Below are 57,671 nucleotides of genomic sequence, written 5' to 3' on the forward strand. Positions count from 1 at the left end.
GCTCAGAGGCTTTTCAGCATCCGTACTTCGCAGTCAACGTGCCCGGTGCAGCCCAGCGGGCCATCGATATGCGTAAAGCCGAGGTGTTCATACAGCCGTACCGCGCGGCTCAGCGAGGCCGTCGTCTCCAGGTAGCAGCGGGTAAAACCCCGTTCGCGGGCAAAGTCCATCGCCTGCATTGCCAGCTCGCGCGCCTGCCCCATGCCGCGTACGGCGGGCATAAAGTACATCTTCTGTAGCTCACAGATGCCCGGCTCGCTGCATTGCAGAGGTGCCACGCCGCCGCCGCCCACAATCCTGCCCTCAAGTTCAATCACCCAGTAGGCGCTGTCAGACTGGCTGTACAGCTCATACAGATGGTCGAGATTAGGGTCGGCCACGGTGAAGCCTTTGTCGGCGGTCAGACCAAACTCAGCGGAGACCTCGCGGATCACGCGGGCGATATGCGGATTATCTTCTGCCTGAATGGGGCGAACCAGCAGGCCGGTGGGTAGCGTCGTCATAACTCAGTGCCGTCAGTTTTCTGGTTTGATGGCAGTGTAATAACATCGCAGCGGCTGTGATGCAATCCCGGCCAATAAAAAGGCCCGGCGAGCGCTGCTCTGCCGGGCCTTGAGGGCAACATCAGTGATTACAGGGCGTTAATGACCGCCTGCTGCTCAATCAGTTTGACCTTCGCCTGCTCAAACTCAGCTATGCGCTCACGCTCTTTTGCAACAACGGCAGCAGGGGCGCGGGAGACAAAGCCTTCGTTTGAGAGCTTGCTTTCAATCTTACCGATTTCCACTTCCAGCTTAGTCACTTCTTTCGCCAGACGCTCCAGCTCGGCAGCCTTATCCACCAGATCCGCCATCGGGATCAGCAGCTCGGCACCGTCGATAATCTTGGTGACGGAGACCGGGCTTTTATCGTCGGCAGACAGCAGGCTGATGCTGGCCAGTCGCGCCAGCGATTTCAGGAAGCTGTGGTTATCGTTAACCCGACGCACCACCTCGGCGCTGCTGGCGCGCAGCAGCACGTCCAGCGGACGGGAAGGGGCGATGTTCATCTCGGCGCGAATATTACGCACCGCGACGATAGCCTGCTTCAGCCACTCGGTATCGCTGAGGGCAACATCGTCAACCTTGCTGGCCTCAAAGGCCGGCATCGGTTGCAGCATGATGGTGTCATCGCTGATGTTCTTCAGCACCTTCACGCGCTGCCAGATGGTTTCGGTAATAAACGGAATAATCGGATGCGCCAGACGCAGCAGGGCTTCCAGCACGGTAACCAGCGTATTGCGGGTGCCGCGCAGCTCTGGTTCATTTCCACCGGTCATTACCGGCTTAGCCAGCTCCAGATACCAGTCGCAGAACTGGTTCCAGGTGAACTCATACAGGATGTTGGCCGCGATATCGAAGCGGTAGCTATCCAGCGCTTCGCGGTAAGCTTTCACCGTCTGGTTGAATTCGGCAAGGATCCAGCGGTCGGCCAGGGAGAGCGTCATCTCGCCGCCATTGAAGCCGCAATCTTTGCCTTCTGTATTCATCAGCACAAAGCGGCTGGCGTTCCACAGCTTGTTACAGAAGTTGCGGTAGCCCTCCAGGCGCTTCATATCCCAGTTGATATCGCGTCCGGTAGAGGCCAGTGCCGCCAGGGTGAAGCGCAGCGCATCGGTGCCGTGCGGCTCGATGCCATTTGGGAACTGCTTCTCGGTGCGCTTGCGGATTTTTTCTGCCAGCTGCGGCTGCATCATGTTGCCGGTGCGTTTAGCCACCAGATCCGGCAGCGATATCCCGTCCACCATATCCAGCGGATCGATGACGTTGCCTTTCGACTTCGACATCTTCTGCCCTTCGTCATCGCGGATCAGACCGGTCATATAGACGGTGTTAAACGGCACCTGCGGCTTGCCATCATCATCTTTGATAAAGTGCATGGTCAGCATGATCATGCGGGCAATCCAGAAGAAGATGATGTCGAAGCCGCTCACCAGCACGCTGGTAGGGTGGAAGGTACGCAGCGCTTCGGTATTCTCAGGCCAGCCCAGCGTTGAGAAGGTCCACAGGCCGGAGGAGAACCAGGTGTCCAGCACGTCTTCGTCCTGGTTCAGCACCAGATCGTCAGCCAGGTTATTATCGGCGCGCGCCTCAGCTTCGGTGCGGCCAACGTAAACGTTGCCCTCGGCATCGTACCAGGCCGGAATGCGGTGGCCCCACCACAGCTGGCGGGAAATACACCAGTCCTGAATATCGCGCATCCAGGAGAAGTACATGTTCTCGTACTGCTTAGGCACAAACCTGATATCGCCCTGCTCAACGGCTTCCACCGCCACTTTTGCCAGCGGCGCGGTACGTACGTACCACTGATCGGTCAGCATCGGCTCAATCACCACGCCGCCGCGATCGCCATAAGGCACGGTCAGGTCGTGCGGCTTGATCTCGTCCAGCAGGCCCAGCGCATCAATGGCGGCAACCACGGCCTTACGCGCGGCAAAGCGCTCAAGCTTCTGGAATTCAGCCGGGATTGTCGGGTCGCACTGGGTGGACTCTTCCCCGTTGGTGTCATAAACCTGCGCAGATTCACGGATATCACCGTCAAAGGTCAGGATATTGATCATCGGCAGCTTGTGACGGCGGCCCACTTCGTAGTCGTTGAAGTCGTGCGCCGGGGTGATTTTCACGCAGCCGGTGCCTTTCTCCATATCCGCATGTTCGTCACCGACGATGGGAATACGGCGGTTAACCAGCGGCAGCTCAACAAACTTGCCGATCAGATCCTTGTAGCGCGGATCCTCGGGGTTAACCGCGACGCCGGTATCGCCCAGCACGGTTTCGGGGCGGGTCGTCGCCACCACCAGATAATCTTTGCCATCGGCGGTTTTAACGCCGTCGGCCAGCGGATAGCGGATATGCCACATCGAGCCTTTTGACTCGCGGTTCTCCACTTCCAGGTCGGAAATCGCCGTGCGCAGCTTAGGATCCCAGTTCACCAGGCGCTTGCCGCGATAGATCAGGTTCTCTTTGTACAGGCGCACAAAGACTTCCCTCACCGCGTTGGACAGACCTTCGTCCATGGTGAAGCGCTCGCGCTCCCAGTCCACGGAGTTGCCCAGACGGCGCATCTGACGGGTAATGGTGCCGCCGGATTCCGCCTTCCACTGCCAGATTTTGTCGATAAAGGCGTCGCGTCCGTAATCCTTACGCGTTTTACCCTCTTCAGCCGCGATTTTACGCTCCACCACCATCTGGGTCGCGATACCGGCATGGTCGGTCCCGGCCTGCCACAGGGTATTTTTACCCTGCATACGCTGGTAGCGGATCAGGGTATCCATAATGGTTTGCTGGAATGCGTGACCCATATGCAAGCTGCCGGTGACGTTTGGCGGCGGGATCATGATGCAGAAGCTTTCCTGGCTGGTATCGCCATTCGGTTTAAAGTAGCCCTGCTTTTCCCAGTGCTCGTAAAGCGGCTGTTCGATCTCTTGCGGGTTATATGTCTTTTCCATGTCTGCTATATCGTTGGCGGCCCGGGCGGCGTGGCCGTATTCAAGTGGAATCCAACGCTGCGATACGTTTTATAACGATCGCGCGCCAGCTGTTTCAAATTTTCTTCATAAGGCACGAAGTCTATCACTTCATGGAAAGCAGTAGCAAAATCTGCAAACTGCGGCAGCAGGCTGATCAGCAGATCGCGCGGCGCATTACCGCGACGCTGCGGCCAGGCCAGTTCGACCGGGGCGCCGTATTTTGGCCCTTCTCCCGCCAGATTATGCGGGACAAAGGCGCTGGCCGGACGCTTCCACAGCGCCTCGTCCAGCCTGACAGCCTGGGCTTCATCTTCACAGGCCACCAGTACGCGCTTCCCCTCACGCCAGTGACGTCCCGCCAGGTCGCAGACCAGCGCCTCAAGGGCGCTGAGTCCGTCAACCGGCGTATCGGTTTCCAGCAGGTAGAAGGTGGCGTTTTTCATTACCGTCAATCGTCGCCGTTAAGGCCGGCGCGGTTCAGCAGGAACTGCGACAGCAGGGCAACCGGACGGCCGGTGGCGCCTTTCGCTTTCCCGGAGCGCCATGCGGTACCGGCGATGTCCAGGTGCGCCCAGTTATATTTGCGGGTAAAGCGCGCCAGGAAGCAGGCGGCAGTGATAGCCCCGCCGGGACGACCGCCGATATTGGCCATATCGGCGAAGTTGGAGTCCAGCTGATCCTGATACTCATCCGACATCGGCAGACGCCACGCGCGGTCGCCAGCCTGTTCTGACGCGCCAATCAGCTCGTGCGCCAGCGGATTATGGTTAGAGAGCAGCCCGCTGATATGGTGGCCCAGCGCGATCACGCAGGCGCCGGTCAGGGTCGCGACGTCAATCACCACGTCGGGGTCAAAACGCTCAACGTAGGTCAGGGCATCGCACAGCACCAGACGGCCTTCCGCATCGGTATTCAGCACTTCGACGGTCTGACCGGACATGGTGGTCAGCACGTCGCCCGGACGATAGGCGCGGCCACCCGGCATGTTCTCACAGCCGGCCAGCACGCCCACCACGTTCAGCGGCAGATTAAGCTCGGCCACCATACGCATTACGCCATAGACCGACGCGGCGCCGCACATGTCGTACTTCATCTCGTCCATGGCTTCCGCAGGCTTGATCGACAGGCCGCCGGAGTCAAAGGTCACGCCTTTACCGACCAGCACAACAGGCTTGCTGTCCGCATCCGGGCTGCCCTTGTATTCAATCACCGACATCAGCGATTCATTCTGCGAACCCTGACCGACGGCGAGGTAGGCATTCATGCCCAGCTCTTTCATCTGCTGCTCGCCGATCACCCGCGTGGTGATATTGCTCCAGGCATCGGCCAGCTGGCGCGCCTGGGATGCCAGATAGGCAGCATTACAAATGTTCGGTGGCATATTGCCGAGGTCTTTGGCGGCTTTGACGCCCGCCGCCACGGCCAGGCCGTGCTGAATCGCCCGCTCGCCGCAGGTCAGTTCGCGACGGGTTGGGACGTTAAACACCATTTTGCGCAGCGGACGGCGCGGCTCGACCTTATTACTTTTCAGCTGATCGAAGCTGTAAAGCGTCTCTTTGGAGGTTTCAACCGCCTGACGCACTTTCCAGTAGGTGTTGCGACCCTTAACGTGCAGCTCGGTCAGGAAGCAGACGGCTTCCATCGATCCGGTGTCGTTAAGCGTGTTGATGGTTTTCTGAATCACCTGCTTGTACTGCCGCTCATCAAGCTCACGCTCTTTGCCACAGCCAATCAGCAAAATACGTTCAGACAGGATATTCGGCACGTGATGAAGCAGCAACGTCTGCCCGACCTTCCCTTCCAGCTCACCGCGGCGCAGCAGGGCGCTGATGTAGCCATCGCTGATTTTATCCAGCTGTTCAGCAATCGGTGACAGCCTGCGAGGCTCAAACACGCCGACCACAATACAGGCACTGCGCTGTTTTTCCGGGCTACCGCTTTTTACACTGAACTCCATGCACTCTCCTGAATCTTAAAGACAACGGCGCCTGCTGCGGCTAGAATGGTGCGCTTTCGTCACGCGTAACGCCGTGGCGCCGCGCCGTTAGGCTAACGGGCAACTTTTAGTTTTGGTGATCACCCGTCACTGGGTAGAATGGTTTTAGCACCACCAGAACACGATTATTGTCATACTATTTTAGCTATGACCATGGCCATCAATGAGAATAAATGGCGTATAAGCGATGAAACTAGCGATTTTCCTGCAAAAAGACAAGTTTTCACAGGCGTACTCAGCGTGATCATCATTAGATATCTGGTCCGGGAAACGCTCAAGAGCCAGCTGGCTATTCTTTTTATCCTGCTGCTAATCTTCTTTTGTCAGAAGTTAGTCAGGATTTTAGGCGCAGCGGCGGACGGCGAAGTTCCCACAAATTTAGTCCTGACCTTACTGGGGCTTGGTATTTCGGAAATGGCTCAGCTAATTCTGCCGCTAAGCCTGTTTTTAGCCATTTTAATGACCTTCGGGCGGCTTTACACCGAAAGTGAAATCACCGTTATGCACGCCTGCGGATTGAGCAAGGCGGTGCTGGTGAAAGCCGCGATGGTGCTGATGCTGATCACCGCCGCCGTAGCCGCCGCCAACGTCGCCTGGCTTGGACCCTGGTCTGCGCGCGATCAGAACGAAGTGACCAAAAATGCCAAGGCTAACCCCGGTGCGGCAGCGCTGGCAGCCGGTCAGTTCCAGCAGTCGGGCGACGGACAGGCGGTACTCTTTATCGAAAACGTGAAGGGTAACAACTTCGGCAACGTCTTCCTCGCGCAGCTGCGGCCAAAAGACAATGCCCGCCCCTCTGTGGTGGTGGCGGATAAAGGCCATATGTCGCAGCGGCATGACGGATCGCAGGTGGTGACCCTGGATAACGGTACGCGCTTCGAGGGCACGGCGATGCTGCGTGACTTCCGCATTACCGATTTCAAAAACTATCAGGCGATTATCGGGCATCAGGAAGTGCTGCTTGACCCGAACGACGCCGAGCAGATGTCGTTCAGCGCCCTGCGGCACTCCACCAAGCCGGACTTTATCAGCGAGCTACACTGGCGACTGACGCTGGTCTTCTCCGTGCTGGTAATGGCGCTGATGGTGGTGCCGCTTAGCGTGGTTAACCCACGTCAGGGCCGGGTGCTCTCCATGCTGCCCGCGATGCTGCTCTACCTGATTTTCTTCCTGCTGCAAAGCTCGTTCCGCTCCAGCGGCGCGAAAGGGCGGCTGGAACCGGCGCTGTGGATGTGGGTAGTCAATTTTGGGTATCTGGCGCTGGCGGTGCTGCTTAACCTGTGGGATACGGTGCCGATGCGACGTATTCGCGCGCGCTTCAGCAAGGGAGGCTCCGTCTGATGTTTGGCGTACTCGACAGATATATCGGTAAAACGATTTTCAACACCATCATGGCGACGCTGTTTATGCTGGTGTCGCTCTCCGGCATCATCAAGTTTGTCGATCAGCTGCGTAAAACCGGCCAGGGTGACTACACCGCCGTCGGTGCCGGGCTTTACACCCTGCTCAGCGTGCCGAAGGACATTGAGATCTTCTTCCCCATGGCGGCACTGCTTGGCGCGCTGCTCGGGCTGGGTACGCTGGCCCAGCGCAGCGAGCTGGTGGTGATGCAGGCGTCCGGCTTTACCCGCATGCAGATTGCCGCTTCGGTGATGAAAACCGCCATTCCGCTGGTGCTGCTGACCATGGCGGTTGGTGAGTTCGTTGCGCCGCAGGGCGAGCAGATGGCGCGTAACTACCGTGCGCAGCAGATGATTGGCGGCTCGCTGCTCTCCACGCAGAACGGCCTGTGGGCGAAGGACGGGCATAGCTTTATCTTTATTGAGCGGCTGAAGGACAACAGCGAGCTGGGGGGCATCAGCATCTATAACTTTGATAAAGATCGCCGCCTGCAATCGGTACGCTATGCGGCCTCGGCGAAATACAACGCCAGTGAAAAGCTGTGGGACCTGTCGGAAGTGGAACAGTCCGATCTGACCGACCCAAAACAGGTAACCGGCAGCCAGACGCTGAGCGGCCAGTGGAAAACCTCCCTGACGCCGGACAAGCTGGGCGTGGTGGCGCTGGACCCGGATGCGCTGTCGATCAGCGGGCTGTATAACTACTCGAAGTACCTTAAGCAGAGCGGCCAGGTTGCCGGACGCTACCAGCTGAATATGTGGAGCAAAATCTTCCAGCCGCTGTCGGTGGCGGTGATGATGCTGATGGCGCTGTCGTTTATTTTCGGCCCGCTGCGTAGCGTATCCATGGGGATGCGGGTGGTAACCGGCATCAGCTTCGGCTTCCTGTTCTACGTGCTGGACCAGATATTTGGCCCGCTGAGCCTGGTCTACAATATCCCACCGGTTCTGGGAGCGCTGCTGCCGAGCGCCGTTTTCCTCGCAATAAGTATGACGATGCTGCTTAAGCGCCGATAGGTGTTGCGGAGGGCGGGCAGGTAGCAAAAGTGCAGACTGCGCTCCGTTTATAGCGGGGCGGCAGATGAGAGAAAAGGGGCGGAAATCTTAGATTTTCGCCCCTTTTTTTATCTGTTAATTCCTGAGCTGGCCGCGGTAATCAGTACCCCGAACGCAGCGTTTCAATCGCCGCCGGCACCATCGACAGCAGCCACAGGATCAGGCCAATGACGCCGCCCACTACCGTGCCATTAATGCGGATGCGCTGAAGGTCTTTACCGATATTCAGCTCAACCTGATGCGACATATCCTTCGCGTCCCAGCTTTTCACCGTATCGCTGATATGGCGGCTGAGGAACGCCGAGAACTCTGGTGCGACGCCCATGGCGGCCTCCTCCAGATGCTGATTCAGCGAGGCGCGCAGATGCGTATCCTGCACCAGCGTTTCGCCCAGCCACTGTCCGGCCGCGCTCACCTTTGCATGCAGCACCGAATCTGACTTATCCAGATCGGCCTTCAGCCAGCCGCGCAGATCGCCCCACAGCTGGCTGATATAGGTATTCAGCGCTTCATCCTGTTTGAGGTAATCCTTAATCTCTTCCGCCTTAAGCTGCATTTCCGGGTCGCTTTTCAGGCGGCTAATCAGCCGCTCCACGGCGCGGTTGAAGCCCTGGCGGATCTCATGAGTGCCATCCTGCTCGATGTCGTTAAGGATGGACCTCACCGCGTTGGCGGCCATCTCGGCACTCTTTTCGCCCACCCACTCGGTGGGCAGCATCTTCTCCTTAAGCGGATGTTCGCGCTTAAGCCAGCGCATCACCTGTGCGGCGATAAAGTCATGGGTGGCGGGCTTATTCACCAGCTGCAGCAGCTGGCTAATGGCATCGTCCAGCAGCGCCTGGTGGCGGTTGTTTTTGGTCAGGCTCTCCAGCACCATCGCCGCCGACTGCGACAGATCGACCTTATCGATCGCCTTGTGAATGGCACGACGCATAAACGCCTGGATACGCTGGTCATCCGCCAGGTCGAGGAAGCCTCGGATCATCTTCAGCAGATACCCACCCAGCCGTTCAGCATTCTCCGGGGTACGCAGCCAGCTGGCCATCATCTGCGCCGGATCGTGGCGACGAATCAGCGTCAGCAGGGCATCGGTATTAAGGAACTTATCCTGCACGAACAGCGCCAGATTATCGGCGATACGCTCCTTATTGCGCGGGATAATGGCGGTATGGCGACCTACCAGCGGGACAGGCACCCTGCGAAACAGCGCGCTGACCGCAAACCAGTCTGCCAGCGCGCCCACCATCGACGCCTCTGCGACGGACTTCAGCGCCCCCACCCAGCGGCTGGCCGGGAACCACAGGGGATAAAGCACGGTAGCAATAAAAAGCACTGCCGCGCCGCACAGCAGCATCAGGGGCAGACGTTTGGCCTTAAGTAACTCAGCTTCTTTATCCTTCACGTCGGAGGCTCCTTGTTGGTATCACGGGCATAAGCAACCCACAGGTTAACAGCCTGGCAAGGTATTGTCCTTTTCGGTCACGTTCAGCGTGTGAGAACCCGGCGGGGCACAGGTGCGAGAGGAGCACGGAAGGATTTTCTGCAGAGATAACAGGAGCCACCGGTTGTGGCTCCGGGGAAAGAGAACGGAGGGACAGCTCCGAAGAGACTAGGAGATAAACTGCTTGCCCTGCTTCAGCACCAGATCGCAGGCTTTGGTTTTCACCTTCTTGCCCAGCGCGGTATTCCCCAGGCTGCTCAGATTTACCTGCTGATTGTTGCCGGTATTCAGCAGACCCATCAGGCCCTGCTTATAATCGGTGGTCTCCTGCTGCTTAGTGGTGTCCGTCAGGCCAAGCTTGCTCATCAGCTGGTCTTTCACCGAGCTGACGTTGTTATCCACCACGTTATTCTTCACGCAGTACTGCAACACGCCAGCGGCATTGGTCATGCTGTTGGCGCTCAGCGACTGATTCCCGCCGTTCAGCAGACCCGTCAGCGCGCCCATGGAGGTGCCGGTCTGCGAAGTGGAGCCAGACGTGCCAGATTCAGAATTCTGGCTGAGCGAACTGGCCGCGCTGCTCAGCTGGTCCTGCCAGCTTGCCGCCGAGGCTGCACCCGCCAGCAGGGTGGAAGAGAGTGCCATTGCCAGTACCATTTTAGACGTTGCTTTCATGCTATACCCTTGTATTTGTTATCCGGTGCCGCTGCCAGATGCGCTTTCGCTAACCGCCAGCACAGCCACCCATTTTCATTCCATTGGGACAGCACAATAGCCGCCAGGTTCCCGCGTGCGCATGCAACCCAGCCCGAGGGGTAAGGGTTTAAGAGTAATCTCAATAAGGTAAGAAGGTCGGGGCAAAGACCCTGGGCTAAAGCGCTCTATTTTTCACCACTCAACGAACAGCCTGAAGGATTTAGGTTGCGCAGGGTAGCCGTAACGGTATAATCCACCTCGTTTTCCGCATACCCTTCAGTGCCGAAGTGGCGAAATCGGTAGACGCAGTTGATTCAAAATCAACCGCCGCAAGGCGTGCCGGTTCGATTCCGGCCTTCGGCACCAGTATCCATTCCATCCCCGTCCGGGGAAGTCCAAAAAAACCTTTAAAATCAACGTTAGGCCTGATTTTATCATCCTGCGTCGTCCGAGCGCATCCGTTGCAATCCAGACCCCGCTGGGGGCATAATTGGGGGCATTTCCACTTCGATAAGAAATGTGCCCCCAAAATGAAGCTGAATGCCCGTCAGGTCGACACTGCAAAGCCCAAAGAAAAAACTATAAAATGGCCGATGGCGGCGGTTTGTATCTTGAGGTCACGACTAAAGGATCAAAGTACTGGCGCATGAAGTACCGGCGTCCAGCTGACAAAAAAGAAGACCGACTTGCCTTCGGCGTTTGGCCGACAGTGACGCTTGCCGAGGCACGTGCTAAGCGTGACGAAGCTAAAAAGATATTAGGGCAGGGGATTGACCCCAAAGCTGAGCAGAAAGAAGCCCAGGCTGAGAACGCCGGGGCTTATAATTTTGAAACAATCGCCCGTGAATGGCATGCCAGTAACAAGCGCTGGGGTGATGACCATCGTTCACGGATCCTGCGCTATCTTGAACTGTATATTTTCCCTCATATCGGTTTGGCAGATATTCGTAAACTGAAAACCAGCCAGCTCTTAGCACCTATTAAGGCCGTTGATGCCAGTGGCAGGCATGATGTCGCTCAGCGTCTTCAGCAGCGTGTAACTGCGATAATGCGCTATGCCGTGCAAAACGATTACATTGAATCTAATCCCGCTGTTGATATGGCTGGGGCACTTTCTACGGTTAAGGCTCGTCATTACCCCGCATTACCTTTCAACCGTTTTCCTGAGTTTCTTGAGCGCCTTGCTGCATACCGTGGGCGTATCATGACACGTATAGCTGTCGAGCTTTCATTGCTGACCTTTGTCCGTTCCAGTGAGTTGCGCTTTGCTCGATGGGATGAGTTCGATTTTGAAAGAGCCTTGTGGCGGGTTCCTGCACAACGTAAAGAGATAGAAGGAGTTCGTTACTCCCATCGTGGCATGAAGATGAAAGAGGAGCATCTTGTACCGCTAAGCCGTCAGGTTTTAGCCCTGCTGGAAAAGTTGAAGCAATTAAGCGGTGATAACGAGAGACTCTTTCCTGGCGATCACGATCCTAAAAAAGTCATGAGTGAAAACACGGTTAACAATGCCCTGCGTGCTATGGGATATGACACGAAGACCGAAGTTTGCGGGCATGGCTTCAGGACAATGGCACGAGGTGCGCTGGGTGAGTCGGGGTTATGGAGTGATGATGCGATAGAGCGGCAGTTGAGCCACTCCGAGCGTAACAACGTCCGTGCTGCTTACATTCATACTTCTGAGCATCTGGATGAACGTAGATTGATGGTGCAATGGTGGGCTGATTTCCTTGATTCCAACAGAAAATTTTTTATCAGCCCATATGATCTTGCTAAAGTATATGCAAATATTGACTAATAAAAACGCTTTATTGTACCTAGTGTGACGGTTTTAATTTAACATTTTTTAACTTAAATAAAATGGTTTAGGAATAAAATACCCTATGAATATTACGCAAGTTAAGCTAAAAACTGGAAGAATTTTAGAAACATAGATGTTCCTTTAGGTGACAGAGCTTATGTTATAGGCCCGAATGCTGTTGGTAAGTCAAATTTCCTTGATGTTTTCAGATTTATGAGTGACTTATGTAAGGATGGTGGGGGCCTTCAAAAGGCTGTAAATGATCGTGGTGGAATAACTAAGCTTCGTTGTTTGCAAGCGCGAAATGATACTGAGGTTTCAATTACTTTAAATTTGTCAGATGATGCTGATGAATGGATTTATGAACTAGTATTTAAAGCATCTGGCCGAGGAAAACAACTGATTAATGTTGTTAGGGAAAGAGCCATTAAAAATGGGATTGAAGTTTTAGCGAGACCCAATGATAGAGATCAGGCGGATTCAATTCAGCTGACGCAAACTTATTTGGAGCAAATTTTAGCAAACCAAATATTTCGGCCTATAGCAATTTTCTTTTCCTCAATAACTTATTTACATATTGTTCCTCAGTTATTAAAGTTTGCAAAAGAGATAGGAATAAATAAAATTGAGGATGATCCCTTTGGTCAGGGCTTTTTAGACCGTTTAGCAAACACACAAAATCGCACGCGTGAGGCTTGGTTAAAAAAAATACAGGCGGGACTCTCAATAGCTGTTCCACAGTTTAAAGAGCTGCGTTTTGAACGTGATGAATCTGGCCAGCCTCACTTAGAAGCCCGTTACGAGCACTGGCGACCAAATGCAGGTTGGCAAAAAGAAGACCAATTTTCGGATGGTACTTTACGTTTAATTGGTTTGATGTGGTCTTTATTAGAAAAAAGACAACTACTCTTATTAGAAGAACCAGAACTTTCTTTAAATAGTGAAATTGTCAGATATATTCCAGAGGTGATTGAAAATACTCTGAGGGGGGCGCGTAATCAGAAACAGATAATAATAACTACGCATAGCACCCCGTTGTTAAGTAATAATATAGATGGCAATGACATAATATTGTTTTTGGCTTCGGAAAATGGCACTACAGCAAGGTCGCCTACAGAGGATGAATTAGATGCAATGAGAGCGGGCTTCTCTCCAGCTGAAATAATGCTTCCATTGACTTCACCTAGCAATATAAAAAGAATAACTGAGATTTAAATATGAAGATTTCAATTGCTACTGAGGATGTTTTAACGGAGGAGGTAATTACTAAAATCCTCTCATTTAAAGGACGATTTGAAATTGTACACAAGTTGGGGAGGAAAGGCTGTGGCTTTCTGACAAACAAGCTTTCCAACTTTAATGAGTTAGCTAAAACTCATAATGTACTTGTGTTTTTCGATTTGGATTTAAAGCCTAATCCCAATGCGTATAAGAGTTCCTTGGAGGGAAAAGTGGCAAATAAAAATGGCTCTTTACATATTTTAATATCTGTCAGAGAGGTTGAGAGTTGGGTTTTAGCAGATCGCATTGGGTTAAGTGCATATTTTAATATATCTAGGGATAAAATAGAACGAGACCCTGATGTATTGCCGGACCCGAAGGAGAAGATAATAAATCTTGCAAAGGCTTCGAAAAATCCGCTTATAAAAAAAGGAATTCCTCCAAAAGCAGGTGCTGCTGCAAAGGTGGGTATTTCATATAACTCTCTGTTAACTAATTTCATTTGGGATGGATGGGATTTCACCCGGGCTTTAGAGCATTCTCAAAGCTTGCGTGATGTGTCAAGTTTAATAGATGCACTTTAATTTTAACTTTATATTTCTTTTCGAATGCATAAAGCACTAACTTGAATTTTAGGAGTTTGGACATTAGCAAAACCTCTTGCGCGCTCTCGTACCCCCGCCACGCCTGCCCGCTTTAGGGAGTGGTTTTCATGCGCCTGCATTAACAGTGTCATCGCAGACTGCTACTGGGCTGAAGCGGGAAATAACAGTCGCATAAATTCATGCGTTTTCATGCGGCATAGTCATGCACTGCCAGTTAAAGGCTGGCCAGCCAGAGAAAGGGCATAAAAATCCCGGCGCGGTGGCCGGGGGGGAGTGTGAGTTTTGAATTTTCAGACGGGGATCTGCTGGCGCTTTGAAAGGCGACTCCCTGAACCATAGCGCCCCAGAACCTGTGGCTTTCTTTCCGGTGGTTCAGGTAGCTCGCCGGTGTCGTTTGTCCGTCCGGGCTTCATGATTATCTTCTCCACGCTCTCCAGTGCGGTGAAGGTGCATGAGCACTCAATATTCTGGCACTGATACCAGGTCCGTTTTACCGTGGCTGACTCATAGGCGCTGGTACGCGTATGGGCCACCTCGCCACACTCCGGGCATTTCAGCGCCATGTCATGCGCCTCCCTGAGAGGCAACCAGCTTTGCAAGGCGGCGCTGGAAACGAAAATGCTGTGCTGTTGTGTAGCCCTGCTGGCAGTCTTCAGACATGGTGGCGTCCTGGAACAGTCCCGACCCAGCAATAATATCCCGGTAGGATTCTGCCGGTTCCGGTGTGCTTTCCTCTGCGTGACGGGCGAGCGCCGTCTGTAACACCCTTGCCGCGACATCCAGTCCGCCGCGTCCGTTCAGCAAGGGAGCTGGTAAACGTCCAGCTTATTAACGCCGCCAGTGAAAAGCGTACGCTCAGGGGCGGACAGGTGAAAGGTGCCTGCCACGTTCTCAGCAGTGGTAAACCGGCAAAGCGTATTTGGCTGGCGGAGGGCTACTGCCACCGGCCTGACGGTGCATAACCTCACTGGCGATGAGGTCTTGGTAGCGCTGTCGTCCATTAACCACCTTTCTCTGGCTGGCCTTGTCCGGGAAAAACACGCCACGCTACTGCTACTGATTGCCGCAGACCGTGACCTGAATGGCGGCGGGCACACGAAAGCGCGTCGGGCAGTTGAAGCATGTAACACCACCGTTACCCTGCCGCCGGTGTTCGGCGACTGGAATGACGCTTTTATGCAGTACGGAGAGGAGAGCACCAGGCGGGCGCTGACGGAAGCTGACGGAAGCCGCCACGCAGCCCGCCGCCAGCCCGTTTGACGTGATGAGCGAGGCGGAATTTTCGGCCATGAGCGCCAGCGAAAAGGCAGAGCATAACCGCAGCGCACTGGCCGTGGACGCCAGCGGGGAAATTCTGTCCCGCTACCGCTCCGGCGCGTGGAAGGTGATTTCCGGGAAGCAATTTGAGCGCGACGTGGCGAAGTTGTTCCAGCGCCTGCGAGCGCCGTTCTCGGCGGGCAAGATTTCGGGCGTGGTGGACACCCTCAAGCTGATGCTGCCGCAGCAGGCCGACCCGGCGCGCCGCCTGATTGGCTTTCGTAACGGCGTGCTGGACACCCGCACATTAAAGACTTCTGGCTACGCACGGTCAGCGAGGTGGACTACACAAAGCCCGTTCAGGGTCGAACGCTGGCAGACCACGCGCCGCACTTCTGGCAGTGGCTCGACCGCGCCGCCGGATGGGACCCGGCCAAGCGTGACATCATTCTGGCCACGCTGTTTCTGGAGGTCACCGGATCCGGCGGCAGTGGTAAAAGCATCATGGCGGAAATCGCCACCATGCTGGCCGGAACGGACAATACCACCTCTGCAACCTTCGAAAGGCTGGAGTCGTCGCGCGAACGCGTGGCGGTGATTAGCTACTCGCTGATTATCCTGCCCGACCAGGAAAAGTGGATCGGCGACGGCACGGGCATCAAGACCATCACCGGCGGCGATGCGGCCTCCGTGGACCCGAAGTACCGCGACGCCTATTCAACGCACATTCCGGCGGTGAACAACAACCCGATGCGCTTCACCGACCGCAGCGGGGGAGTACCGTGCCGCCGGGTTATTCTGCACTTTCCGGAAATCATCCCGGCAGACGAGCGCAACCCGCAGCTGAAGGATAAATCAGCGGAGAGCTGGCTGTCATTGTGCGCCAGCTGATGCGGCAGTTCAGCCAGCCGCAGCAGGCCCGGTCGCTGCTTCAGTCGCAGCAGAACTCCGAAGAGGCGATGCGCATCAAGCGTGACGCAGATCCGATGGTGGATTTCTGCGGCTACCTGTCCACCACGCCGGAGTCAAACGCGCTCTATAAGGGGAACGCCAGTATCAGGCCGCTTCAGCCTAGGCGTTACCTCTATCACGCCTGTCTGGCCTATATGGAGGCCAACGGTTAAAAGAATCTGCTCAGCATTAAGATGTTCGGTCTGTCGCTTGAGGGGATTTTGCGGGAATATGGACAGCATTACATGAAGCGGCGAACAAAGCTCGGTATCCAGACCATTCTGGATCTCTCGGAGAAGAGTAACACCGACTGGCTTTCGGAGTGCGACGAATCGAGCGCAACATGACTATCTGAACCGGCGTAAGCCGGTTTTTTTACGCCAAAAGTTCTCTCAATGTTATGTTAGGGTTCCCTATCTTTCCTTCAGGCTGAACCCTTTAACTAAAGACGTTAAAAGAGATGGATTGTGAAGAAATTTTAAGTAAATCTCTTTATATCGTCTGTCATTGTGATAGATTCGTTACTGGCTCCGCCTTAAATGTTTGAGGTTGTTTCGCCTCGATTTATCTAATGTAAGCACATCACGCCCGCGTCAGAGGGTGGCGATTAATCGTCCAAGCAGATTGTCGGCTTGACGTTGCGTAAAGTGATTGGGCGGAGCCACCCTTAAAGATTATGCGAGGTCGGAAATGTCACTTCATGATAAACTGATTTTTGTTAACTTAAACGACGACGACTCAATCGATCTTATAAACGTAGAGCCACAACCGCATATAAATAAAAATATTATAAAGTGGGATAATAAAAAACTTTCAAATGAAATAGCAAGCGATGATAACGCTACGATAAAATTATGCCACTTAATTCAAGAGAAAAAACTAAGTATAAATTCGGCTTCGGATGTAGCAAACTTATTAGAAGTTCCTGTGGGCCAGTTTCTTTATATCTTGTATCATAAAAAGAATAATTATAAAAGCTTCTCAATCAAGAAAAACAATGGCGAAGATCGTCAAATTAACGCACCTCAGGGTGGATTGGTCATTTTACAAGAGAAATTTAAAGTTGTATTAGATTATTTCTATCGTCCTAAAAGAGCAGCGCATGGTTTTATTTCAGGCAAGAGCATCAAATCAAACGCAGAAAAACATATAAAAAAAACGCATGTTGTTAATTTGGATATCGAAGATTACTTCAGCACAATAACCTTTGCAAGGGTTTACGGATTATTAAAAAGTAAACCTTTCAATTTTGCTCACCCTGCTGCGACTGTTCTCGCTCAACTTTGTACAAGAGAAGGAATACTGCCTCAGGGTTCATGTACTTCACCGGTAATAGCAAATATAATTTCGGCCTCATTGGATAAGCAGTTCACACAATTAGCCAAAAGAAAAAGTATCACTTATACACGTTATGCTGATGACATAACATTTTCTTTTAGGCAGAAATCTATCCCAGAAATATTTTTTAAAACTGACGGTGAAAATATTGAGATTGGAGATGCCGTTAGGAATATAATTGAGAGCAATGGATTTAAAATAAATGAAGAAAAATTCAGGGTTCAAGAAAGGCATGAAAAACAGGTGGTTACAGGGCTTGTAGTAAATGATAAAGTAAATGTTGACAGGAATTATATACGTTTGACTAGGGCCATGATAGATAAGTGGTGTAACGACAAAGTTCAAGCATCAATAAATTTTTGCTCAATTAAAAACATTCAAGCAACAACCAATAATAAAGCTGTAAGTATATTCAGAAATCACATTTATGGGCGCTTAAGTTTTATAAAAATGATTCGCGGCGGCGACTTCCCTGTATACTTGAAATTAATAACCAGAATGAGTCACGGTGATGTGTATAAAACTAAAGAAGGTATAAGAGCTATGAAAGAAACTGAAACATTTGAAATCTTCATTTGCCATGCAAGCGAAGATAAAGAATCAATGGCTAAGCCCATTTATGAATCTTTGACGGCTTTGAAAATCCATACATTCATTGACCATGTTGAGATTAAGTGGGGGGATTCCCTCATTGAAAAAATAAACTCCGCATTATCTAAAGCAAAGTTTGTAATCGCTATTCTTTCTGCAAACTCTGTAGAAAAAAAGTGGCCACTTAAAGAACTTCATGCGGTTTTGGCTCGTGAAATCAATGATGGAAAGGTTAAGCTTTTGACCTTGGTAAAAGAAGAGGATGAGGAATTAATACAATCATCTTTACCTTTACTTCAGGATAAACTTTTCATGGTTTATAAGAACAATCCAGATGAGTTAGCAAAAAAAGTACAAGAACGTTTGAAATATAATTAAATTTATTTATTTCAATTTCGAGGGGTAAATTTTCTTGAGAGGGATTTTAAGCTTATACATTTAATTATAATATCTACCCCTACGTTAACTTTATGGCCAACGGCTACCGCAACTCGCTGGGCATGAAAATATCCAGCCATGCGCTGGAGAGCATTGTGCGGAAATATGGCCAGAATTATATGAACCGTCGTACATAAGACCAATTTTGATCTGACAGAAGAAAGCAACACCGACTGGCTGCTAAAATGTGATGACCCGGCAGCAATCTGAACCACACGAAACCGGCGAAAGCCGGTTTTTTACACCTAAGGTACACCATGAGTGTAGAGTTAAAGCGATTCTACACTCATGCCTCATCAACTAATTGAATGAATATAAAGATAAAAAATGAAAGCTATAGGGTGTTAAGGATTTTCCATAAAATCTTTTTTTGTGGGGGCTTGGTTCGGTTACATGGTAGGAAACCTGACCGAGTAAAATATTTAAAGATCGTTGTACTATTTGAAATTCATGCAATGAATATAAGTTAATGAATTTTATGACAATTGATAAATTTCATAGGGGGCATAAAAGGGGGCGCATGTCAGGATGTTATGTTTTTTATTTATGTAAAACAGTTGGTTGGGTGATGGTTTGAGTCCGTACTTCGCACCGCTATCTTGTCCATCATCGTTCGAAGAAGTACATAAATACATTAAAATCAAAGTATAGGGTGGCATCCATTATCTGGCACCTTCTAGGCAAATCCGTACCACTCCCAGCGGTGGCTGAAGAGAGCAGTTAGACGCAATGAAATCAGGCAGATGCGGATTTACGTGAGGCTGGCGAACTGCTATGACTGCCGACTGTTCCCTGACATGGACCTCCAGCTGCCGCGATAAAGCTTTATGGCCTGGATTGCCCGGCTGCTGACCGGTGAGAACAATACTATGGCGCACACCACTCACATTGGAGTCGTCACGCATGCGCCTAAGTTGTCGGTTACCCCTCAATTATTCTGCCATTCCAGGTCGCCATGCCGGCAACCGAGCGCGCTCCCCAGCTGCTGGAAAAGATTTGCGTTTAGCTTGCGAATATTGCGTGCCACCTGTTGGAGTGACCCCCACAACATCTGCGATATTCTGTGCAGAAAACACCCCGGCAGGAGGGACAAAGATTTACTCATCTGTCACGTTCGCTTTAAACGCACCTTACCGAAAAGAGGTAAGGCAGGCGACAAGGCGTTGCTGCTTTTCTCCCCCCGTCGAAATAGCCTCTCTGATATTTTTCTACTTCTGCATGGCTGGTGCAAGCCGGGCAGAACAAGTGATTTTATTGCTGCATCAACGTAATGGCGGGAATTATTCGTCTTTCAGTTTTATTATTCTCTCACCTTTTTCCATGCGATATTCACCATCATCGACTGTAAATATAGTGCCTCTGTTCTTGCTGTGACTGATTGAAAATACCCGATCCTTTTCTATGCAATTTATAGGCGCTTGCATATCAGCAAAGCACAGTCTGTCATATTTACCTTCCTCCATATACCCCTCTCCAAACAACCAAACTATAATAGTGAAGTTTCCGTTGGATGCTGGTTTAGGAATATCATATCGTCTTTTTAGTGTGGCTTTATTCTCTAACCACCAGTCTATTTTTCCCCTGTCAGTAATTGAAAAATTTTCATTAACACAGAGCTGTAGTTACCGTCTTCATGAACTGCGACAATTTCTACCGGACGCAGAGACAGCCAGAGCACGCAGGCGAGTAGCGGACAAGCGAAGAACGACAGCGCGAATAGTGTTTTTTTGAGGTTAGCTTTCATTAAGGTCCCTGATAATCTGCTCCTTTAAAGCCCTGTTCAGCGGCATATCCCTGAAAGGCGTACCATTACCATTCTGCATATGGGTGATCATTTTTTCAATCAGGTGTCTGTACGGCCCGTTAAGGGAAAATTTGCGGGATAATGATCGGAACTCGTCAAAAAGCATAATGGCGCACTGCTGGCGGGTAATTCTTTCCCCAGATCCCCGCAACGCATATCACTGGCGCTGTAGTCATCCATCCACTTCTGGGTTTTGAATATGATGCAGGGAAACTCTGGTGCGATCATCGTGATACATTCCTTGTGTAATCGTCCGTTAAGATCTGCACGAGGAATCATACGCGGTGAAAGGCCGGAGTGTAAATGGCATAAAGCCGCTGCCATCTTTTTTTACAGGTTCCAGGAGCCAGCCAGAAAAATCATATTTAGACTCTCATGGCATGGGATATCAGGGCTTGTGAGTCTGTTTCTGACGAACGTAAAACCGGTACCCAATAACGTTATTTTGGCAATTTAAGGCTGAATTTTTACATAAGCATATGGAATTTAAGAAATATATTGTAACATTTCTTTCCTTAACTTTACGAATGTGGGAAGGTATAAAAATTCAAGCTTTAACGGAGGAGACTCTCATGAATATCCGACGAGTTTTAACAATCATAATATTTGGAGTTATTTTCTCGGCGATTTCTTTCTTTATTACCAACTTTGCCACAAATGTTGGTAATAATAACGAAGCTCTGTCTAACTTCTTTATCGTCGTAGTACCGATTGCTCTTGCTTTTTTAGTGGAAAATAAATTTTACCGAAGAAAATCATAACTTATCCTGAATAATAGGGAGTTCAAATAAGAGAACTGACGCTTAATGAGTTGAAGTTTGTGTCTGGTGGTAATGCTAACTCCAATTATGAAGGCGGATGTCGTTCGGCCGTACGTAACGGTGCATACCGTGGGGGACAAGATGGCGCGGTAGAGGGAGCTATTCAGGGAGCTTACCGCAGGGCAGTGGCCTGTATCCTGCAGGAAGACCGGCTACTGGCGGGTTCACTGCGCGACAATATCACCGGATTCTCCCCCGATGTCGATGTTGAATGGATGGAGGAGTGCGCCCGACTGAGCCACATTCACGATGACATCATGGCACTGCCGATGAGGTATGAAACCCTGACTGGCGAGCTCGGTGAGGGCCTGTCGGGCGGACAGCGGCAGCGTATTTTTATTGCCCGCGCGCTGTATCGTCGGCCGGGCATTTTGTTTATGGACGAGGCCACCAGCCATCTTGATGAACAGAATGAAGCGCTGATCAATGCGGCGATACGAACCCTCAACATAACCCGCGTCATTATCGCGCACCGACCGTCCACTATCTCCTCGGCCGGACGTACCCTTGTACTGGGCAATGAATCATTGCGCGGCCAGGAAAATTAACCTCACCGGGATAACCGGATGTCCAGATCAAAAAGGGAAAACGGTAAAATGAAAAAGATCCCCGCTACCACCATCGCGTTGCTGCTGGCGTCAGCCTGCGCACAGGCAAACGTAACGTTCATCAAGAGCGATACCGTGGGCAACGGCCAGGTAAACGCAGCAGGCGTCTATTTTAACGGTCAGGTGAACAATCAGACGGTAACCTGGCTGATATCCGCCCTGGCAGAAATACGGGAAAACTACCGTAACGTGCATAATATAGACGTTTATCTTAACAGCCGTGGCGGCGACATGGATGCCGGATATGTTGCCTATGAAACGCTGCGTAAAAGCCCGATTACACTTAATATGATTAATGCGTCCGTGACGGCTTCATCCGCCACCCTTATTTACTGTGCCTCGCCTGAGCGCTATTCGATGCCAATGGCGCAGTTTATGCTGCATCCGGCGGCGGCACCTGATGAAAAGACGGACTACATCAGGCCGGACCAGGCACGCCGAATTCTGGAGGAAGACGAAAATTACAACGCCATATTTCGTAAAGTCTATGCCTCATGCACATCGCTTTCGCGTGAGGAATTAGAAAAAATAACTGATTCTGAAACCGGCAGGGTGATATATCCGGCTGACGAAGCGGCGAAACACGGGCTGGTGACCAAAGGTATCAGGGAAAGTCACAGCTATCCGTTGACCTATTATATTACCGACAGTCAGGGCTGACGTAAGGGTCTGTTCAGGGGGCAGGCACTGATAGGTTGGCGTTAGCCAGCTCAGCTATTAGTGAGACAACGCCGCTGAGTTTGGTCGTGATAAATCGTTTGCTTTATTCAGGGACGACTGGATTATTGACGATCATATCTGGATCGATGGGGTTAAACGGGGATTATTCAGACTTCATCCAGGCCGCGTATCCTAAGTTAAGGTCATCGGATTAAGTCTATTTATCCGGTTCTGAGTGAGTTATCACTATTTCTGCCACAGAAGTGGGTAACTAAGATAGCAGCCATGCATAAAATCACGGCGCGAAAGGTTATGCTGATAAAAAACAAGCGGCTAATCTTCATCACAAATAAAATCAGACTGACACTTGTTATGTAATAATCATTGATAATTACCTATGGATATTTTTACGTCATGTTATTAATTTGCTCAAGTCCCAGTCCTGCCGAATACGCTGACTTATCTACTTTTTCTTTGGATAAGGTATCAGCCAATTCCTGCGGACGTTTTCAAATAAATTATTGCGCTCGCGTTCGCAACGTGGACAATGCTTAACAATGTGCTGCGTTTATATCAACGTAATCAATAATTTCATTTAAGTCACGGGACGGGCAATGGACAGGAACACTCAGGGGTTCGCATCATACTGGCGTAATTCCTTAGCAGATGCCGAGTCTGGCAAAGGGGCATTTGAGCGTAAAGATGCGGATAAATTCACCCGCTGGGTGGATATCACCACGGGACGTTTGGATGAGGAGATCGTCCTTGCGTTCTTTGAGGGTGAAGGCGATGCGGTTAAAACGGTCGAAGTGCTTCTACGGCCGAAAGTCTGGATCCGCCAGCTTCAGCATGGCAAAGAACGGACGGCAGGGGCACCTGGCATCGTCACACCGCTGGTGACCTCTGCGCGACTGAGTCGCGAAGGCTTTTTGTTTCCTAAGGCTCCCACCACCATTCCCCGTGACCTGCTTGAACCCCTTCCTAAAGGCACTTTCTCGATTGGCGAGATGACTCAGTACGATAAATACAAAACGACGCATAACTCAGCCACCTGTAGTGTTGATGACGAACAGGAGCATCGTGAAGAAACGGATGAGCAGCGGGAAGAGCGGCATGTCAGGTATCATCATCAGTGGCAAACATATCTGAAAGAGGCTGACGATCTCTTAAACAACGTCGCCGGACTGTGGTGCACAACCCATGAGCAATACGAACCGGCTGGGTATGGTTATGTTATCAAAGCGAATCAGCCCGGCGGAGCCAGCATCCATATTCTTCCCCTGTACGATCATCTGCTGATGTGTAAAAAAGACGTTCCGTTATTGGCGCGTTTTGCTTCAACGGCTATGCCTTCCTTAAAACCCCTCCTTGCGGCTAATGCAAAGTTCACTGACCGGCTGGGGTATTCCGGGGATGAGTTTCCGCTGGCTGCGGCACAGCGCGACGCCCTGAGCCATTATCTGACCCAGCAGCCGGGTGAAATCCTTGCCGTCAACGGCCCGCCGGGAACCGGCAAAACAACCCTCGTTCTCTCTATTATTGCCACTGAATGGGCAAGAGCTGCCCTTAATAAAACTGAGCCACCAGTGGTGATGGCCACATCAACCAACAATCAGGCTGTGACCAACATTATTGAAGCCTTCGGTAAAGATTTTGCCACCGGCACTGGCGCAATGGCCGGGCGTTGGCTGCCTGAGTTGAAAAGTTATGGCGCTTACTTTCCGTCTTCGGGCCGTAAGGCCGAGGCCGCAAAAAAATACCAGACGGAAGATTTTTTCAATCGCGTTGAGTCTGGCGAGTATGTTGATGAGGCGCAGACTTTCTATCTTGAAAGGGCTAAAGAAGCATTCCCAGCGGTGGAATGCAGTTCCGTCGAACGCGTCGTGGATCGCCTGCATGAGCGTTTAACTCAGCAGTCCGATCGGCTTAAGCTAATTGAACCCGCCTGGGACAGCCTGAACCGTATTCGTCAGGAGCGAAACGCCATCAGCGAAGATCTCGGGCAGTATATTCAGGACAAAAGCAGGTTACTGCACGACAGCACGGATGAAATCGCGCTGTTAATCCGGGGCAAAAAGCAGTGGCAGCAATATCGTGCCGATGAGTCGATAGTATATGCGTTATTCTCCTGGATCCCCGCCGTTCGCACTAAGCGCCACTACCAGATTAACCTCTTACTCGACGCTACTTTTGGCACAAGAATGGCCGCGTTCCAGGGGGCTGCGCCGGAAGGGATCGATGCGTATATCGACAACCTGATTACGCGATCACAAAAAGAGCAGAGCGACTATCAACAGCAAATCAATCATGCTCAGGACGTTTCCCGACGGGAACGTGAGGCTATCAAATACTGGGATAGCCTGGCCCGGACGCTGGGATATACAGGCGAAGAGGAACTGAGCCTGGCTGCTGCCGATGAGCTGGCTGATACGCGGATTCGCTTCCCGGCGTTCCTTTTGGCAACGCACTACTGGGAAGGCCGGTGGTTGATGGATATGGCTGCCATTGACAACTTACAGAAAGAAAAAGGCCTTAAAGGAGCGAAAGCGGTTAAGGCCCGCTGGCAGCGGAGAATGAAGCTCACGCCTTGTGTGGTGATGACATGCTATATGCTGCCTCACCATCTGGTCATTAGGGAACATGTTGGTGGGGCGAAGAAATTTGACGATAGTTATTTATATAATTTTGCCGATCTGCTGATTGTCGATGAAGCGGGGCAGGTGCTTCCTGAGGTGGCCGGGGCTTCCTTCGCGCTGGCGAAAAAAGCATTAGTGATTGGCGATACGGAACAGATCGCGCCGATCTGGAACAGTTTGCCCGGTATCGATATGGGCAATATGGTAGAGGAGAACATTCTCCCCGGTGGCACTCAGGAAGAACTGACGGAAGCCTATGCACTGGTATGTGATTCAGGTAAAAGTGCGGCATCTGGCAGCGTTATGAAGGTGGCCCAGTTTACCTCGCTCTATCAGTATGACCCGGATCTGGCTCGTGGGATGTACCTGTACGAGCATCGTCGCTGCTTCGATAATATTATCGGCTACTGTAATGCGCTGTGTTATCACGGTAAATTACAGCCTAAACGGGGTATTGTAAAAGATAAGCCTTTTCCGGCAATGGGATATCTGCATATCGACGGTAAAGGCATGCAGACAAACGGTGGGAGTCGTTATAACGCCTTTGAGGCCGGAACGATAGCGGCCTGGCTGGTGGCGCAAAAAGAGGAAATAGAGCGCCATTACGGTGAGCCGCTGCATAACGTGGTGGGGGTCATTACGCCCTTCTCGGCGCAGGTTAACGCCATCAAAGCGGCATTGCGTAAGTTCGACATTAACTGTAGCGGCGGTGACGATTCTCTGACGGTGGGCACTGTGCACTCCCTGCAGGGGGCGGAAAGAGCGATCGTGCTTTTCTCCCCGGTCTATTCCAAACATGAGGACGGCGGTTTTATCGACAGCGACAGCAGCATGCTCAACGTCGCCGTCTCTCGTGCCAAAGATAGCTTCCTGGTCTTCGGTGATATGGATCTGTTTGAGATCCAGCCAGGCTCTTCGCCACGAGGATTGCTGGCAAAATACCTGTTTGCTTCAGACAGCAATGCATTACTGTTTGAGTTTCTGGAACGCAAAGATTTAAGCACAGCCCAGACGCAAATCTCTACGCTGCACGGGGTGGAGGAGCATGATGCGTTTCTTAACCAGACCTTCGGCACTATCGGAAAGAACATTACCATCGTTTCCCCCTGGTTGAGCTGGCAAAAGCTGGAGCAAACCGGCTTTCTGACGTCGATGATGCAGGCGCGATCGCGTGGTATTGATATCACCGTGGTTACGGACAGAAATTACAACACTGAACACGCTGATTATCAAAAGCACATAGAGAAAAAGCAGCATCTTCACGCCGCACTGGAAAAGCTGAACGAGATGGGTATTGCAACGAAGCTGGTCAAACGCGTTCACAGTAAAATTGTGATTGGGGACGAGGGGCTGCTGTGTGTAGGGTCATTTAACTGGTTTAGCGCCACGCGAGAAGAGAAATATCAACGGTACGATACGTCAATGGTATATCGTGGTGAAAGCTTAACAGGTGAAATCAAAACGATTTATACCAGTCTCAAGCAGCGCCAGTTGTAAGCAAGAGAGGGATAAGGAAGTCGTTGTGGCGTATTTATCACCACATCAGGCATTACCGCTCAGGCGGGGGATTTTTCTCATCAGGTGGAGGGAATAGCACTGGTTGATGGACAACCTTTGCTGCATTTAACGCTCGAAAATGAGGTGTGTCTCTCTTCTCGCCTGCTGCGAATTATTTCGACTAAAATTAGCAAGAGGGTTTAGTGGCTATAAGGCCATTAAATCCTTTTGCTCTCTGCCTGGTGGTTTATAGGCGGGCTGGCTTTATCATATTATTTGTGATGGTTATTATCGTTTTGGGCATATATATCGGACGCTGCCACCAGCGCTTTATTGAGCTGTACTACGAGTATAAATAGCAGGAAGCTGATGGCCTTAACACCTTAGGTAGCAGTCAAATTCAGTATCCCACTACACCCAATTACAGACCCGATATCAGTTAATCAGAGCGGTACTGACCGGACGCTGAGGCTTTATGCTACCCTCATGACCTGAACCATTACGGAGAGATGGCATGAAAAACCTCTACAAAACAGCCCTGGTCGCGATGATCCTACTCAGCGCCCCGGCGATGGCGGATAAAACCGGCGTGAGCTTCGAGCATAAAGACTGGGAGCTTGCCTGCGACAATACGCTGACCTGCCGCGCAGCAGGCTATGCGAAAGAAGAGGGCGAGGGGGGATCGGTGTTACTGAGCCGCGACGCCGGGCCTGATATCGCGCCAACGGGTGAGGTGATACTGGCCGATACCGATGCGGATAAAGCGGCACCCGTGACGAAGCTAACCTTGTGGATCAATGGCCGGGCGGTCGGCGACCTGGCTTCGGTTAAAGATGAAGCGTGGCAGCTGTCGGCGTCCCAAACCCAGGCCGTTATCCGCGCCGTTAAGGGCAGTGCAAAAGTCGAGTTTAGGGGCGGTGCTGCGCCTTTTATCCTCTCCGGCGAGGGGGCTTCAGCCGTCATGCTGAAAATGGATGAGGTGCAGGGGCGTATCGGTACGCCGGGTGCGCTGACCAAAAAGGGTGATAAGCCCGAAAGCAGCGTGTTACCCGCCGTTCCGGCACCGGTTATTCAGGCTGCGAGCGTCAGTAAAAGCCCCACTCGCCCACTCACGGCAGCGGAAATCGCCCTCTTTAAACCGAAAATGCGGGTTACGCTAAAGGGCAATGATTATTGCGACCGTCAGCAGCCCTCAGATGAGCGCAAGGACGATGCGGAGGATGACAGGCTTTCGGTGACGCCGCTGGATGACAGTCATGTTTTGGTCTCCGCGCTCTGCTGGCGGGCCGCCTATAACGAAGGTTATGGCTACTGGGTGACGGATACAAAACTGTCTGAACCCCCCGTGCTGGTGACTGATTCCGGCTCCGGATACGATAAAGGAGTGATTACTTTGGCTCAGAAAGGCCGGGGTATCGGTGACTGCTGGAGTTCGGCAAGCTGGGTATGGGATGGAAAAGCATTCCGTCAAAGCCATATCGCCACCACCGGAATGTGCCGCTATATTCGCGGCGGAGGAACCTGGGATTTACCTACTCTGGTGACGGAAGTGAAAGCGGCCCAGTAATCTCCATAACCGACCAGTAGCCAAATGAACGTTAATCTGTTCATCTGGCTATTGACCGTATAAATAATGCTATAGCCTACTGATGAATATCATTCTCTTTCGCTGGTAACGTATCTGCGGCGACATTAATCCCGGCTTTACAGTAGTCGAAAAAGTTATCGCTGTGGATTTTACGCCACACGCCCCATTCTCCATCAGAACCCGGTGTGACACCCAGAGTTTGCCAGCCGTTTTCCCAGGTATCACCCTGATAGGTCACTTTCTGGCAGGCATCTTTATAATTAACAGATGCAGACCATGCGGGGATCTTTACCGCTTCACCTTCAGAAATCGTCACCACGGCACCGGTTTTATCTACTGATTTAACGGTGATCAGCTTGCCCGAATAAGTGTCATATAAAGTTTTCCCCGGCATTAGCGGCGCGTCTTCACGACCGGTGCTGCCTGGGGTGGTATTAATAATGACGTTATAGCTTCTAAGCGGTTGGGGACTAATTTCTCTGACAATTACCCCATTAATGAACGGTGAACTGGCAGGCCAGTTACTGTCAAAACCCCCAGGCTGACGATATTCCAGCATCAGATAAGGGAAGTTTTTATTTTTACGCACGATACGTAAGCCCTGTTTACCTCCTTTGTCATCAAGCAGAGGAGCAATTTTATAGGTGCCGTCGCCCACCATCGGGAATTGTTCGTCAGTTAACCAGCCTACGTCATACATATAATTAACCGGGTACATCCGGACGCCACCGCCGCCCATGGTGTCCGAAATATCATTACCTCCTCCACTCTTGCCACCGATCTTACAGCTGTCATCAATTTTAACTCCGGATTCAGTTGCAGGGCAATCAACCAGAATATTTGAGTGCTCAAACCCCAGCGTATGTCCAAATTCATGCGACCACACCCAGTATTTATGGCCGCTGGCATTAGAGGTCATAAATCTTCCTGGTGCGTCAAGTGAGGTGGGTAAACGGGCTATGGCAGTATATGAACACTTGCTGTTTGACGTATGCTCTAAAATAACCATGTCGTAACTGGCCGCGTCCACACCCTCTTTTTTTGCAAGCTCAAGAGCTTTATTGCGGTATTGATCGGTATCGCATGCTTCTCCAGGCTCACCAATATCAAGGTTATCAAGCGTTTTACCCTCTTTAATGCTCAGGGTGCCCCGGGAGGCCAGTGTGATATATTCGCTTAACGAACTATAGGGGCCATTGCCGCCGAAAAGTGCCCTTCTGATTGCATCGGTTGAGCTTTCTTTTTTACCTGAAAAATGAGTGTTTAATAACAGTACGCTCAATGTTCCCTTTATGTTTCTCTTAGGTGCTGAGAAGTTTTTTAATTCCCATAGCCCATTGGCGTCAGATTCTTTATTTAAGACGAGTTTATTATTGGCATCAAGGGAAAGTTCGCCATTACGTCCATAATCTCTTTGCACCTTACTGATCATATTATAATTAATGGGTGGGCGAGCATTTAATAACCAGTATGTTTGCGAGCTGTATTTCCCGCTATCACAGGCACGCATATCAATACTATTTCCATCCAATGAGGAGAAAAGACAGGTTGTCGCTGGAAGCGTGCTGTTTTTGATTGTATGGTACTCGTCGGAGACGCGCTGTATAAGCCACTTCTGTGACTCTGCATTGCTACATTGGTTAAATACAATATTTTTTTTATCACTCGCAAGATCCATACATTTATCCGGACCCGCTAATGCATTAGAAATCGTGATGCCGGCATCTTCAGCGAAAGTATTTTCACTCATCAAACTGATAAGAAGGGCAGGTGCCAGCAAAAGCAGTTTTTTTGGTATCTTATGCATATTTATATCTCTCAGAGAAAATGAACGTTCAGTTCAGATAATAAATACCAGACCTGATCAGTTTATTGTCAGGGGCGTAATATATCGGATGATCTCGCAAGCAGAGTATTGGCGCGGGTACGGAAGTTGTCGCTGCCAGTTAAGTAGATACGGTTTAATATAGCGTGATCTATTGTAGGTGCCTGCATTATATTTATTGTTTATCCTTCTTATTCTGATTATCGAAGTAAGGACTATTGCTGATTTCGCCGCCGTTACAATGGTGGAGTATTGAGGTTAGATAAAGCGGCATCGCCTGTCTCCCGCGGCAGGGATACCTTTTGCCTGAAAACGGTGGCATTATCGGTACGAGTTACAGGCGTTTTATTCTCAACTTCTCACAACCCGCCAGCACGGGACGGAGCGGAAAATCATGAGTCAGTTATTCAGTCTGGACAATAAACGCATTTTGGTCACCGGCGCAGCCCAGGGAATTGGCTTTATTATGGCGCGGGGCCTGGCCGAGCACGGCGCAGAGATCATTATCAATGGCACCTCGGCGGTGCGGGCGGAGAACGCGGTTATACAGCTGCGCGAGGAGGGATACCGTGCGTACTCTGCGGTATTTGACGTCTCAGATGCGCCCGCGGTGGAGAAGGCCATACAGATGATCGAAGGGGATATCGGCCCGATAGACGTTCTGTTCAATAATGCGGGTATCCAGCGGCGGCATCCCTTTACTGAATTCCCGCTGGAGGAGTGGAACCAGATCATCGCCACCAATCAGACCGGGGTATTTGTGGTTTCACAGACCGTTGCGAAACGGATGATTGAACGCAGGGCCGGGAAGATTATCAATATCTGCTCAATGCAGAGCGAGCTGGGGCGCGACACCATCACCCCCTACGCGGCGGCTAAGGGCGCGGTCAAAATGCTGACGCGCGGCATGTGTACCGAGCTTGCCCGCTACAATATTCAGGTCAACGGTATTGCACCCGGCTACTTCGATACCCCGATGACCAAAGCGCTGGTGGAGAATACGGAATTTAGTGACTGGCTGTGCAAACGCACCCCGGCGGCGCGCTGGGGTGATCCGGAGGAGCTGGTTGGGGCCGCAGTGTTTCTCGCCTCAAATGCCTCGAACTTCGTCAACGGCCACCTGCTGTTTGTTGATGGCGGCATGCTGGCTGCGGTGTAGCTTATCCAGCGCGGCTACCGCAATACGGGCCAGATAGTCCGCTGTCGGGTAGAGTGCGCGATCGTCCACGCGAAACTGTGGATGATGCAGTGCAAAGGGGCCACCCGAGCCAATCATCAAAAAGGCACCCGGCAGCCGTTGCAGGTAGAAAGCAAAATCTTCGCCTATCGGGCTGGCGGGCACCTCGCGGGGTTCAAACCCGGCTGCGGGGGCCAGCTCAAGTGCAAAATCGACCCACTCGCGATCGTTCACCACCGATGGCGGGCCAGGCTGCCAGTCCAGTACGATGCTGGCATCAAAGGTGGCGGCGACGCCGTCCAGAACCTGGCGCAGACGCCGCTCAATCAGCGTACGTGCCGTGGCGCTAAAGGTGCGAACCGTGCCCTCCAGCCAGGCGCCATCCGGGATCACATTCCAGGTACTGCCGCTGTGCACCTGCGTAATCGACAGCACGGCGGTCTCTTCCGGGGGCAGGTTGCGGCTGATCAGCGTTTGCAGCGTGCTAATCAGCTGACCGGCAATCACGATCGGGTCGTTGCCATCGTGCGGTCGTGCGGCGTGGCTGCCTTTTGCGCTGATGGTAATGGCAAAGCGATCGACGGCGGCGGTCAGCGCACCTTCCCGGCTGCCCGCCACGCCAACCGGCAGCGTCGGGTCATTATGGATACCGAAAATCACCCCAGCCTTATCCAGCGCGCCGGTAGCCAGCAGGGCCGGGGCGCCGTAGCCTGTCTCTTCGGCGGGCTGGAACAGGATCCGCACCCGACCGGGGAGCAAGGACTCCTTTTCCTTCAGCAAAATAGCCGCTCCCAGCGCCGCCGTGGCGTGAAAGTCATGTCCGCAGGCGTGCATGACACCCTGATTCAGGGAACGCCAGGGCACATCGGCCTGCTCCTCAATCGGTAATGCATCAATATCGGAACGCAGCACCACCAGCGGGCCATCCACATTGCCCACTTCTGCCACCAGGCCCGTTTCGAGCGGCAGATTGAGGACGCGGATCTGCCGCTCCGTCAGCGCAGCGCGCAGGCGGGCCGTGGTTTCAAACTCCTGGCGAGACAGCTCGGGGTAGCGGTGAAGCTCCTGGCGCAGGGCCTGGAGTGAATCGGCGAGCGGCTGATGCTGTGGGGATATCTTCATAGCGATCTCTTCTGGCTGAACGGTCGGGATCATCATGCCGCCGGGGCAGAGAGCAGGGCAAGGCATAAATGCCCTTAGTTTTTATTCATATAAGTTACTGCTAATTAACACAAAAAGAAGACGTGCGCGTCTGTAGCCAATTATCCGCTCTTACCGGTGTCGCGCCGTTTTGTTTCGTGAGACGTCTCACCGAATCCGCGCTGTCAGCTTTACAGCCAGACGGCGGGTCAACATAGTGTCATTCCGGCGCTGGCTGGTAACCCTTCTGGAGCGACATATGCACGATGCGTCAAGACCCTCCCACAGCGTCAGTTTGTCTGCGCTGCTGGCCCGTAAAGATTGGGAAAACCCGGGTGTTACCCAGCTTCATCGCCTGCCCGCGCACCCGCCTTTTGCCAGCTGGCGAGAGTCCGCGGCCGCCCGCGATGAAGAGGAAAGCCCCAGCCTGTGCAGGCTCAGCGGTGACTGGACGTTCAGCTATTTTCACCGCCCTTATCAGGTGCCGGACGCCTGGATCACAGGCGATCTTGCGGGCGCTGCGACGATCCCGGTGCCCGCTAACTGGCAGCTGCACGGCTATGATGCGCCGATCTACACCAATATAAATTACCCTATTGCGGGATCCCCGCCAGCGGTGCCGGACGAGAATCCAACCGGCTGTTACTCGCTCAGCTTCCAGGTCTCCGCTGGCTGGCTGGCGGAAGGCAGCACGCGCGTAATCTTTGATGGCGTCAGTTCGGCTTTTCATCTGTGGTGCAACGGCGTCTGGGTGGGCTATTCACAGGACAGCCGGCTACCGGCAGAATTCGACCTCAGCAGGCTGTTGAAAGCCGGAGAGAACCGGCTGGCAGTGATGGTGCTGCGCTGGAGCGACGGCACCTGGCTGGAGGATCAGGATATGTGGCGAATGAGCGGCATATTTCGCGACGTCTGGCTGCTGCATAAACCGGCGACCTGGCTGGCTGATTTTCATCTGCACACCGATCTCAACGCTGACTTCTCTGCCGCCACTCTGGTGGCAAATATCCAGCTTGCCGGGGAGAAGGTGGCGACAAGTCGCATTACCCTGCAGCTGTGGCAGCAGCAGATGCTGGTGGGCGAATGTAACGCCCGGCCTGGCAGCGCAGTGATTGATGAGCGCGGTCACTACGCCGAGCGGGTTGAACTCAAGCTGCCTGTCGCGCAGCCGCGCTTATGGAGTGCCGAAATGCCGCACCTCTATCGGGCGGTGATCCTGCTGACCGATGCCGGGGGTAATCTGCTGGAGGCGGAGGCCTGCGACGTCGGCTTTCGCCAGGTGCGTATTGAACAGGGTCTCTTAACGCTTAACGGCCAGCCACTGTTGATTCGCGGCACTAACCGTCACGAGCATCATCCTGAGCGCGGCCAGGTGATGGATCCTGAGACCATGCTCCAGGATATCCGCCTGATGAAGCAGAATAATTTCAACGCAGTACGCTGCTCGCACTACCCTAACCATCCGCTCTGGTATCGCCTGTGCGATCGCTACGGGCTGTACGTAGTGGATGAGGCGAATATTGAAACCCATGGCATGCAGCCGATGAGCCGTCTGTCGGATAATGTGGCCTGGTTCCCGGCCATGAGCGAACGGGTGACGCGAATGGTGCAGCGCGATCGCAATCACCCCTGCATTATTATCTGGTCGCTCGGCAACGAGTCCGGGCACGGTGCCACGCAGGACGCACTCTACCGCTGGGTCAAAGCAGCTGACCCTACCCGTCCGGTACAGTATGAAGGGGGCGGGGCCAACACCGCTGCCACGGATATCCTCTGCCCCATGTATGCCAGGGTTGATGAGGATCAGCCTTTTCCCCAGGTGCCGAAGTGGTCAATTAAAAAATGGCTCAGCCTGCCGGGCGAGACCCGGCCGCTGATCCTCTGCGAATACGCCCATGCGATGGGGAACAGCCTCGGCGGTTTTCATACCTACTGGCAGGCATTCCGCCAGTATCCGCGCTTGCAGGGCGGCTTTGTCTGGGACTGGGTCGATCAGTCCCTGCTAAAACGGGAGGCTGACGGCCAGCAATGGTTTGCCTACGGTGGGGACTTTGGTGACAAGCCAAACGATCGCCAGTTCTGCATGAACGGGCTGCTGTTTGCCGATCGCACGCCGCACCCTTCGCTGTATGAAGCAAAGCGCGCGCAGCAGTTTTATCAGTTCAGACTCATTACCCACGCACCGCTGGTGATTGAGATAGAAAGCGAATATCTGTTTCGCCACAGTGATAATGAACGGCTGCGCTGGCAGGTTTGCGCTGAGGGTAGGGTGCTGGAGCAGGGAGAGCAGGCGCTGGCGCTTCCGCCACGGGGAAAATGTCAGTTAACGCTGACTCTGGAGACGCTTCGCCACCCTGTGTCACTTAACGCGCAGGGGCAGGTCTGGCTTAACGTTGTTGTGCTACAGCCCCGGGCGACGCCCTGGTCAGAGGCAGGGCACAGCGTAGCCGGTGAACAGTGGCGGCTGCCCGCGGCCCACTCTGTCGCTCCTCTGCCGGATAGCCCGGGCGTTGAAGGTCCGGTGCTGTCGCTCACCGATGGGCACATTGTGGTGACTTATCAGGATCAGCGCTGGGATTTCGATCGCCTGCGTGGTGAGCTCACCCAGTGGTGGAAAGCGGGTCGCCCGGCCTTCATTAACCCGCTGCGCGATAACTTTATCCGGGCCGCGATCGATAATGATATTGGCATCAGCGAGGTCGATCGTATCGATCCTGGGGCGTGGTCTGAACGCTGGAAAGCCGCCGGATACTGGCAGATGCAGCCTGAGCTGCTGAGCTGTAGCGCCGACAGGCTACAGGACGAAGTGATGATCCGCACCGGGCATGCGTGGAAACACCAGGAAAAAACGCTGTTTGTCAGCCGTAAATGCTGGCGTATCGACCGCCTCGGCGAGCTGCATATCACGGTAGAGGTAGAGGTAACCTTTGGCGTGCCTTATCCACCACGCATTGGCCTAAGCTGCCAGCTTGCGCAGCAGGAAAAGCAGGAAAAGCAGGAAGATCGGATAGAGCCGCGAGGGCAGGAAGAGTTAGCGCAGCAGAAGGGGCAGACAGAACAGACAGAACAGACAGAACAGACAGAACAGACAGAACAGATTGAGCAGGTGGAGTGGCTGGGCAGAGGCCCGCATGAAAACTACCCCGATCGCCAGCTCGCTGCCGACTGGGGCCACTGGCGGCAGCCGCTGGATAACATGCATACGCCATATGTTCGCCCCTGTGAAAACGGCCTGCGCTGCGACACGCGGATGCTGCGCTACGGGGCGCATCGGCTGAGCGGCCATTTCCACTTCAATATTGGCCGCTACAGCCCCCGGCAGCTGGATATCACCACGCACCGGCACCTGCTTACGCCCGAGGAGGGGTGCTGGCTGAATATCGACGGTTTTCATATGGGCATCGGCGGAGATGACTCCTGGAGCCCCAGCGTAGCCCCGGCGTTTCTGCTTAAGGAGAGCGGTTACCGCTATCAGTTCAGCTGGCGGCGGGATGATGCCGATCCTGTTTAAGTGCGGCCAGTCGAATGCACAGGTATTATTCTGCCATAATGCTGGCGGCCAGCCTGGCGCTGCTGGGGGTATTGCCAATCAGCTCGGTCAGCAGATTATTCACCCCGTCGCTCATGGCGGTGAAATGCGTATGCGGCGAGCGCGTGATCACAATAAATACCCCGACGCTGTACTGCGGCACCATGGCCATATAGGTAATAAAGCCGCCGCCGCCGCCGGTTTTCTGGATAATGCCCGGCCTGCCGTCTTCGGGAGCCATATAGACCCAGCCCATGCCGAGGGCAGTGGCTTTACCCGGTACGTCCATACCCTCGACTTTCGTCAGCTGGCTGCGCTGATAAATCATGGTCTGGATGCGATCGGCCTGCGCGGTGCGCGGGCTGAGATCGGAGGAGAGGAACTGCTGCATCCAGCGGCCCATATCGTCCGGGGTAGAGTAAATACCGCCGCTGCCGATGGCCGCCAGGGTATTGATACAGGGGCTGGCGCCTTTTTCTGCCACCATCAGCCTGCGGCACTGTTCCGGGGACGGCGTAAAGGTCGTGTCTTTCATCCCCAGCGGACGGGTGATCTCGCGCTGAAGCAGGGTCGGGTAGGGAACGCCCGCAGCCCGGGAGAGGGCATCGCCCAGCAGATCAAATCCCAGGTTGGAGTAGGATGCCTGAGTGCCGGGAGCCGCTTTTAGCTGTGCGCTGTTAAGCCAGTGCCAGCGCTGGCTGTAGGTGGGCCAGACGAAAACCGGACGATTGGCCTTACCGCCGGGCTGTTCGCGCGGCAGACCGCTGGTATGGGTGGCAAGATTGATCAGACGGATAGTTTGCCCGGCACCGACGGGCACACGGCTGCCGGCGGGCGCGTATTTACTGAGCGGATCGTCAAGCCTTACCACCCCCTGTTCGGAAAGCTTGACCAGCAGTTCACTGGTCATCAGCTTGGTCAGCGAGGCGATGCGAATAACCGAATCTTTTTGCGGACGAACGCTGCTGCCGGGCCGAATGGCCCCCTTGCTGGCAAACACCCGCTGATTGGCATCAATCGCCACCATTGCCATGCCGGTGGCTTTGGTATTATAGAAAATGTTATCAGCGTAGCGGTCTACAATGCGGGAGGCCAGCAGCGGATCGGGCGCGGGGCCTGCCGCCAGGCTGTAAAGAGGGAGTGCGGCAGCGGCAAGCGCCAGCAGTCGGTGAATCAGATATTTCAACGTGCGTACATCCGTCAGAATCAGCCTGTGAGGGCTCACAGTTTAATCTGTTTTACCTCGGCATCAAAAGGGATATAGCCTCTTTTTCGCAAAATGAGTACAAGGGTTAATGGATGTTAAACGCGGGGGAAGAGCTAGTGCTTCCGCCCGCTATGACGATTGAATCACCTGCGGCTTATGCCCTGGCGGTGTAATGCGTATCGGTCAGTTTGAAAATACTGATAGCCTGTGAGAGCTGTACCGCCTGTTCCTGTAGTGAATGGGCCGCCGAGGCTGACTCCTGCACCAGCGAGGCGTTCTGCTGAGTCACCTGGTCCATTTGGGTAATGGCCATATTGATCTCATCAATGCCGCTACTCTGCTCATTGCTGGCAATCGAGATTTCACCCATGATTTCCGTCACGCTTTTCACGCTGGCCAGCACTTCCTGCATGGTTGAGCCCGCTTTAGCCACCTGCTTGCCGCCTTCATCCACTTTTGAAACCGAGTCCTCAATCAGCTGGGCGATCTCTTTTGCCGCCGACGCCGACCGCTGGGCCAGGCTGCGCACCTCTGCCGCCACCACGGCAAAACCGCGACCCTGTTCGCCCGCGCGGGCCGCTTCCACCGCTGCATTGAGCGCCAGGATATTGGTCTGGAAAGCAATGCCATCAATGACGCTGATGATATCGACGATTTTCCGCGATGAACCGTTAATCATATCCATGGTGGTGACCACCTGGCTAACCGCTGCTCCGCTTTGTACCGCCACGCGTGAGGCCTGTGCCGCCAGCTCATTCGCCTGACGGGCGTTGTCCGCGTTCTGTTTAACAGTCGAGGTCATCTGCTCCATCGCCGAGGCCGTCTCTTCCAGCGAGCTGGCCTGCTGCTCGGTACGGGAGGAGAGATCCATATTACCGTTGGAGATTTCGCTGGAGGCGGTCGCAATCAGGTCCGTGCCGTTACGCACTTCTGTCACGATGCGCAGCAGATTATCGTTCATGTTTTTCAGGGCGATCATCAGCTGACCGGTTTCATCGCGTGAGGCGGCCTTGAAGACCGTACGCAGATCGCCAGCGGCAACATTTTCCGCCACCTTCACCGCATCACGCAGCGGCAACACAATAGAGCGGGTCAGGAAATAACCGAGGATCATCGCCGCAATGACCGCGATGCAGGAGAAAATCAGGGTAATGGTAATTGCCATTGAGCCTTCGGAGAGGGCAATGGCGCCTTCACCCTGTAGCTGCTGCGACTGCGACTGGGCAAATTTTTGCGCCAGCTCCAGATAGGTATTCTGTACCGGGGTGATTTTTAACAGCACATACTCTGCCGCTGCATCCTGATTGCCACTCTTTATCAGTGTAATCAGCGCGGCTTTAGACTGTTCAAACGTGGCGGCGGCTTCCTGTACCGCCTGGATTTTCTTCTTCCCACCCGGCGTGACCTGAATCTTAACCAGGCCGTTAATTGCTTCGTTGGTTTTCCGGGTGGCATTATCAAGCTGGGTAAAGCGTTTTACGTTGAACTGTGGCCGGGTGGTATCAATCACTATACCGCGCAGATATTTAATCTGTTCGTTGACGCCATCGCGCACGTCAAACGCCAGTCGGACTTTGATATAGCGATCGTTGACGATGCTTTCGATCGCTTTATTAATATTGCCAATTTTTACCGTGGCAGTAACGCTCACAATTATTAAGAGCATCACAATAAGGCTGAAAGCACCGCCGAGGCGAGCTCCGACTTTCAAATTGCTGAATAGTGCCATGACGTTGTTCCCTATCGAAACTAAAAGGTTATCAATACCAAAAGGTTGGGTGCGGCAGGGCGCGATCATCAGCAAGCGATGCAGGGATTATCATTCTTCTCACGCCCAGGCTTTCTACATCGGCATAACATCAGAAAACTTCACCATAATCTTGCCTGGGCGAGAGGCGTCAGGTCTGGGGGCCGGGTTCAATCTGCAGGCTGATCAGGCCGATGCCCAGCTTGCGGGCAGCGAAGCCATCCACCGCGCCTTCCGTGGTCTCTTCGGGCGCTGGAGGCAGGATTTCAATGATACGGGCCTGGGAGGGGTTACTGAAATGCAGCTGTACGCGGGTGTCGCGGGTGCCCAGCGTCACCTGCTGCGACACCCCGCCGATCCGGAGGGTAAACGGCTGGCGGGCATTGGCACCAAAAGCCCGCGCGGTCAGCGTTAGCGTGAATTCAGCAGGCAAAGGGGCCAGATACTCAATGCTGACTGCGGGCATCAGGTTAGCATCGGACCAGCGTCCGCCCCAGGGTTCGATATAGGAGAGCCCCGTGACCTTCAGCACCTGCTTTGGCAGCCCCGACAGAGCAAACAGGATGCGGTCTGAGGTATATTTCAGCGCATCATCAGCAGTGTGCAGGCGGGTCACCGCCTGCTGATAGCGCGCGTCACTGCTGTTACCCACGCTGCGGAAAGCGACTTTACCCAGCGTCGAGCCGGCGGCGATTTGGACTATCTCAGGGGGTGAACTCAGGGTGCCATCCGCCACGCACAGACTGGTATTCAGCGCCAGCTTTTCATCCCAGACGTCTCCCATTTTGTAGCAGCGGTCTACCCAGACAAATTTCTCATCCGGGGCGAATGCGGCAAGCTGTTGTTTAAGCGGCGTGGCCAGGTAGACGTCAAATTTTGGCTCAATTTTATCGGCTTTTACCGAGAGCAGCAGCGGCAGCTTGAAGTGTACGCCGGAGAAGCTAAAGGTATTTTTATCGGTATCAATTCTGTAATCCGAGATAGCCCGCGGGAAATTCCACAGCTTAATGACGTCCGGTTTCCACTGATTAATTTTCTCCTTCACGTTCAGATAAACGGCTGAGAGGGACGTTGAGGAGAGGCTGCTGCGCCCCAGGCCTATATAGTTATCACCGCCCATCGCATCCAGCACGGTGGCGCCGTTATCCAGCGTGCTGCGCTTCACGCTCATGGTTTTGCTGGTGGCCTCGCTGCCACGCAGCATAAAGAACAGATCGCTACGGGGATGCTGGTTGAGGTATTTAAAGGCGGTATTGTTCATTGCCAGGTGATCCGAGCTGACCACAATAATTGTATTTTTGAAATAGGGGGTAGCCTGGATGCGGGCGATTAACCGGGCAATATGTTCCTGACTACAGGCCACGGCGGCGAAGGACTTATTGGCTTTCCCCTCCCATGGGTAGCTCTTACGCTGGCAGCTACGGGAAATAAAGCCGTCAGGATGGTGCGTGTCCACCGTCAGGGCAAACAGCGAAAAGGGCTGATTCTGCTTCGCCAGCGCCAGGTACTTGTCGAACACCATATCCATCAGCGTATCGTCATACCAGCCCCAGTCATTGCGGTAGCTGGCATCGCTAACCACGCTTTTCAGTTCGTCAAAGCCATAAAGATGATCGAAGCCGTGGGAGGAGAGGAACAGATCCTTACCGGCAAAGCTCAGGCTGGCACCCTGGTAGAAATAGTTCTGGTAGCCGGAGGCTTTAAGAATATCGCCCAGGCAGACGTTTTGCGGATAAAAGGTTGAGAGCGCGCTGGAGGCGTTGCCATCAAAGGGGGCGAACAGGGGAATGCCACACTGCGAGGCCACCATACCGGCAATGGTGTATTCGGTGCCGGGAAGCTGTGCGGTGTTACTGAAATCCACGGCGCGGTTTTTTATGCGCCCCAGCTCCGGGGCCAGCCCGGGAAACGCCTTTTCATCAAAGTAGGTGCGCTCCAGGCTTTCGGCATAGATGTAGACCAGATTGGGTTTGCTGCCGCTGATATGCGTATGCGGAACTTTGTACCAGGCGTAAAAATCGGCGCTGCTTTTGCCCGCCTGTGACTTGATCAGGCTGGAAACCTGCTGATACGCCGGGGTGGTTTGAATTGAAGCCAGCGCCAGGATAACGGCCAGCAGGCTGTACAGCAGGCTGTGGCGATGCCCCTTTCGCAGGCGTAGCACCCAGCATAAAACGAGAAACAGGCCTACCAGGCCCGCAATCAGCCCGACGGCGGGCATAACGTATTTGCTGATGCCCGCCCCGCTCAGGCTGCTGGTAATGGTGTAGATCACCGCATCATTAATGCCTTCACCCGTAAAGTAGTTACTAGCCACCAGTGAGGCATTAAGAATGATATAGATGCCCAGCAAAAAGGCGATCACCGACAGCCAGATTCTGTTTCTGCCACCTTTCCACGCATAAAGCGCAACAGAAGCACTAAAGAGTATCAGTGAAACCATTTCTGAACCCATGGGCGATTAGTATCCTTAACTGGCGCGATCGACGCCTGATGCTGTTGAGAGTAGGGGGTAAGTGGCAGGTATTGGCGTAATTTAACGCAGCGAAATATCCCTGGCAATACGCCCTCCTTGGGGGAAAAAGCGTGGGATCCCCGGCTGATGATCTACTGTTTAGTCTTCGTTTAACTTAAGGGGGTTATCGGGCGGGGCGGCTTAACATTAACCTACAGGTAAATGAGGCGAACACCTATAAAAGTATATTAAAATCAATAAACTATTGCCTCAGCGAAATCAGGGTAGCCTGATTAAGTTAAAGAAATATCATGAAATATTTCCCGGTCATAAAAGCAAAGAAGATGCCAAAAATCAGATTTACTTCACAGCCTGAAATCGCCATGACAAAACCTTGCGTTTTTGACACGAAATGTTCATAGATGTGTGTGAATGATTCCGCAGACATATCTGCTTAACATTTTATGTTAATGAATTCGCCCAACAGGTCGTTTAAGTCCATTAGCTGTAACACTTCTCACGCTACTATCTTCAGCGGATTGGTTTGGTAATATTTCACAGGGCTACATAATGTTAATAAAAATGCGCGTTTTAACCCGGGCCATTGCGCTGGGGCTGGCAGTTGGCAGTGCATCTTTTGCGGCACACGCAGAAATAACCCTTATTAAGCAGGATCCGCAGGCCGGTGACCCGCTCAGCCGCCTGAACTTCACCGTTGGCGGCAGTATCCGTCCGCAGTTCAACAACCTGACCGGCGATGACGGTAAAAACGCGTACAAGCGTAACGGCTTTGACGGCGGTACACGTTTTCGCTTCCTTGCCGATTACTACCTGTTTGATGACATCAGCTGGGTAGGCTATTACGAGCTGGGAGTGAATATTCCGGCGGTATTCGACTGGGATAACCATCATGCCGACGGCGCACACGATACCAGCCGCCGTATGCTTTATACCGGCTTCCAGAGCAAAACCTGGGGTAAACTGACTTTCGGACAGCAGAACAGCGTCTACTACGACGTGGTGGGGTCTAAAACCGACGTCTGGGATTACGATATGCTCGCTCAGGCGCCGGGCAACGGTATTAACGGCGACTACGATGGTTCGTACCGCTCACGTAAGATGCTGAAATATAAAAACACCTATGGCGCAGCGGACGTCTATGCCTCTTATCTGTTCGCCGATAACGAGTATCTGCCGGGCAATGGCCTGCGCTATAAGCGTCAGGGCGGCGGCTCGCTGGGCGTAGATTATCACCTGACGAAAGATGTGACCTGGGGCGCGGCGTGGAACTATACCGATGCCGAAATGCGTAACCCAGCGAACAACGGGTCAAAATCCTACAACCAGAATATTTACGGCACCTCCATCAGCTGGAAGCCGGATAGCTGGACCTTCTCGTTTGGCGGCGGTTACTACCAGAATTTCCTGACCACCCATAAAAAGGATGTGAACAACTACTTCGCCGGTGACGCGTGGGGTATTGAATACATGGCGGGTTATACCATTCCGGTTGGCCAGTACGGTCTGAAGACCTTTATGCCTTACGTGATGGGCGACCGTCTGGAGTACGTTAACGATCGCGACTATCTGCGCATCGACAACGGCGTTGGCATCACCTTCCAGCTGGATTACGGCTTCCGTGTTGACTACGAACACGTCTTCACCTCCAGCACCGACAACCTGGGTGATATGAACCTGGTGCGTCTGCGCTACGACTTCTAAGCGCTTTTCATGTCCTCCGGCTGGCGCCGGGGGACATTTATATCTGCCTTCACCAATAAAAAAATCTCAGACTACCTCGCTGCTGGCAGGATCACAGTTCGCCGGTGACGTACTGCGCGTTGCCGTTGCCGAAGCTCCAGTCCCCTTTGGCATTGGTGATAAAGCTGATCATCACGTCGCTCCCGGCGATACCGCAGCTCTCCTGCAGTTCGCGGCACAGTTCCTTCATAAAAAACTGCTTCTGTTCATCGCTGCGTGGGCTGGTAAAGACTCTGACCATCACCAGATTATCGGTGCGCGTCAGGCCAAGGCCCGTATCCTCAAAGACCATCTGGTAAGCTTTGTTTTCGTGAACAATCTGGTAGCGATCGCGCTCGGGCACCTGAAAGGCCGACAATACGGCGCGGTGGGCCGCATCCAGCAGCGTTTTCATCTCAGATTCGGAGCGACCCTGAATCACATCAAATTGAAGTAACGGCATAAATTCTCCTTAGCAGCGTTAAAAAGCAGGATTGTCGGTTAGTCACGAAGCCCCTGTTTAGGGGCATTCCGCCAGGTAAAAAACGCGATTGTTGAACTGATTATTTTCCCTGATGAACAATAGCAATAACAGCGCTAATTTAGAATGTCATTCAGGAATAAAACTGTTGTTTGAAAGGGGCGTAGTCATAAGCCAGCCTCCGGCATGACAGCAGGAGTGGCACGCCGGGCTTTAGCGTAGGTATCGCACAGTGAGTACCTTGTTTAAAACACGCTACATCCTACCGCTGATATTACGTTCACGTGACTACCGGTAAACACAGGGGCATTTATACCTAAATATGGCCTTCACGAAACACAGATAATAGTTTGTATTTATTACTAATGTCACAGCAATTTTACCCTTAATGTCTTACATGAAAAATAGAAAATAAAAAGCGCTAAGCCAAATTCTTTTAAACGAAATCCTGTGATGAGTTTTTTCTGAAGTGATACGATGTCATTAAATATTGCGTGGGTAATCTTAAGGGAGGTTATCAGAGGGTTGTGAAACAAAGTTAATATTATAAGTAATGGGTTTGATATGGATGGCTCACATATTTAAATATATTTATAATATAAATTTGAAGGTGGCCAGAAGGCTCTGGTTGGAAAATCAGGCTGTAAATGGTTACGGTGAAATGGTAATGCTGTAAATAAGATATGAAATTTTTCCCTGGCTGGCCATATGAAATTTGCAAGGATGCTACATTTTGAAGTAAATGGTCTTTTTATAATAAAATCTCACGAAGATAGCAGGTAATATCAAAGGTATATTTTTATGGCGATCATCCGAATAAGGGTGATATATCATATAACACTAAAAATCTGATGCTTACATGAGGGTAATAATGAATATTATAGGTTATCTGGGAAGAAATGCTATTATAGGAAAAAAGAGCCTGGAAAACTCCGGGAAAAAGACAATGAGAGAAACCAGTGAAAAATTGCTGGATCCGACGCAGGTAAAAAATACTGTTTATAAGCTGTTAAAAACACCAAAAACACCAAGAACCCCAAAGAATCCCGGAGAACAGGCTAATGACGTTAAAGCTGCCTTAAACGCTGAGCTTACTTCCACCCTGGAAAGAATGAAGAAAAACGGCGGTCCAGAGTTGAAGCATCAGAATGATCGGCAAATGACGAAAGTGCAATTAGAGATTTATGAATCAAAAATGAAATATAAACAATTAGAGAGTGAAAGGAAAATCGCTGAGGACAAAGAAGAGGCAAGAGTAGCTGCTGCGCTGGAGGCTGAAGCGAAACAAAAGGCGGCTGAAGTCGAGGCTGCCGCGGCGGCGAGCAGAGCACCAGTTCCCCTGAAACTTGACGCGAAGGGCATTCCACTGCCTCCGCCACCTCCACCTCCTGTGGGTAATTTTCCGCAGAAATTACCCACTCCAATCAACGCAGTGACTAATAAGACTGCCCGTGTGCCCGGTAAAAGTAACCCAACTGGGCCAGCAGATAATTTCTTTCAGAAGCAACTGGTTGATGAACTCAAAAACAAACTACTGCTAAGGCGAGCTGACCAGGGCAACATTACGGATACAAACACGACTGATCCGCTACTGATGACCACAACCGATGGGCCACTTCCTGAATGGAAAAGAGAACTTGCTGAACAAAAAATGTTATATGCGCGTGACGCGGATCGACGTAAAGCTGCAGAAGCTAAAGAAGAGGCAAGAGTGGCCAGGAATATTGAGGAGGAAGAGGAAAAAAGCAGGATTGAATCGCAACAAAAGGCCGCTGAGGCTGCTAAGGCTGCCGAGGTGAGAAACGCACTAGTCCAACGGGACGAAAGAGGCATTCCTTTACCGCCACCTCTACCGGCTTTAAAGTAAAACATACCCTGCGAGAAGTTTTACCCACTGGCTGTGGGCGGCCTTTGCAGAAACCAAAAGCGATCGTATTCGCAAAACAAAACGCTGGTTTCGTTTTACTGTTTTATGAAAAATAAATATCCATTATGATCGCGACCATCATCTGTTCATACCTGGAGAAATTATGTCTGCCGTTCCCAGTCTGGAGATCCTGCAGGGGCAGGAAAAACGTGTACGTCTGAATCATTTTGGTTTTGGTAGTGCCTGGACACTTGGACAGGCCATCCGCAACCGGGCAGCCAGCGAAAATATGCCGGTAGCCATTGAGGTGTATGCCTTTGGCCAGGTGCTGTTCAGCGCCGCGTTATCCGGGTCGAGCATAGAAAATATGGAATGGGTCGCCCGTAAGCGCAATACCACCCTGCGCAATGGCCGCGCCTCACTCTATACCGGTCTGCTTAATGAGGCCGCTGGTCAGCGGATGGATGAGATGACGTATATCGATCAGCAGCGCTACACCGATCACGGCGGCAGCGTGCCTTTACTCCTGGTTGGCGGCGGCGTCATCGGGGCCGTTACCGTCAGCGGACTGCCCGCGCATGAGGATCACGCCCTGGCGCTGTGGGGTATTGAGCAAATTTTGTTACCTGTTTAAGGGCGACAGACCCGGCTGATGCGCTACCTTTTGATGATGCATAACCGACATTTTAGGAGCCATTAGTGAAGTCTGACACCCGTTATGGTCTGATTGCCGTTGATAAGCAGGGCAGCAATGTCCTGTTTCTCAACCCTGAAACTTTTGCCGTCGAGCGTGAGCTTAACGCCTTCCCGCCCCGTCCACACGAGCTATTAATCCTGCCGAAACAGCATAAGGCCTATGTACCAATCTTCGGTGACGGTATTCATGGCGATAATCCCCATCCGGGCCACAAGATTGCGGTTATCGATCTGCGTCAACGCGAGCTGACGGGTTTTATCGACGTCAGTCCACAGGAATCCCCGCACACGGCGCGCCTGGGACAGGATGGCTACGTCTATCAGTGCTGTGAAAACAGCGCCGCGATTCTGGTCATCGATCCTGAGAGCGATACCATCATCAACAGGATCGCGGTGCCGTCGCACAATGCTCATCGCTTAACGATCCTCCCTTCCGGCCATAAGCTGTTTACCGACAACGAAGAGGATGGAACCATCACCGTGGTTGAGCTGGCAGAGGGACAGGGAAAGGTGATTGAAAATATCACTATGCCCGGCTCCGTCAACGGTATTGCCGCTTCGCCGGTACTGCCGTATATCGTGGCAACGGATGGCGATCGCCCGCTGCTGCACGTACTGGACGCACAAACCCACCGTCTGTTGCAGACGCTGACCCTGACCGGCCATCAGAAGGTCAGCCAGCTGGTGCGCTTTAGCGAGGATGGTTCGCTGCTGGTGGTCATTGGCGATCAGGAGCCGGTAATAAGCCTGTTTGATGGCAAATTTAATCCGCTGGGGCAGGTCGCTGTGGGGCATAAGCCGATGGATGGCTGCTTTAGCCCGGATAACCGCACGCTGCTGATTGCTAACGAGGATGACGGTACGCTGAGCGTGATTGATATCGCCAGCCTGAAAGTGATCGCCACGCCGTCAGTAGGGAAGGGGTGTGAAGTGCTCAGCTATTTTCGTTTACCTGACTGAGAGAGAGAATGAGCGACATCACGGAGCACGACATAACCGATATTTTGGCTCCCGGCTTAAGGGTGGTTTTCTGCGGTATCAATCCCGGCAAGTCATCTGCGCATAAAGGCTTTCACTTTGCCCATGGCGGAAATCGCTTCTGGAAAACGATCTGGCAGGCCGGGTTTACTCCGGTGCAGCTCAAGCCGGAGGAGGAGCATAAGCTGCTGGATAGCCGCTGCGGCATTACCATGCTGGTTGAACGGCCCACCCGGGAAGCCACTGAGCTATCACGAAGGGAGCTGCGCAACGGGGGCCGGGCGCTGCAGGAGAAAATCGCTCACTTCCAGCCCTACGCGCTGGCCGTGCTGGGCAAGCAGGCCTGGCAACAGGCGTCTGGCGTCAGTAAGGTCGCGTGGGGCCGACAGCCGCACCTTATGGGCGTGACGGAGGTCTGGGTGCTGCCTAACCCCAGCGGGTTGAATCGCGCCTCACAGGATGAGCTGGCGGCCGCCTACCGTGAATTAGAACGTTCACTGGCTGAACGGGGCCTGTGAGAAATGCAGCCATAAAAAAAGCCCCTGCCGGGAGGCAGAGGCTTTTTTAGCGGGCTTAACGACGCATTAATCGTCGAGGAAGCTGCGCAGCACTTCGGAGCGGCTTGGATGGCGCAGCTTGCGCAGCGCTTTGGCTTCGATCTGACGAATACGTTCGCGCGTAACGTCAAACTGTTTGCCTACCTCTTCCAGCGTGTGGTCGGTATTCATATCAATACCAAAACGCATACGCAGCACTTTCGCCTCGCGCGCCGTCAGCCCTGCCAGCACGTCATGCGTGGCAGAACGCAGGCTCTCGGACGTCGCGGAGTCCAGCGGCAGCTCCAGCGTGGTATCCTCGATAAAGTCACCCAGATGTGAATCTTCATCATCACCAATCGGCGTCTCCATAGAGATTGGCTCTTTGGCGATTTTCAGCACCTTACGGATTTTATCTTCCGGCATCAGCATCCGCTCGGCCAGCTCTTCCGGCGTCGGCTCACGGCCCATCTCCTGCAGCATCTGGCGAGAAATACGGTTGAGTTTGTTAATCGTCTCAATCATATGCACCGGAATACGGATGGTGCGCGCCTGGTCTGCGATGGAGCGGGTGATAGCCTGGCGGATCCACCAGGTTGCATAGGTCGAGAATTTATAACCACGGCGATATTCAAACTTATCCACGGCTTTCATCAGACCGATGTTCCCCTCCTGGATCAGATCCAGGAACTGCAGACCACGGTTGGTGTACTTCTTGGCGATAGAGATAACCAGACGCAGGTTAGCCTCAACCATCTCTTTCTTCGCACGACGCGCTTTCGCTTCGCCGATAGACATGCGACGGTTGATGTCCTTCACCTGCTCAATGGTCAGGCCGGTCTCTTCTTCAATCTGCGACAGTTTTTGCAGGCCGCGATGCACGTCTTCAGAGACGTCTTTTAACTTCTCTGACCAGGGTTTGTTCATCGCCAGGGCCGCTTTAAACCAGGTTTCGCTGGTTTCATTGCCGGTAAACAGGGTGATGAAGTTTTTCTTCGGCATCTTACAGATTTCAACACAAAGCTTCATGATCAGACGTTCCTGCGTACGAACGCGGTCCATCATGGTGCGCATGCTGTTCACCAGGAAATCAAACTGCTTCGGCACCAGGCGGAACTGTTTGAAAACATCTGACAGGTTCTGAATTTCAGCAACGGCATCGGCGTGACTGCGGCCTTTAGCCTTGATTACCGTGCGGGCTTTTTCATACTGAACGCGTAGATCGTTAAACTTCTCGCGCGCCAGTTCCGGATCGATGCTGTTGTCGTCGTCGGCGCTGTCGTCATCGGACTCTTCATCTTCGTCTTCATCATCGTCACGCTCTTCTTCAGAGAGTTCCGAGCCAACGTGCGTGGCGGTGGGCGCGATATCGGCTTCAGCGTTGGGATCGACAAAGCCGGTAATCATATCCGACAGGCGCGCTTCGCCCGCCTCAACGCGGTCATACTGCTCCAGCAGGTAGGTAATGGCTTCCGGGTATTCAGCAACGGAACACTGGACCTGGTTGATACCGTCTTCGATGCGCTTCGCGATGTCGATTTCGCCTTCGCGGGTCAGCAACTCAACGGTACCCATTTCGCGCATATACATGCGCACCGGGTCTGTCGTCCGGCCGATTTCTGACTCAACGCTGGACAGGACCTGTGCGGCCGCCTCGGCAGCATCTTCATCGGTATCGGAGCTGTTTTCGTTCAGCATCAGATCGTCGGCATCAGGTGCTTCTTCAACAACCTGTATGCCCATGTCGTTGATCATCTGAATGATGTCTTCGATCTGATCGGAGTCGACGATATCTTCCGGCAGATGGTCATTGACCTCGGCATAGGTCAGATAGCCCTGCTCCTTACCACGGGTGACAAGTAGCTTAAGCTGTGACTGCGGGTTTTGCTCCATAAGACGGTATCCACACTTCTGTTAAATTAGATTGGTGTCGGTCGGCTAAGCAGCCAACAATAACAGTGAGGGCGTTGGTTTATTGCCGCTGCCCATCTCGGCGGCTGCCAGGGTCGACCTGGCGGATAATCGGCACTTAAGCCGCTGGATATTCGGTTCGATGCGCTATCACCTGCCATTTTTGGTTCGGGCAGCGACAAAACCTGGCCGTACCGGGGTACGATGTGGTTCAGGCGCTGTGCGCACGAAAACTGACGCTGGCGATATTGCCTCTCAATAGTTTTTGGGGTGACAGGATCGTCACGCTCAGGAATTCGTTTTTTTAGCAAATTCCTGATTGAGCAGCCAGTATTCACGGCGCTCGTTGGCATCCAGCCCGTGAGTGCGCTCGCGAGCAATTAAATACTCTAAGCGTCGCTCCAGCGCTGCGTCATACATGCTGGCCAGCGAATCGTTAAACATGGTTTCCACTTCATCGTCCACGATCATGTGGTTCCATGTGGCCAGAGTTTCAAGGCTCTGGCTAAATTTTGTGCCACGGTATAACTCTAGTAGCTGTCCCGTCGTCAGGCCAGGATGCGCGACGCAAGTGCTCACTAACTCAACAAAAAGGGAAAATCCCGGCAGTTCAGAAGATTCCAGTCCTTGCAGGGAGGGCACGGCTGCTGCCAGCTGCGGATTCTGAATCAGCAATCCAATCAGTATACGCATGGTTGTGCGTTTTAGCTGAGGCTGCGGCGGGAGTTTCGACTTCTCGCCCACTCTGGGCATCAACTTTTCCAGCTGACTGTCATCCAGAATGCCCAGTTTGTTACCCAGTTCCTGACGCAGGTAAATGCGCAGGGTTTCCCCCGGCACCTGGCTAATTAGCGGCAGGGCAAGGGTGCTCAGCTGGGCGCGACCATCCGGCGATCGTAAATCTACCTGAGGGAGCAGAGTGTCAAATAAGAAAGCGGAGAGCGGCGTTGCCTGCTCCATTCGCGCTTCAAATGCCTCTTTTCCCTCTTTACGGACCAGCGTATCCGGATCTTCACCGTCCGGCAGAAACATAAAGCGTAGCTGACGGCCATCATTCATGTAGGGAAGGGCGGTTTCCAGCGCGCGCCAGGCCGCTTCACGTCCTGCTCTGTCGCCGTCATAGCAGCAAATGACATTATCGGTCGAGCGGAACAGCAGCTGAATATGCTCAGGTGTCGTCGACGTTCCCAGTGACGCCACGGCATAATCAATGCCAAACTGCGCCAGCGCCACCACATCCATATAGCCTTCGACAACTAATAGCTTCGCCGGTTCCGGATGATGCTTGTGGGCTTCATACAGGCCATACAGCTGTCGGCCCTTATGAAAAATATCGGTCTCCGGGGAGTTCAGATATTTTGGCAACGCATCGCCCACTACCCGGCCGCCAAAGCCGATAACCCGGCCTCGCTTATCATGGATGGGAAACATGATCCGTTCGCGGAAACGATCGTAGCTACGGCCCTGATCGTTGGTGACCAGCATCCCGGCGTCGGTAAGCGATTGCCGGTCGTCCTCATTGCGACCAAATCGCTTCAGCGCGTTGTCCCAGCCTGCGGGCGCAAAGCCAATAGAGAAGTGGCCGATCACATCATCGCTCAGGCCGCGGCCTGCCAGGTATTCGCGCGCACCCGCGGCGTGACTCTGGGTCAGCGACTGCCGATAGAACTCATTCAGTCCGGTCATCAGCTGATACAGGCTCTGACGCTGATGGCGCTCCAGCTGGTTCGGGCCGCTTCCGCTTTCATACGGAATTTCAAGTCCGTAAAGCGTCGCCAGCTCCTCGATACTCTCCACGAACTCAAGGCGGTCATAGTTCATCAGAAAGTCGATGGCATTGCCGTGCGCGCCACAGCCGAAGCAGTGGTAAAACTGTTTCTCGCCGTTTACGGTAAAAGAAGGGGTTTTCTCATTATGGAAGGGACAGCACGCGTGATAGTTCTTACCCTGCTTTTTCAGCTTTACGCGGGCATCAATAAGATCCACGATGTCCGTGCGCGCCAGCAGGTCATTAATGAATACACGTGGAATGCGTCCAGCCATAAACCCTCTTCACCTTTCAGCTTCCATTGCTTCTGGCCCATAAACGAGAACAAGCCGCGCATTCCTTTCGGAAAGCACGGCCTTCATAACTACTTACCTGTCTGCGGAGCCTGAGGGCGTTAACCCTCAAAAATTAGTACAGACGAGTGCGGCGTGCGTTTTCGCGAGCCAGTTTCTTCGCGTGGCGTTTAACGGCAGACGCTTTAGCGCGCTTACGTTCGGTCGTTGGTTTTTCATAAAACTCACGACGACGAACTTCAGCCAGAACGCCTGCTTTCTCGCATGAACGCTTGAAACGACGCAGTGCTACGTCGAAGGGCTCGTTTTCACGTACTTTAATTACCGGCATGTAACTCTCACCTCGATAAATTCGGTTTGCTGCTGGGCTGTAAGCCAGCTCATTTCAAAATGGTGCGGAATTTTACTCCAACACAGGCAGCATTGTAAAGCACCATAGCATTAACTCACCAACAGATGCGCCTGTGCCACTGCCGGTATTTTCAGGCGAATGAGTATACAGGATTCCGCGTGGCGCCGCGAAAAAATTTTCGCCTTATGCATCAGAGACAAGGCGAAGCCCGGCGGAAAATTACCGCGAACGCCTGATCCTTCATGCTACACTGCGCGCCGCAAGAATGAGGTAAAAAAGTCATGCGTGTACTTGGAATTGAAACATCCTGCGATGAAACCGGTATCGCGATTTACGACGATCGGGCCGGACTTCTCGCCAATCAGCTTTACAGTCAGGTAAAACTGCATGCCGATTACGGCGGCGTCGTACCTGAGCTGGCCTCGCGCGATCATGTGCGAAAAACCGTGCCTCTTATCCAGGCGGCGCTTAAGGAAGCCGGATTACAGGCGTCAGATATTGATGCGGTGGCCTGGACGGCCGGACCTGGCCTGGTGGGTGCGCTGCTGGTAGGCGCCACCGTAGGCCGTGCGCTGGCGTTTGCCTGGGGGGTGCCGGCTATTCCCGTTCACCATATGGAAGGACACCTGCTGGCCCCGATGCTGGAAGATAATCCTCCCGCCTTTCCTTTTGTTGCCCTGCTGGTCTCGGGCGGCCATACCCAGCTTATCAGCGTTACCGCCATTGGTGAGTATAGGCTGCTTGGGGAATCGGTGGATGATGCAGCCGGTGAGGCATTTGATAAAACCGCCAAGCTGTTAGGTCTGGATTATCCCGGTGGCCCGATGCTGTCAAAAATGGCACAGCAGGGTGTCGAGAAGCGCTTTGTTTTCCCGCGTCCGATGACCGATCGGCCGGGCCTGGATTTCAGCTTTTCTGGCCTGAAAACGTTCGCGGCGAACACCATTCGCGGTAACAGCGACGACGACCAGACGCGCGCTGATATTGCCCGCGCCTTTGAAGATGCAGTGGTCGATACGCTGGCGATCAAATGCAAGCGCGCGCTGGAGCAGACCGGCTTCAAACGGCTGGTTATCGCCGGGGGGGTCAGTGCAAACCGCACGCTGCGGACGAAAATGGCTGAAGTGATGAACGCCCGGGGCGGAGAGGTCTTCTATGCCCGCCCTGAATTCTGTACCGACAATGGGGCAATGATTGCCTACGCCGGTATGGTCAGGCTGCGCAGTGGTACGGAAGCGGAGCTGGGCGTCACTGTTCGGCCACGCTGGCCGCTGTCAGAGCTGGGTGTTGTTGCTGAGCCGGAGTGAGCATCAGGATGAACACAGCTCTGCCGCTATGCGGGGAGCTGTGGAATAGATGAGGCGATGTTATTGATTTACCTGAATCGGGTGCCGGTATGCGCTGCAGATTGAGGGCAAATCAATTACCCAAAAGAGCATTGAAAATCCCACCTACAAAGGGGATCCTACCCAGTAACGACTCAACGGTGCCGCCAATATTACCGCCAATATTGGCACCAATGGTGGTACCCAGTTCGGGGAAGAACTTTTTAATGCTCGTCTCACCCATCAGCGGTAATGAAACGGTGATGCTGCCAGCCAGCTGAAAAATCCCATCGCCCAGCCGGCCACCCACTGACGTACCGATATTTTTAATAATGCCTGCGCCGCTCACTGCGTTGAGGTCAACCAGTTCTAACTCTCTCATTATCTTCACTCCCAGAAGAAAGTAACGGAATGTTACTGACGCGATACGTTATCGTGAGACGTTAAAGGAGAAAATAGTAATAAAATGATTTACAGGGGATCCGAATAAACCCCGTCGCTAAATTTATTTGCGTTTTTTCCGCCAGATTTTGGTTTCCTGCCCGCGCCAGAGTCGCTGAATATTGTCATGATGCCGCAGCAGCACCAGGCACGACAGCATCGCGACGGGAAAGGTAAACTGAGGTTTAAACCACCAGACGTAGAAGGGGGCTATCAGCGCGCTGACGATAGCGCCGAGCGATGAATAACCGCTAAGCAGTACGGTAAGCAGCCAGGTGCCGGTCATCAGCCCCGTTAAATCCCAGCCGATAGGGGCAATGGCCCCGAAAGCGGTCGCAACGCCTTTTCCGCCCTTGAAGCGAAAAAAAACGGGGTAAATGTGCCCAAGGCAGGCGGCGATCGCGGTAAGGCCCAGATATAAAGGCGTCACGCCATAATGCCAGGCAAGCCAGACGGGCAGCATACCTTTAAGAATATCAAAAACCAGCACGGCCGCAGCCGGGACTTTACCGCCAAGCCGCAGCACATTAGTTGCTCCGGGGTTACCGGAACCATTCTGGCGGGGATCGGGCAATCTGAACAGTCGGCACACCAGAATCGCACTGGAAACGGAGCCACACAGATAGGCAAAAAGGATCATACCCAGTGCGAATGTACTCATCATAACGTTCCGTCCTACAGGGGTCGTTTTGTTCTCATCATCCGGGAATAATACGCATAAACCGCCGGAAGTGGTATCCGGCATCCACAAAAACAGAGAGGGTCATCATGGATATTGTATTTATAGAGCAACTGTCGGTTATCACCACCATTGGCGTCTATGACTGGGAACAAACTATCCAGCAAAAGCTGGTTTTTGACGTGGAAATGGCCTGGGACAACCGCCGCGCGGCGGCCAGCGATGATGTGAATGACTGCCTGAGCTATGCGGATATCTCTGCTGCCATTATTGACCATGTTTCTGCGGGTAAATTTGCGCTGGTTGAACGCGTGGCAGAAGAGGTCGCCTCACTGCTGCTGACGCGTTTCAGTTCTCCCTGGGTACGGATAAAACTGAGCAAACCCGGCGCGGTTGCGCAGGCCGCACAGGTGGGCGTGGTGATTGAGCGCGGGACTAATCCTAAATAAGCGCAATATGATTGCCATCATGGTGAAACCCCCCCACATTATGGTCTGTTTTGACGTTGGCCCGAGTTTGCACGGGCACAATTTGGCGGTAGTCTCCGGCAGCCGCCTTTTTAATGATTTTGATACGGACAGGGGTAGTAATTGATGGCAGATATTCATCAGCTATGGGTGGCAGCAATACTTGGCATTGTTGAAGGCCTGACGGAATTTCTTCCCGTCTCTTCCACCGGGCACATGATCATTGTCGGTCATCTGTTGGGTTTTGAAGGGGATAAAGCGGACACCTTCGAGGTCGTCATCCAGCTCGGCTCAATTTTAGCGGTGGTCGTCATGTTCTGGCGTCGCCTGTTTGGCCTTATTGGCATCCACTTCGGCAAAGTGCCGCATGAGGGTACAGGAAAGGGGCATCTGACGCTGATTCATATTCTTCTGGGAATGGCACCAGCTGTCGTTGTAGGCCTGCTCTTACACGACGCCATTAAGACGTTGTTTAACCCGGTCAATGTGATGTATGCCCTGGTGGTTGGCGGCGTGCTATTGCTCGCGGCTGAATACCTTAAGCCCAAACAGCCAAAGGCAGTGGGCCTTGATGACGTCACCTATCGTCAGGCTTTCGTGATTGGCTGCTTTCAGTGCCTGGCGCTCTGGCCGGGTTTCTCACGTTCAGGTGCGACCATCTCCGGCGGGATGTTAATGGGGGTAAGCCGCTATGCTGCTTCCGAGTTCTCGTTCATTCTGGCCGTGCCGATGATGATGGGCGCCACCGTGCTGGATCTCTACAAAAGCGTGGGCTTCCTGACGATAGGTGACATGCCGATGTTTGCCGTCGGTTTTCTAACCGCGTTTGTGGTGGCGCTGATTGCGATCAAGGTCTTCCTGAAGCTGATTCAGAATATCTCCTTTGTACCGTTCGCAATCTACCGTTTTATTATTGCGGCTGCGGTTTATATGATCTTTGTCTGATTGCCCGAAGCGGCGATGAAGCCGGGCCGAATGGCCCGGTTTTCCTAAGCGTCCTTTTCAGCTTTCCAGCGCTCAAGCGCGGCAATCCTGCGCTGCGTCAGCGCTTCCCGAATTTCACTTCCTTTAAATCCCGCCGCAACAACCTCTTTTGTCGATACCGCCAGCGCGACGTTAAACGCCTCACGCAGATAGCGCCCCTGCGGATATGCATTATGTTCAAAGCCGGTTCGCCCACGGGCGTCAGCTTCGCTGGTCAAGGCTATCTGGCCGATACGCTGAGGCTTGCGCCAGGCATCAACCCGGTCAAACAGCGCGACTAACGCCTCTGCGGGCTGCCGCTCAATGGTATGTACCACATCATGAAACTCTGTAACCAGCAGCGCCAGGTCGCGCAGAGGGTTTGGCACCCGCAGCCGCTGACAGAGCGCGCTGACCAGAGGGACGCCAGCGGCACCGTGTCCATGGTGGCTGGGCCACAATTCGCGGGGCGTCAGCGCCTTACCCACGTCGTGGAACAGCGTGGCAAAGCGGACATCGACCTCGTTGCTGAGCTGTGCGGCAATGGCCAGCGTCATTAGCGTATGCACGCCGGTATCAATTTCGGGATGCCATTTTTTAGGTGCCGGGACGCCATAAAGGTTATCCAGCTCGGGGAAGAGCACCGCCAGCGCGCCACAGTCACGCAGCACCTGAAAATAGACCTGGGGGAAGTGCGTTTCGAGAGCCTTCTCCGTCTCCTTCCAGATGCGCTCTGGCGTCAGTGTGTTCAGCTCACCGCTGGCGGCCATGCTGCGCATCAGTCCAAGCGTTTCTGGCGCGACGGTAAAATCCAGATGGGCAAAGCGCGCAGCAAAGCGCGCGACCCGCAGCACGCGCAGCGGATCCTCATTAAAGGCGGCAGAGACATGACGAAGCTGACGGTGTGCAATATCCTGCTGTCCGCCCCAGGGATCGTACAGCAACCCGTTATGATCGCGGGCAATGGCGTTGATGGTCAGATCGCGCCGCTGTAAATCCTGCTCCAGCGTCACATCGGGGGCGAAATAGCAGCTAAATCCGGTATAGCCCGCACCGCTTTTTCGCTCAGTTCTGGCCAGCGCATACTCTTCATGCGACTCAGGATGTAAAAAAACGGGGAAGTCGCGACCCACCTGCTGATAGCCGTTATTTATCATCTCTTCCGGTGAACTGCCCACCACTACCCAGTCTTTATCAGTGACCGGTAATTCAAGCAGGGCATCGCGCACCGCGCCGCCGACAAGGTAAGTCTCCACTACTGCGCTCCTCGTTGTGTCGTTTCAGGCATCATACGTGAACGTCCGGCATTCTCCCACCATCGGCGGGCCTGAGCGGTATTTACCCACGACGAAAAGGACATCAATGGATGTCCTTTTCGTCCCGGCGTACGCTAAGCCTAGTTCATCCAGCGGTCTTTTTTCTTACGGCTGGGGACCATATGCGGCAGCAGCAGGCCAAGCAGCAGGCCGACGCCGGCCACGCCGCCGCCATACATAAACCACTGCATGATAATAGTGCGCTGCTTGTCATCGAGCTGAACGTTGGCCGCGCTCACCTTCTTCTGTGCCACCACCAGCTCATTTTTTAACTTCTGATTCTCATTTTTCAGGTTATTAATGGCACCGTCGCTACCCGCAACTTTTTTCTGCATTTCGGCGGTCCGCTGATTCCAGCTTCCATCAATATTGGCCAGTTTGTCAGTCAGCTCTTTAACCTGCTGTTCCAGCTGCGGGACGCGCGTACGCAGGCTGGGCTGTTCGCTGAGCTGCGCAAGAGGTATCCAGGTGGTACGGCCCGTTGAGTCGCGAATTTGCGCGTATTTGGTGGCATCATTGGTTTGCAGCAGCTCCACTTCTTCGCCCGCATTCAGCGTACCGACCAGGCGATAATCATTGCTGGGGCCACTGCGAACCCAGGTAGAGAGTTCATCAGAAATATAGCGTTTTTCTTCGGCGTGAACGGTAGCAGCAACGCTAAGTGTCAGTAAAGTAAGGCCAATTAATTTAATTTTTTTCATTCGATATCTTTTTTACGTGAATCCGGGAAAAAAGTAATGGCACAGTCTGGAGGCGCCTCGCATAAAGCTGAATGAGAACTTTCCTGGTCTCAGGGCATGGCAATCAGGGTCGTAAAGCATAAGAAAGCCGAGACAGCCACGGCAATTCTGCATTACTCTTCACG

At 52.9% G+C, this 57,671-nt stretch carries 39 protein-coding genes, 1 tRNA gene and 7 pseudogenes; 24 read left to right on the plus strand and 23 right to left on the minus strand.

What is annotated here, in order from left to right:
• Window positions 1-2 precede the first annotated feature (2 nt).
• The 4 genes from ACLRGG_RS00560 to pepA all read right to left on the minus strand — a co-directional run bounded on the left by ACLRGG_RS00560 (window position 3) and on the right by pepA (window position 5,465).
• Window positions 3-503, minus strand: coding sequence for a GNAT family N-acetyltransferase (locus ACLRGG_RS00560; RefSeq protein ID WP_416247920.1), 501 nt, complete (start codon window positions 501-503; stop codon window positions 3-5).
• A 128-nt stretch (window positions 504-631) separates the two neighbouring features.
• Window positions 632-3,487 (minus strand): valine--tRNA ligase, encoded by a 2,856-nt coding sequence (locus tag ACLRGG_RS00565; RefSeq protein WP_416247921.1) that lies wholly within the window; start codon window positions 3,485-3,487, stop codon window positions 632-634.
• 5 nt (window positions 3,488-3,492) lie between these two features.
• Window positions 3,493-3,951, minus strand: a complete 459-nt coding sequence (locus ACLRGG_RS00570) for a DNA polymerase III subunit chi (RefSeq protein ID WP_416247922.1) — start codon at window positions 3,949-3,951, stop codon at window positions 3,493-3,495.
• Between the two features lie 5 nt (window positions 3,952-3,956).
• A complete protein-coding gene (gene pepA / locus ACLRGG_RS00575; protein WP_416247923.1) occupies window positions 3,957-5,465 on the minus strand; it encodes a leucyl aminopeptidase in 1,509 nt (502 codons plus the stop codon).
• 279 nt (window positions 5,466-5,744) lie between these two features.
• Between pepA and lptF the strand changes: the two genes are divergently transcribed.
• The gene (gene lptF / locus ACLRGG_RS00580) at window positions 5,745-6,845 is read left to right on the plus strand and encodes an LPS export ABC transporter permease LptF (protein WP_416247924.1); all 1,101 of its coding nucleotides are present in this window, start codon (window positions 5,745-5,747) and stop codon (window positions 6,843-6,845) included.
• On the plus strand, window positions 6,845-7,921 hold the full coding sequence (gene lptG, locus ACLRGG_RS00585; protein WP_416247925.1) for an LPS export ABC transporter permease LptG: 1,077 nt from the start codon (window positions 6,845-6,847) through the stop codon (window positions 7,919-7,921). Before lptF ends, lptG begins: the two co-directional genes overlap by 1 nt.
• Window positions 7,922-8,060: 139 nt before the next feature.
• On the opposite strand, the gene ACLRGG_RS00590 is transcribed toward lptG, so the two are convergent.
• Window positions 8,061-9,314 carry a DUF445 domain-containing protein gene (locus ACLRGG_RS00590; protein ID WP_416248025.1) on the minus strand — a complete coding sequence of 418 codons (1,254 nt, stop codon included), beginning with the start codon at window positions 9,312-9,314 and terminating at the stop codon, window positions 8,061-8,063.
• A 255-nt stretch (window positions 9,315-9,569) separates the two neighbouring features.
• The gene (locus tag ACLRGG_RS00595) at window positions 9,570-10,076 is read right to left on the minus strand and encodes a YjjA family protein (RefSeq protein ID WP_416247926.1); all 507 of its coding nucleotides are present in this window, start codon (window positions 10,074-10,076) and stop codon (window positions 9,570-9,572) included.
• Between the two features lie 302 nt (window positions 10,077-10,378).
• Between ACLRGG_RS00595 and ACLRGG_RS00600 the strand changes: the two genes are divergently transcribed.
• From ACLRGG_RS00600 to ACLRGG_RS00615, 4 genes and pseudogenes are all read left to right on the plus strand, one after another.
• Window positions 10,379-10,463 (plus strand) — tRNA-Leu (locus ACLRGG_RS00600).
• Window positions 10,464-10,627: 164 nt separating this feature from the next.
• Window positions 10,628-11,895, plus strand: a pseudogene (locus ACLRGG_RS00605) (tyrosine-type recombinase/integrase).
• Between the two features lie 216 nt (window positions 11,896-12,111).
• Complete coding sequence (locus tag ACLRGG_RS00610; RefSeq protein WP_416247927.1) at window positions 12,112-13,113, plus strand: AAA family ATPase; 1,002 nt, start codon at window positions 12,112-12,114, stop codon at window positions 13,111-13,113.
• A gap of 2 nt (window positions 13,114-13,115) precedes the next feature.
• Window positions 13,116-13,703 (plus strand): hypothetical protein, encoded by a 588-nt coding sequence (locus ACLRGG_RS00615; RefSeq protein WP_416247928.1) that lies wholly within the window; start codon window positions 13,116-13,118, stop codon window positions 13,701-13,703.
• Between the two features lie 311 nt (window positions 13,704-14,014).
• Here the strand turns inward: ACLRGG_RS00615 and ACLRGG_RS00620 are convergent, their stop codons facing one another.
• Window positions 14,015-14,287, minus strand: coding sequence for an ogr/Delta-like zinc finger family protein (locus tag ACLRGG_RS00620; protein WP_416247929.1), 273 nt, complete (start codon window positions 14,285-14,287; stop codon window positions 14,015-14,017).
• 1 nt (window position 14,288) lies between these two features.
• Window positions 14,289-14,528: a phage polarity suppression protein gene (locus ACLRGG_RS00625; RefSeq protein ID WP_416248029.1), complete on the minus strand. Its 240-nt coding sequence runs from the start codon at window positions 14,526-14,528 to the stop codon at window positions 14,289-14,291.
• 2 nt (window positions 14,529-14,530) lie between these two features.
• Here ACLRGG_RS00625 and ACLRGG_RS00630 point away from each other — a divergent pair.
• Window positions 14,531-16,279: pseudogene (locus ACLRGG_RS00630) on the plus strand (primase-like DNA-binding domain-containing protein); the annotation flags it as partial.
• Window positions 16,280-16,622: 343 nt separating this feature from the next.
• On the plus strand, window positions 16,623-18,239 hold the full coding sequence (locus ACLRGG_RS00635) for a TIR domain-containing anti-phage reverse transcriptase (RefSeq protein WP_416247930.1): 1,617 nt from the start codon (window positions 16,623-16,625) through the stop codon (window positions 18,237-18,239).
• A 1,340-nt stretch (window positions 18,240-19,579) separates the two neighbouring features.
• Here ACLRGG_RS00635 and ACLRGG_RS00640 read toward each other — a convergent pair.
• Window positions 19,580-20,043 (minus strand): annotated as a pseudogene (locus tag ACLRGG_RS00640) (DUF943 family protein).
• A gap of 4 nt (window positions 20,044-20,047) precedes the next feature.
• Window positions 20,048-20,331 (minus strand): annotated as a pseudogene (locus ACLRGG_RS00645) (DUF3289 family protein); the annotation flags it as partial.
• Window positions 20,332-21,037: 706 nt separating this feature from the next.
• On the opposite strand from ACLRGG_RS00645, the pseudogene ACLRGG_RS00650 reads away from it, so the two are divergent.
• The 6 genes and pseudogenes from ACLRGG_RS00650 to ACLRGG_RS00675 form a co-directional block, all read left to right on the plus strand.
• A pseudogene (locus ACLRGG_RS00650) lies at window positions 21,038-21,472 on the plus strand (ATP-binding cassette domain-containing protein); the annotation flags it as partial.
• An 18-nt stretch (window positions 21,473-21,490) separates the two neighbouring features.
• The gene (locus tag ACLRGG_RS00655) at window positions 21,491-22,192 is read left to right on the plus strand and encodes an ATP-dependent Clp protease proteolytic subunit (RefSeq protein WP_416247931.1); all 702 of its coding nucleotides are present in this window, start codon (window positions 21,491-21,493) and stop codon (window positions 22,190-22,192) included.
• A gap of 67 nt (window positions 22,193-22,259) precedes the next feature.
• A pseudogene (locus tag ACLRGG_RS00660) lies at window positions 22,260-22,385 on the plus strand (DUF2778 domain-containing protein); the annotation flags it as partial.
• Between the two features lie 421 nt (window positions 22,386-22,806).
• Complete coding sequence (locus tag ACLRGG_RS00665; RefSeq protein ID WP_416247932.1) at window positions 22,807-26,325, plus strand: AAA domain-containing protein; 3,519 nt, start codon at window positions 22,807-22,809, stop codon at window positions 26,323-26,325.
• 33 nt (window positions 26,326-26,358) lie between these two features.
• Window positions 26,359-26,529 (plus strand): annotated as a pseudogene (locus ACLRGG_RS00670) (hypothetical protein); the annotation flags it as partial.
• Between the two features lie 310 nt (window positions 26,530-26,839).
• Window positions 26,840-27,892 carry a DUF1176 domain-containing protein gene (locus ACLRGG_RS00675; protein WP_416247933.1) on the plus strand — a complete coding sequence of 351 codons (1,053 nt, stop codon included), beginning with the start codon at window positions 26,840-26,842 and terminating at the stop codon, window positions 27,890-27,892.
• 76 nt (window positions 27,893-27,968) lie between these two features.
• Here the strand turns inward: ACLRGG_RS00675 and ACLRGG_RS00680 are convergent, their stop codons facing one another.
• Window positions 27,969-29,720, minus strand: a complete 1,752-nt coding sequence (locus ACLRGG_RS00680) for a hypothetical protein (RefSeq protein WP_416247934.1) — start codon at window positions 29,718-29,720, stop codon at window positions 27,969-27,971.
• A 412-nt stretch (window positions 29,721-30,132) separates the two neighbouring features.
• Here ACLRGG_RS00680 and idnO point away from each other — a divergent pair, with 412 nt between their 5' ends.
• Window positions 30,133-30,897 carry a gluconate 5-dehydrogenase gene (gene idnO / locus ACLRGG_RS00685; RefSeq protein ID WP_416247935.1) on the plus strand — a complete coding sequence of 255 codons (765 nt, stop codon included), beginning with the start codon at window positions 30,133-30,135 and terminating at the stop codon, window positions 30,895-30,897.
• Here the strand turns inward: idnO and ACLRGG_RS00690 are convergent.
• Window positions 30,829-32,037: an amidohydrolase gene (locus tag ACLRGG_RS00690; protein ID WP_416247936.1), complete on the minus strand. Its 1,209-nt coding sequence runs from the start codon at window positions 32,035-32,037 to the stop codon at window positions 30,829-30,831. The two genes, idnO and ACLRGG_RS00690, sit on opposite strands and share 69 nt — an antisense overlap.
• A gap of 277 nt (window positions 32,038-32,314) precedes the next feature.
• On the opposite strand from ACLRGG_RS00690, the gene ACLRGG_RS00695 reads away from it, so the two are divergent.
• On the plus strand, window positions 32,315-35,566 hold the full coding sequence (locus tag ACLRGG_RS00695) for a beta-galactosidase (protein ID WP_416247937.1): 3,252 nt from the start codon (window positions 32,315-32,317) through the stop codon (window positions 35,564-35,566).
• Between the two features lie 25 nt (window positions 35,567-35,591).
• On the opposite strand, the gene ampH is transcribed toward ACLRGG_RS00695, so the two are convergent.
• The 3 genes from ampH to opgB all read right to left on the minus strand — a co-directional run bounded on the left by ampH (window position 35,592) and on the right by opgB (window position 40,993).
• Window positions 35,592-36,770 (minus strand): D-alanyl-D-alanine-carboxypeptidase/endopeptidase AmpH, encoded by a 1,179-nt coding sequence (ampH, locus tag ACLRGG_RS00700; RefSeq protein WP_416247938.1) that lies wholly within the window; start codon window positions 36,768-36,770, stop codon window positions 35,592-35,594.
• A 175-nt stretch (window positions 36,771-36,945) separates the two neighbouring features.
• Window positions 36,946-38,520, minus strand: a complete 1,575-nt coding sequence (locus ACLRGG_RS00705) for a methyl-accepting chemotaxis protein (RefSeq protein ID WP_416247939.1) — start codon at window positions 38,518-38,520, stop codon at window positions 36,946-36,948.
• A gap of 169 nt (window positions 38,521-38,689) precedes the next feature.
• Window positions 38,690-40,993 (minus strand): phosphatidylglycerol--membrane-oligosaccharide glycerophosphotransferase, encoded by a 2,304-nt coding sequence (opgB, locus tag ACLRGG_RS00710; RefSeq protein ID WP_416247940.1) that lies wholly within the window; start codon window positions 40,991-40,993, stop codon window positions 38,690-38,692.
• A gap of 570 nt (window positions 40,994-41,563) precedes the next feature.
• Here opgB and ACLRGG_RS00715 point away from each other — a divergent pair.
• Window positions 41,564-42,715, plus strand: coding sequence for a porin (locus tag ACLRGG_RS00715; protein ID WP_416247941.1), 1,152 nt, complete (start codon window positions 41,564-41,566; stop codon window positions 42,713-42,715).
• Between the two features lie 91 nt (window positions 42,716-42,806).
• On the opposite strand, the gene ACLRGG_RS00720 is transcribed toward ACLRGG_RS00715, so the two are convergent.
• Window positions 42,807-43,196, minus strand: coding sequence for a tautomerase family protein (locus ACLRGG_RS00720; RefSeq protein ID WP_416247942.1), 390 nt, complete (start codon window positions 43,194-43,196; stop codon window positions 42,807-42,809).
• Between the two features lie 889 nt (window positions 43,197-44,085).
• Between ACLRGG_RS00720 and ACLRGG_RS00725 the strand changes: the two genes are divergently transcribed.
• From ACLRGG_RS00725 to mug, 4 genes are all read left to right on the plus strand, one after another.
• Entirely contained in the window at window positions 44,086-45,081 is a 996-nt protein-coding gene (locus ACLRGG_RS00725; protein WP_416247943.1) for a hypothetical protein, read from the plus strand.
• A gap of 163 nt (window positions 45,082-45,244) precedes the next feature.
• Window positions 45,245-45,715 (plus strand): heme-degrading domain-containing protein, encoded by a 471-nt coding sequence (locus ACLRGG_RS00730; RefSeq protein ID WP_416247944.1) that lies wholly within the window; start codon window positions 45,245-45,247, stop codon window positions 45,713-45,715.
• Window positions 45,716-45,780: 65 nt separating this feature from the next.
• On the plus strand, window positions 45,781-46,737 hold the full coding sequence (locus ACLRGG_RS00735; RefSeq protein ID WP_416247945.1) for a beta-propeller fold lactonase family protein: 957 nt from the start codon (window positions 45,781-45,783) through the stop codon (window positions 46,735-46,737).
• Between the two features lie 8 nt (window positions 46,738-46,745).
• Window positions 46,746-47,273: a G/U mismatch-specific DNA glycosylase gene (gene mug / locus ACLRGG_RS00740; RefSeq protein WP_416247946.1), complete on the plus strand. Its 528-nt coding sequence runs from the start codon at window positions 46,746-46,748 to the stop codon at window positions 47,271-47,273.
• A gap of 66 nt (window positions 47,274-47,339) precedes the next feature.
• On the opposite strand, the gene rpoD is transcribed toward mug, so the two are convergent.
• From rpoD to rpsU, 3 genes are all read right to left on the minus strand, one after another.
• Window positions 47,340-49,184 (minus strand): RNA polymerase sigma factor RpoD, encoded by a 1,845-nt coding sequence (rpoD, locus tag ACLRGG_RS00745; RefSeq protein WP_416247947.1) that lies wholly within the window; start codon window positions 49,182-49,184, stop codon window positions 47,340-47,342.
• A gap of 306 nt (window positions 49,185-49,490) precedes the next feature.
• Complete coding sequence (gene dnaG / locus ACLRGG_RS00750) at window positions 49,491-51,245, minus strand: DNA primase (protein ID WP_416247948.1); 1,755 nt, start codon at window positions 51,243-51,245, stop codon at window positions 49,491-49,493.
• Between the two features lie 133 nt (window positions 51,246-51,378).
• Complete coding sequence (gene rpsU, locus ACLRGG_RS00755) at window positions 51,379-51,594, minus strand: 30S ribosomal protein S21 (RefSeq protein ID WP_001144069.1); 216 nt, start codon at window positions 51,592-51,594, stop codon at window positions 51,379-51,381.
• Between the two features lie 302 nt (window positions 51,595-51,896).
• Between rpsU and tsaD the strand changes: the two genes are divergently transcribed.
• Window positions 51,897-52,922 carry a tRNA (adenosine(37)-N6)-threonylcarbamoyltransferase complex transferase subunit TsaD gene (gene tsaD, locus ACLRGG_RS00760; RefSeq protein ID WP_416247949.1) on the plus strand — a complete coding sequence of 342 codons (1,026 nt, stop codon included), beginning with the start codon at window positions 51,897-51,899 and terminating at the stop codon, window positions 52,920-52,922.
• Window positions 52,923-53,034: 112 nt separating this feature from the next.
• Here tsaD and ACLRGG_RS00765 read toward each other — a convergent pair whose 3' ends face one another.
• Both ACLRGG_RS00765 and plsY read right to left on the minus strand, forming a co-directional pair.
• Window positions 53,035-53,322: a hypothetical protein gene (locus ACLRGG_RS00765; protein ID WP_416247950.1), complete on the minus strand. Its 288-nt coding sequence runs from the start codon at window positions 53,320-53,322 to the stop codon at window positions 53,035-53,037.
• Between the two features lie 123 nt (window positions 53,323-53,445).
• Entirely contained in the window at window positions 53,446-54,042 is a 597-nt protein-coding gene (gene plsY / locus ACLRGG_RS00770) for a glycerol-3-phosphate 1-O-acyltransferase PlsY (protein WP_416248026.1), read from the minus strand.
• 107 nt (window positions 54,043-54,149) lie between these two features.
• On the opposite strand from plsY, the gene folB reads away from it, so the two are divergent.
• Window positions 54,150-54,509, plus strand: a complete 360-nt coding sequence (gene folB, locus ACLRGG_RS00775) for a bifunctional dihydroneopterin aldolase/7,8-dihydroneopterin epimerase (RefSeq protein WP_416247951.1) — start codon at window positions 54,150-54,152, stop codon at window positions 54,507-54,509.
• 144 nt (window positions 54,510-54,653) lie between these two features.
• Window positions 54,654-55,472, plus strand: coding sequence for an undecaprenyl-diphosphate phosphatase (gene bacA / locus ACLRGG_RS00780; protein ID WP_416247952.1), 819 nt, complete (start codon window positions 54,654-54,656; stop codon window positions 55,470-55,472).
• A gap of 44 nt (window positions 55,473-55,516) precedes the next feature.
• Here the strand turns inward: bacA and ACLRGG_RS00785 are convergent, their stop codons facing one another.
• Window positions 55,517-56,746 (minus strand): multifunctional CCA addition/repair protein, encoded by a 1,230-nt coding sequence (locus ACLRGG_RS00785; RefSeq protein WP_416247953.1) that lies wholly within the window; start codon window positions 56,744-56,746, stop codon window positions 55,517-55,519.
• A gap of 140 nt (window positions 56,747-56,886) precedes the next feature.
• On the minus strand, window positions 56,887-57,507 hold the full coding sequence (locus ACLRGG_RS00790; RefSeq protein WP_416247955.1) for a TIGR04211 family SH3 domain-containing protein: 621 nt from the start codon (window positions 57,505-57,507) through the stop codon (window positions 56,887-56,889).
• Window positions 57,508-57,671: the final 164 nt, after the last annotated feature.

This window comes from Erwinia sp. PPS120 (assembly GCF_047918655.1).
GTDB lineage: Bacteria > Pseudomonadota > Gammaproteobacteria > Enterobacterales > Enterobacteriaceae > Erwinia > Erwinia tasmaniensis_A.

Coding starts and splice junctions, on each gene's coding strand:
- ACLRGG_RS00560 (WP_416247920.1), bottom strand. CDS start 503: ATGACGACGCTACCCACCGGCCTGCTGGTTCGCCCCATTCAGGCAGAA.
- ACLRGG_RS00565 (WP_416247921.1), bottom strand. CDS start 3,487: ATGGAAAAGACATATAACCCGCAAGAGATCGAACAGCCGCTTTACGAG.
- ACLRGG_RS00570 (WP_416247922.1), bottom strand. CDS start 3,951: ATGAAAAACGCCACCTTCTACCTGCTGGAAACCGATACGCCGGTTGAC.
- pepA (WP_416247923.1), bottom strand. CDS start 5,465: ATGGAGTTCAGTGTAAAAAGCGGTAGCCCGGAAAAACAGCGCAGTGCC.
- lptG (WP_416247925.1), top strand. CDS start 6,845: ATGTTTGGCGTACTCGACAGATATATCGGTAAAACGATTTTCAACACC.
- ACLRGG_RS00590 (WP_416248025.1), bottom strand. CDS start 9,314: ATGCTGCTGTGCGGCGCGGCAGTGCTTTTTATTGCTACCGTGCTTTAT.
- ACLRGG_RS00595 (WP_416247926.1), bottom strand. CDS start 10,076: ATGAAAGCAACGTCTAAAATGGTACTGGCAATGGCACTCTCTTCCACC.
- ACLRGG_RS00610 (WP_416247927.1), top strand. CDS start 12,112: ATGAGTGACTTATGTAAGGATGGTGGGGGCCTTCAAAAGGCTGTAAAT.
- ACLRGG_RS00615 (WP_416247928.1), top strand. CDS start 13,116: ATGAAGATTTCAATTGCTACTGAGGATGTTTTAACGGAGGAGGTAATT.
- ACLRGG_RS00620 (WP_416247929.1), bottom strand. CDS start 14,287: ATGGCGCTGAAATGCCCGGAGTGTGGCGAGGTGGCCCATACGCGTACC.
- ACLRGG_RS00635 (WP_416247930.1), top strand. CDS start 16,623: ATGTCACTTCATGATAAACTGATTTTTGTTAACTTAAACGACGACGAC.
- ACLRGG_RS00655 (WP_416247931.1), top strand. CDS start 21,491: ATGTCCAGATCAAAAAGGGAAAACGGTAAAATGAAAAAGATCCCCGCT.
- ACLRGG_RS00665 (WP_416247932.1), top strand. CDS start 22,807: ATGGACAGGAACACTCAGGGGTTCGCATCATACTGGCGTAATTCCTTA.
- ACLRGG_RS00675 (WP_416247933.1), top strand. CDS start 26,840: ATGAAAAACCTCTACAAAACAGCCCTGGTCGCGATGATCCTACTCAGC.
- ACLRGG_RS00680 (WP_416247934.1), bottom strand. CDS start 29,720: ATGCATAAGATACCAAAAAAACTGCTTTTGCTGGCACCTGCCCTTCTT.
- idnO (WP_416247935.1), top strand. CDS start 30,133: ATGAGTCAGTTATTCAGTCTGGACAATAAACGCATTTTGGTCACCGGC.
- ACLRGG_RS00690 (WP_416247936.1), bottom strand. CDS start 32,037: ATGAAGATATCCCCACAGCATCAGCCGCTCGCCGATTCACTCCAGGCC.
- ACLRGG_RS00695 (WP_416247937.1), top strand. CDS start 32,315: ATGCACGATGCGTCAAGACCCTCCCACAGCGTCAGTTTGTCTGCGCTG.
- ACLRGG_RS00705 (WP_416247939.1), bottom strand. CDS start 38,520: ATGGCACTATTCAGCAATTTGAAAGTCGGAGCTCGCCTCGGCGGTGCT.
- opgB (WP_416247940.1), bottom strand. CDS start 40,993: ATGGGTTCAGAAATGGTTTCACTGATACTCTTTAGTGCTTCTGTTGCG.
- ACLRGG_RS00715 (WP_416247941.1), top strand. CDS start 41,564: ATGTTAATAAAAATGCGCGTTTTAACCCGGGCCATTGCGCTGGGGCTG.
- ACLRGG_RS00720 (WP_416247942.1), bottom strand. CDS start 43,196: ATGCCGTTACTTCAATTTGATGTGATTCAGGGTCGCTCCGAATCTGAG.
- ACLRGG_RS00725 (WP_416247943.1), top strand. CDS start 44,086: ATGAATATTATAGGTTATCTGGGAAGAAATGCTATTATAGGAAAAAAG.
- ACLRGG_RS00730 (WP_416247944.1), top strand. CDS start 45,245: ATGTCTGCCGTTCCCAGTCTGGAGATCCTGCAGGGGCAGGAAAAACGT.
- mug (WP_416247946.1), top strand. CDS start 46,746: ATGAGCGACATCACGGAGCACGACATAACCGATATTTTGGCTCCCGGC.
- rpoD (WP_416247947.1), bottom strand. CDS start 49,184: ATGGAGCAAAACCCGCAGTCACAGCTTAAGCTACTTGTCACCCGTGGT.
- dnaG (WP_416247948.1), bottom strand. CDS start 51,245: ATGGCTGGACGCATTCCACGTGTATTCATTAATGACCTGCTGGCGCGC.
- rpsU (WP_001144069.1), bottom strand. CDS start 51,594: ATGCCGGTAATTAAAGTACGTGAAAACGAGCCCTTCGACGTAGCACTG.
- tsaD (WP_416247949.1), top strand. CDS start 51,897: ATGCGTGTACTTGGAATTGAAACATCCTGCGATGAAACCGGTATCGCG.
- ACLRGG_RS00765 (WP_416247950.1), bottom strand. CDS start 53,322: ATGAGAGAGTTAGAACTGGTTGACCTCAACGCAGTGAGCGGCGCAGGC.
- plsY (WP_416248026.1), bottom strand. CDS start 54,042: ATGAGTACATTCGCACTGGGTATGATCCTTTTTGCCTATCTGTGTGGC.
- folB (WP_416247951.1), top strand. CDS start 54,150: ATGGATATTGTATTTATAGAGCAACTGTCGGTTATCACCACCATTGGC.
- bacA (WP_416247952.1), top strand. CDS start 54,654: ATGGCAGATATTCATCAGCTATGGGTGGCAGCAATACTTGGCATTGTT.
- ACLRGG_RS00790 (WP_416247955.1), bottom strand. CDS start 57,507: ATGAAAAAAATTAAATTAATTGGCCTTACTTTACTGACACTTAGCGTT.